Origin of the sequence: Pseudomonas sp. BF-B-15 (genome assembly GCF_019946675.1) — a bacterium.
Lineage (GTDB): Bacteria > Pseudomonadota > Gammaproteobacteria > Pseudomonadales > Pseudomonadaceae > Aquipseudomonas > Aquipseudomonas migulae.
The window spans coordinates 1-57,671 of record NZ_JAGYFZ010000024.1; the positions used below are offsets into that span (position 1 = coordinate 1).

Consider the following 57,671-nt stretch of genomic DNA (forward strand, 5'->3'; position numbering starts at 1 on the left):
CTTGTACCCGCCAAACGGCAGCGCCGGGTCCAGGGCGCTGTGGCAATTGACCCACACCGAACCGGATTTGATCCGCGGGATCATCCGGTGCACCGCCGCCAGATCATTCGACCAGATGCTCGCGCCGAGCCCGTAGGGACTGTCGTTGGCCATGCGCAACGCATCGGCCTCATCATCAAACGGGATCGCCACCAGCACCGGCCCGAAGATCTCCTCCTGCACCAGCGAGTGCTTCTGGTCGACATCAACGATCACTGTCGGTTTGACGAAGAATCCCGGCCCGAATTGTTCACCGCCGCAGGCAATCGTCGCACCGCTTTCCCGACCCTTTTCGATGTACCCGTAAACCCGTTCCTGCTGGCGCGCCGAGATCAGCGGCCCCATCTCGACACTCGGGTCCAGCCCGTTGCCGAGCTTCATGGCGTTGGCAATGTCGGCGATGTCCGCCACCACATTGTCGAAATGCTTGCGCTGCACATACAGCCGCGAACCGGCACAGCAGACCTGGCCCTGGTTGAAGAAAATCGCGCTGGCAGCACCTGCGGCGGCGGTCTTCAGGTCAGCGTCGGCCATGACGATGGTCGGCGATTTGCCGCCCAGTTCCAGGGTGACGCGGGTCATGGAGTCCATGGCGATCTTGCCGATCTGCTTGCCGACGGCGGTGGAGCCGGTGAAGGTCAGCTTGTCCACCAGCGGGTTGTGGGTCAGCGCCGAACCGGCGGTGATGCCGGTGCCGGTGACCACGTTGAACACGCCTTCGGGATAACCCGCTTCCAGCACCAGCTCAGCGAGTTTCAAGGCAGTCAGCGGGGTTTCGTCGGCGGGTTTGAGCACCACGGTGCAACCGGTGGCCAGGGCCGGGCCGAGTTTCCAGCAGGCCAGCAGCAGCGGGAAGTTCCAGGCGACGATGGCGCCGACCACGCCCACCGCTTCGCGACGAATGAAACTGTGGAACTGATCGTTTGGCATCAGCGGCAACGACACTTCCACGCTGGAGCCTTCGATCTTGGTCGCCCAACCGGCCATGTAGCGCAGGAAGTCGATGGACAGTTGCACGTCCATCACCTGGGCCACCGCCGCGCTCTTGCCGTTGTTCAGGCATTCCAGCTGCGCCAGCAGTTCGGCGTCGCGTTCCATCAGGTCGGCGAGTTTCCACAGCAAATTCTGCCGCTCGCGGGGGCGGGTGCGGGTCCAGGCGGAATCATCGAACGCCTGACGCGCCGCGAGCACCGCACGGTCAACGTCTTCGGGCGTGGCCCGCGGCACCACGCACAGCACTTCGCCGGTGGCCGGGTTGTGCAGTGGCATGGTCTGGCCGTCGGCAGCCTCGACCCAGTCGCCGCCGATAAGCATGCGCGGGGCGCGCTGGATGAACGCCGAGGTGGCGGGAAGCAGGTAGGGGAGCGTCATGGCGAGGCCTCTTGTTGTTCGTGAGAACGAGGCTTTCGCAATGGCTGTGCCAACTGTCCGGAAGGGCCGGATAGCCCTTTGGCGGCGGGCGTGGGATGAAATTCGGGGCCGTCGGGTTCCGCTGTGTTGTCGCAAATCGCGACGGCGGCTGAGATTCAAGAGACGGTTTTTTCAGCTCAGGCCAACGACGGGGCCTGAGCTGATTCGGGCACTCCGCGCCTGTTGTCGGAATCAGGCCGTCACGTCGATCTTGTTGCGCTCGGCCAACATCACCGTTTCCGTCTCCCGCGTCATCCGCTCGCCTTTACTCCACAACTGGGAAGAGAAGAAGCCGTTCAGGGTTTCAGCGTTTGGCACCGAGCCTTTCTTCAAGAACAGGGCACCCAGATCGATGGTGTTGGCGAAGTTTTCCTTGTTCAGGTTGTACCCGCCCACGTAGCTGCCGCCCCATACGGAGTCGGCGGCCACCAGGTCGATGGAGGCGTCGCGGTAACTGCTCGCTGCCGATTTCAGCGAACTGGAAGCATTCAGCAGATTGTTCAGCCGGTTCATATCGGAAGAACTGAGCTGGCCTGAACTGTTGAGGGCTTTGAGGCTTCCATCCGCTTGAATGGTGAAGCCGAATTTTTTGTCGGCGAGATCCGGATAGGCGTGGGCCAACGCTGACTGGAACTCTTCGAAGGAGTATTTCAGCGATTGATGGGCATTTTTGTGCCGCTCGGCAACCTGCGGGAAGTCAGGTGACTGGGATCGGCCGATCCAGGTCTCGATCGATTCCATGGCCGGACTGGGTGCCGGGGTTTCATCGCCTGGATGGTAAATCGCTGCCGGATTGATGTTGACCGCTGTTTTCTGCAGGTCTTCAGTCAGCGTTTTCGCGGTCAGTGGTTGGCTGGACTGGCTGAGCTGAGCGGCCGATGGCTGGATCAAGGCTGCATTTAAAGAAATTGCCATGTCGTCATTCCCTTAACGTTTGGTGTAGCAGGTTATCGGCGCAAAGCGCGATACCTTGAGCGCCGATGACCACCCGTCGAGACGACGAGCAACCGGGTTGCGCCCTTGAGCCCCCCACCTTTGGGGAATAGAATTTTCAGGCTCGGTGGTGAAATGACGGAGCATTTCCCCTGCTATACATCTGGCGTAAGGGAGGTTGCGATGTTCCTTTCAACCCTGGAAATTCAAAGCATCATCGAACACAGTTTTCTACCCGCCGTCTGCACCTGCAACATGGAAGCGGACCAGTCCATGACGATCCGGGTCTGTGACTGCATGACGGGCAAAGTGGACCTGATCGCCACCCATGTTCCGGTGTGGACACTGGACAGTCCCCATGCCATCGCCACGCTGGTGGCGGACATGCGCCAGGAAATCGAGGCGCACAAGAGCATTCATCCCACCTATTCCATCTGAACCGGCGACAAGCCGCACCGTTGAAGGCCGGTGCGGCTCGCGTCAGGCAATCAGGCTGCTATTTTCCGGGAAATCTCGTCGAACGTGTTGCTATCAACGGCGGCCAGCAGCTTTTTGTCGTCTTTCAGCGTTGCCAGAAAGGTCACTTCGGTTTCTTTTCCCGCCAGCATGAAACCGGCAATCGCGCCGATGGGCCCCAGCAGCATGGCGCCGGCGACGCCAAAGCCGATGGCGTCCTTGATGTTGTTGATCGACTCTTCGTTGGCGACTTCCACGCTTTTGAACGAGGAGAGTGGCAGGGTGATGCCGGGCCACGGGTGAAGCGACGTTCTCAAGGTGAAAACGCCGTCTCTGTACTCTCCGTCACCCTGCAGAAAGTCCCCCGCCAGGACAGTGATGTTTGCCATTTCGTTATCCCCTGAACGGCAATTGGTGAACAACCATTTCGCCCCCGCACGGGCCTGTCGTCAATCGTCGTGCGATGAGCTGTCCCGGTTAAGGCATCTATGCTTGTCTCAGACTGCAACAACTGTCGCGATATTAGACGCACGCGCTCTCGATCAAGCATGGCCAATCGCATTCAACTTCACGCAAATGCTTGATAAAAAAGGTAATCGGCAAGCTGGCACGCTCCGTGTATTGCTCATCGCAGACGTTTCTCTTGCCTCCGTCTGCGGTGCGCCGCCGGCGGCAGAAACCATAAAAACGATAAGCCACAAAAATAAGAAAGCACCGTGCGAGGTTCGACGTTGATGAAGAGAAAACTCCGATCAGGCCTGAGCGTCAGTCTGCTGGCCGTGGCCGCGTGTGTGGCGCTGCATTCGCCTGACAGCCTGGCAGCCCGCGACGCCCAGACCATCCTCAAGGAAACCTGTCAGGGCTGTCACACCCCTGAAGCCGTAAACACCCTGAGCCGCATCAGCCACCAGCGCAAGACCCCGGAAGGCTGGCTGATGAGCATCGCCCGGATGCAGACCATGCATGGTTTGCAGATCAGCGATGACGATCGCCGTACCCTGGTCAAATACCTGGCTGACACTCAGGGCCTGGCGCCGAGCGAGACGGACGGCGTGCGTTACGCGCTGGAGCGTCGACTCAATACCGTCGAGAAGTTCGACGACCAGACCAGCCAGATGTGCGGTCGCTGCCACTCCGGTGCGCGGGTCGCCTTGCAACGGCGTCCGGCCCAGGAATGGGAGCGCCTGGTGAATTTCCACCTCGGTCAATGGCCGTCCCTCGAATACCAGGCGTTGGCCCGCGACCGCGACTGGTTCGACATTGCCCGCAAAGACATGGTGCCGCTGTTGGCCAAGCGTTATCCGCTGGACAACCCGGCCTGGAAAAAATGGCTGAGCGCAGCACCCAAAGCCGAAGCGTTTGCCGGTGACTGGAGCTTCAGCGGCCACTTGCCGGGCAAAGGTGAACTGGCCGGGGTGATGAGCGTGACCGCCGCTGGCGACGACACCTTCAAGGTCAGCGTCAAAGGCCAATACGCCGACGGTACGCCGTTCAATGGCGACGGCAGCGCGATTCTCTACACCGGCTACGAATGGCGCGGCAACGTGACCATCGACGGCGTGACCATGCGCCAGGTGTTCGCCGCCCAGGGCAATGCGATGCAAGGCCGGATGTTCGAGGCCGAGCACGATGAACGGGGTCTGGACTTCGTCGCGGCCAAGCAGGGCAGCAGTCGTTTGCTCGCCGTGCAGCCGGGTTACCTGAAGGCCGGCAGCGTGTCAGAAGTGACCCTGGTCGGCAGCGGTCTCAGCGGTAAGCCGAGCTTCGGCAAAGGCGTGGAAGTGGTCGAAGTGCTGGAGCAAAGTCCGCAGCGTATGCGCGTCAAGCTCAAGGCAGCCGCCAATGCCCAGCCGGGGCTGCGCAACGTCACCGTCGGCACGCTGAAAGGCCCGACCCTGTCGGTCTACAGCAAAATCGCCGAAGTCAAAGTCGTGCCCGAGTTCTCGGTGGCGCGGATCGGCGAGGGCGGTGGTTCGACGCCGAAAGTCCAGGGCCGTTTCGACGCTGAAGCCTGGGGCAAGGGCGCTGACGGCAAACCATATCGCATCGGCGTGTTCCCGGCGCAATGGAAAGTCGAAGCCTTCGACGACCGCGCCAAGGAAGACGAAGACGTCAAGTTCGCCGGCACCATGCAGGCTGACAGCGGCGTGTTCACACCGGGCGATGCCGGGCCGAACCCGCAACGCAAAATGTCCACCAACAATGCCGGCAACCTCAAGGTGATCGCCGCCGTCGACGACGCAGGGAAATCCCTGACCGGCGAGGGCCACATGATCGTCACCGTGCAACGCTGGAACAATCCACCCATTCCATGAGTTGGCTGACCGTTAACCGTTTCAGACACTTTTTGGAATGACCGCAGGCCTCGTGAAGGAGGTCTGCACAGGAGGTTGCAATGGGCGCTATTTTGAATCTGGTCGAGCGGAATCTGCACGAAGTGCACGTCGACGCCGACCGCATGCTGTTCCACATTCCCAGCAGTTCGCTGTTCGCCAGTGATGAGCTGACGGGCACCATCATCGATACCTTGCGCGGTCCAGGCTGTTCGTCGGACGACCTGATCCAGCGCCTGGCCGCACGTTTCAACGGCGAAGAAATCACCGAGACCCTGCGCGAGCTGATCTCGCTGGAACTGGTCAGCGACGGTTCGCCGTTGACCCCGGACATTGGCACCAAACGGGTCGAGCGCACCGCGATCAATACCGTGGTGCTCAACGTCAACACCGGCTGCAACCTGAGCTGCACCTACTGCTACAAGGAAGACCTCGACAAGCCGTCGGCGGGCAAGAAAATGGACGTTGAAACGGCGATTGCGTCAGTGGAAATGCTGCTGCGCGAATCGCCGGATGAAGAGCGTTTCACCGTGGTGTTCTTCGGCGGCGAACCGTTGAGCAATCGCAAGCTGATCGAGTACATGGTCGATTACTGTGAGAAGCGTTTTCGCGAAGCCGGCAAGTTCGTCGAGTTCGTGATGACCACCAACGCCACGCTGCTCACCGAAGAAACCGTGGACTACCTCAACGCCCACCGTTTCGGGCTCTCCGTCAGTATCGACGGGCCGAAAACCGTGCACGACCGCAACCGCATCACCGTGGGCGGGCAGGGCACGTACGACGTGGTGCGGCGCAAGGCCGAGATGCTGCTGTCGCGCTACAACAGTCGTCCGGTGGGCGCGCGAGTGACGTTGACCACCGGCGTTACCGACGTCGAAACCATCTGGGATCACTTGTTCAACGAGCTGGGGTTTGCCGAAGTCGGCTTTGCTCCGGTGACTTCCGGCGACATCAGCAGCTTCAACCTCACCAGTGATGAACTGGTGCAGGTGTTCGCCAACATGAAGGCGCTCGGTCGGCGTTATCTGGAAGCGGCGCTGGAGCACCGCAACATCGGCTTCTCCAACCTTCACCAGTTGATCACGGACATCCACGAAGGCCACAAAAAAGCCCTGCCGTGCGGCGCCGGCCTGAAAATGCTGGCGGTGGATCACAAGGGTGAACTGAACCTGTGCCACCGTTTCACCGGCTCTTCGCTACCAACCTTCGGCAACGTGCACAGCGGTGTGAAACAGGTGGAGTTGAACGACTTCCTGTCCCAGCGTCTCGACCGTACCAACACCGGCTGCGAAGACTGCCAGATCCGTAACCTCTGCTCCGGCGGCTGCTACCACGAGAGTTACGCCCGTTACGGCGACCCGACCCACCCGACCTATCACTACTGCGAACTGATGCGTGACTGGGTGGACTTCGGCATCGAGGTCTACACCCGGATCATGGCCAACAACCCTGCGTTTATCAGCAGCTACATCACTCCGCGCAAGGCTCACTGATATGAAACATCTCAAGGCAATCAATAACAAAGCGTTGAAACTCGATGAAGCCGCGGCCGATAACCGCATCGAAGAAGTGGTGGCGATGAGCTCTGTCGCGGGCTGCGCCTCGACCACCGACCCGGGCTGGGAAATCGATGCGTTTGGCGGTGTGTCGTCGCTGTGCCAGCCGATGGAAGCCGACCTTTATGGCTGCTCCGACCCTTGCTGGTGGCCGGCCCAGGTGCCGGACATGATGAGCACCTACCCGGACTGGAACAAGGATGCCCAGGCGTCCAACGACAACTGGCGCAACCTTGGCACTGTCTTCCCTAAAGACAAGTGATCGGACAGACAAGAAGGATTCCAGCATGCCTAGCATCAAAGCCTGCGGCCTGGCCGCGTTTGCCGTCCTGAGCACCTGTTCGCTCACTGTTCTGGCCGATGAAAACACTGCTCTGCAAGACGGTCACGAGTACATGTTGACCACCAATTACCCGAACAACCTGCACGTGATCGACCTGGCCACGGACACGCTGTTCAAAACCTGCAAGATGCCCGACGCCTTTGGTCCGGGCACTGTTCAGCTGTCGCCGGATCGCAAGACCGCTTACGTGCTGAACAATCACTACGCGGATGTCTACGGCGTCGAGCTGGACAGCTGCAAACAGGTGTTCCACGCCAGCATCACCCAGAAGCCAGGGGAGAAAGCGAGGTCGATGTTCGCCTTCACCCTCAGTCATGACGGCAAGGAGCTGTTCACCGTTGCCAACCCGACGTTGATGCTCAATGACCGCTACGAAGTTCAGCAGCCGCGACTGGATGTCTACGCCACCGACGCCGGCATGGATGCCAAACCCGTGCGCAGTTTCCCGGCGCCACGGCAGCTGACCATCATGCAGAGTGGCGACGACGGTACGCTGTATGTGGCCGGGGCGGACGTCTACAAGGTCGATGTGAAAACCGGAAAATTCGACGTACTGATCCCCAGTCGTCACTGGAAACGGGCGAACTACAGCGCACCGGACGTGCTCTACGTGTGGAACCAGCAGACCTATCGCCATGACTTCTCGCTGCTCTACACCGCGGCAAAGTTCAAGGACAAGAAGCAGGATCCGTTGACCGCCGAGTACCTGTACGGGCTGTTCAGCATCGACCTGAAAACCGGCAAGACCGAAACCACCGACTTCGGCCCGCTGACGGAAATCTACTTCAGCGGCATGCGCTCGCCGAAGGACCCGAACCTGATGTTCGGCGTGCTCAATCGCCTGGCGAAGTACGACATCAAGGAAAAGAAAATGCTCCAGGCGGCGACGCTGGATCATTCCTACTACTGCATTTCCTTCAACAAGGACGGCAGCAAGATTTACCTGGCGGGGACGTTTAACGATGTGGCGATTTTTGATGCCGACAGCCTGAAACAGGTGGGCAGCATCAAGTTGCCGGGTGGGGATATGGCGATTACCACGGCGCAGATATTTGTCCGGTAATCGCGGCGTTTGAAAGGACGCCTTCGCGGGCAAGCCTCGCTCCTACGGGTTTCGGTGATTCCTTGTAGGAGCGAGGCTTGCCCGCGAAGAGGCCATGGAAAACGCTAGAGAACTTACTGCCCCGGCACCGGGCAACTCAAATCCCCCTCCTGGCACTTCAAGTAAGTTTTGAAAGCCTCCACCCGAGCCTTGGTCAGGTCGGTGATGCAATTGCTGTAAATCAACGGATAAACACTCCCGCCCTCAACCCCGGACGCCGAAAATTTGCACTCGGCATCCCGGAACCCGATCCACGCCCGTTGCGCGCCAATCAACTGCTTCTTGCTCTCGGGGCTGTCCTTCAAGCGCGCGTTGATCTGCTGGTAAAGCGCATTCAACTCCTTGTCCGCCGCCTTGTTCTGCTGCGCCGCGCATTGATTCATCGTGGCCTGGTCGGTGGCGTTGTCGCAATCGACGGCATGGGCAACGGTGGTGAACAGCAACGGCGTCAGCGCCAGGAGCACGCGTGGATTCATGGGAAACTCGCTGTGACAGGAAAAGAAGAGGTGCAGTGTAGCGAAGCCTCATTTACTTGCGGTGTCAGCGCCTGAAGCCTTGAGCAATTGATCCGCGTAAACCTCGATGTCTTCGCGCAGGTATAACTTCGCCAGCCAACGTTCGGGAATGGCCTGGACACCGTAGAAAGCGCCGGCCAACTGACCAACGATGGCGGCGGTGGTATCGGCGTCATCGCCCAGGTTGGCGGCCTTCAGGATGGCGGCTTCGAAGCTGTCGGTGTGATGAAAACACCACAGCGCGGCTTCCAGCGAGGCGACGCAGTAACCGCTGCCACGGATAGCGCTTTCGGATTTGTCGAAGTAATCGCCGCGTGCGATGGCGGCGACTTTTGACTGCAGGAAGGTCGTGGCCGGCAAGCGGAGTAAATCCGCTTTGGCCGCGCCCTGTAACGCGTTACCTGTCAGCTCGGCGAACAACTGGCAGCACTCAACAGCTTCAGGCGCGGCGTGTGTCGTACGGGAACTGTGAGCGGAGAACTCGCTGATCCGGTTACGGTCGGGGAAGTAATACAAAACCACCGGCACCAGCCGCATCAACGAACCGTTCCCTGCCGTATAGGGATCGGTTGAACCAACGAAGGGTTCGCCGGTTTGCTGATACCGGGCCAAAGCCTCGCTCACCGTCATGCCGATGTCGAAGCATTCCCCGGTCGAACTCATGTAACCCTGTTGCCACCAATTGAGGTAGCGCCCCATCTGGTCGGCGGCATCGAAGCCGTTTTTGCTCAGCAGGCTTTCGGCCAGGCACAACGCCATTGAGGTGTCATCGGTCCATTGCCCGGGTTTCAGGTTGAATGGGCCGCCGCCCACCATGTCGGTCAGGGGCCTGAACGAACCACGTGGCTGAAACTCGACCGTGGTGCCGACGGCATCACCGCAGGCCAGGCCCAGCAGGGCGCCGCGATAACGTTCCGTGAGTGAGGGCTGCATGAATCTTCCTTGTCTGGTCAATGTCGTCCCTGCAAACGGTAGCAGCTCCCGCCCGTTGACTCTTGTTCTCAGCGCCGAACTTTGGCCCGGATGTGCGGCCGAATATTTCAGGCAGGTTGATTGAGAGGCCCGATTGGTACAACTTTAGGGTTGGACTTGTGGTCACACAGGCCTACTGTTCAGTACAGGAGGTGACTTATGAACCCAGCATCAGATCGCATCGAAAGGAAGATCCTGCTTAAAGCCCCGCGCTCGCAGGTCTGGCGTGTGCTGGCCCATGCCGAAGCGTTCGGGCAATGGTTTGGCGTGGCATTGGAAGGCAAGCGTTTTGTCGCCGGTGAGTGGACTCAGGGGCAGGTCACGTACCCCGGTTATGAGCACGTTTTGTGGAATGTGCTGGTGGAGCGGGTCGAGCCGGAGCGAGTGTTTTCGTTTCGCTGGCACCCCTACGCGGTGCGCGCGGATGTCGACTATTCCCAGGAACCCACCACGCTGGTGAAGTTCGAGCTGGAGGACCACCCTGAAGGTACGTTGCTCAAGGTGTCCGAGTCCGGTTTCGATCACATCCCCCAGACACGCCGCGAAAAGGCTTTCCGCATGGACAGCCGGGGCTGGGAGGAACAGATGAACAACATTGAACAGTTTTTGGCTGAAACCGCCAAAGCCCGGGTGAGACAGGAAGAATGATCACCATGGCGCAGGTGCTGCCCGTCGTAGCTCCGCTGCAGGCCGCGAAACTCGCGGCTTGAGCGCTCGATACCTGAGGCGCCTAAGGGTTTTCGGAAGGGCTGGTATAGCGAATGTCTTACACGCGATGGTAGCTATGTCGTCTATTGCACATTGGATCCGATGCGTAATCTAGCCACATCAACTGAAGCACAGGAAGCGCTTCAGGATCACGGATGATCGACCATCAGCAAGGATTCGCTACCGACAGGGAGTCGACAATGGTCTTGGGAAAAACCCGCCTCTGGCGGGTTTTTTTTCGCCCGTAGAAAAGTGATTCGGCCATCACACACATCAACTGTAGGAGCCGACTTGCTGGCGATAGCGCCCGTTCAGGCGATAAACGTGTTTGCTGACGCTCCGCCATCGCCAGCAAGCCGGCTCCTACAGTTGATTACCTACAAGCCGAGATTTGCTGCGGCCCGTTCAGTGATCAGCGTCCGCTGCTGCAACGATGGCGCCGTACGCCGATGAGCCTCTGCCAAAACACTCTGAGGCGCTGATTCCGGGCTACCGGATTCAAACGGCGGCGCCGGCGCGTACTCCAGCTGCAACTGCACCAATTGCGCCGTGTCCTTATCAAACAATTCAGCCGCCAGGGTCAGGGCAAAGTCGATCCCGGCGGTGATCCCGCCACCAGTCAGCAGATTGCCATCGCGCACCACCCGATCCTTCACCGGGATTGCACCCAACGGTCCAAGCAACTCGTGATACGCCCAGTGAGTGGTGGCGCGCTTACCCTTGAGCAAACCTGCCGCGCCGAGTACCAGCGCGCCGGTGCACACCGAGGTGACATACCGCGCATTGACCGCTTGCGCCTTGATGAACGCCAACGTCTGCTCATCCTCCATCAACGGCCCGACACCGCTGCCGCCGGGAACGCAGATCACATCCAGCGCCGGGCAATCGTCGAATGTGGTGGTGGGCTTGAGCACCAGGCCGGTGCTCGCGGTGACCGGCATCAGGTCTTTCCAGATCAAATGCACCTTCACGTCCGGCAGCGAGGCGAGTACGTCGTAAGGGCCGGTCAGGTCCAGTTGCTGAACCTGCGGGAACAACAGAAAACCGATCTGCAACGTCATGGTGTTTTTCTCGTGAAGTGGGTGGACGGCTTCACTGTAGGCTCGTAGGATTTGGCGTATACGCCAATTACCCCACGAATTACGCCAAGTATGCCCAAGTCTATTCATGTGCTCGCCTTCACCAACGTGCAACTGCTCGACGTCACCGGGCCGCTGCAGGTATTCGCCTCGGCCAATGACATTGCCCGCCAGAAAGGCTTGCCGCCGCCTTACGCGCCGACGGTGATTGCCAGCGGCGGCGGGGCGGTGACGTCGTCGGCGGGCTTGGCGCTGGTGGCCGAACCGTTGCCCGGGCAGGGCAGCGACACCCTGATCATTGCCGGCGGCTGGGGCGTTTATGCAGCGGCGGAGGATGAGGCGCTGGTGGCTTGGGTGCGTGAGCATGCGGCGGGGTGTAGGCGGGTGTCATCGGTGTGTACCGGGGCGTTTTTGCTGGCGGCCAGCGGTTGGCTCGATGGCCGGCGGGTGGTCACTCACTGGACCCGTTGCGAGCAGTTGGCGCAAAAACACCCGCGCTTGAGTGTCGAACCCAATCCAATCTTTATCAACGACGGCCCGGTCTGGACCTCGGCCGGCGTCACTGCCGGCATCGACCTCGCGCTGGCCATGGTCGAAGAGGACCTCGGTCGTACCATGGCGCTGGAAGTGGCGCAGCAGTTGGTGGTGTTTTTGAAGCGTCCGGGCGGTCAATCACAGTTCAGCGTGACCCTGTCGTTGCAAAAGGAAGGCAACCGTTTCGACGATCTTCACGCCTGGATCAGCGAAAACCTCACCATGGACCTGGGCGTTCCGACCCTCGCCTTGCAGGCTGGCATGAGCGAACGCAGCTTCGTCCGTCACTACCGCGCCGACACCGGCCAGACGCCCGCGCGGGCCATCGAACTGATTCGGGTCGAAACGGCGCGGCGGTTACTCAGCGATACCGGCGTGCCGATCAAACGGGTCGCGGTGCAGTGCGGGTTTGGCAGCGAAGAGACGTTGCGGCGCAGCTTCCTGCGGGCGATGGGCGTGACGCCGCAAGCCTATCGCGAGCGGTTTTCAGTGAGTTCCGAGGCGGATCAGCCTTCCGTTTCCATGACCTGATTGAAGTACTTCGCCCGATCCGGCGTAAACGTCACCACCATTCCGGTTCGCGAGCAGGTCAATGCCCGTTCTTCAGCCAGGTCAACGTCCAGGTCTTCCCCGCGCAAACCTTGCCACTGGGCGAGGTATTTGAGGGATCCGTACTTTTCGAGTTTCTTCAGGCTGCGGCTGACGCCCCCTTTCCAGCCCAGCACCGGCAGTTCACCGGCCAGGCATTGTTGGGCCATTTCGGGAAAGCGGGCGGCGCGTTGGCGGCCGATTTCCCAGCATTTGATCAGGCCTTTGTCGGGGCCTTCCCACAGTTCATCGCGGTTCAGGCCGGATCGGAGTGGGGTGTCGATGCTGCGGTAGATGCGCTGGCTCATTCAGGTTCCTTGAATTCGGGTTTTGTTGGACAGCTCCGCTGTACCCGTTGAGGAGGGATGTTAGGTGGGGATGTAATGAGTGGCAACAAACGATTTTTCGGGGGCGGTGCGGTTTTGTTTAGTGCTTGTAGGTGTGTGGCCTACAGGGCCTGGGTGTTTAAGCAGGCGGACCGCGTTAACGTTCGATCGCCGGCAAGCCGGCTCCTACAATTGATCGCGTTTCACTGTAGGAGCCGGCTTGCTGGCGATAGGGCCTTCACATTCAACCAACATTTCGCCGCTTCCACCTTAAGCGGCCGTATGGCAACTTGCAGGCCCTTGTCGAGAGCCGAGCCATGGCCAACCCCTACCGCGAACTGTTCAAAGCCCCGGGCAGCCGAGCCTTTGTGCTGGCCGGGATGATCGCACGCATGCCGATTTCCATGACCGGCATCGGCCTGATCACCATGCTCTCGCAATTGCAGGGCGGCTACGGATTGGCCGGTGCGGTGGCAGCGACGTTTGCCTTGGCCACGGCGTTTTGCGCGCCGCAGGTTTCGCGGCTGGTGGACCGTTTCGGGCAGCGTCGGATTTTGCCGGTGTCGGCACTGATCGGTGGCGGCGCGTTGTTGCTGGTGTTGTTGTGCACGCGTTTGCAGGCGCCGCAATGGACACTGTTTGTGTTTGCCGCGCTGGCCGGTTGCATGCCGAGCATGTCGGCGATGGTGCGGGCGCGCTGGACCGAGGTCTATCGCGGCCAGCCTCAACTGCAAACCGCGTACGCCCTGGAGTCGGTGCTCGACGAAGTCTGTTTTATTGTCGGGCCGCCGCTGTCGGTAGGCTTGTGCGTGGTGATGTTCCCCGAAGCCGGGCCATTGGCGGCACTGCTGATGCTGGCGATTGGCGTCACGGCGTTCGTCCTGCAACGGGACACCGAACCGGCGATACATCCCCATGAAGAACACCATCAGGGCTCGATCATTCGTTCCAGCGAGATTCAGTTGCTGATGCTGTTGATGGTCGCCATGGGCACCATTGTCGGCGTGGTGGATGTGGTCAGCGTGGCCTTCGCCCAGCATCAAGGGCAACCGGCGGCGGCGAGCATTGTGTTGTCGGTGTATGCCATCGGTTCATGCCTGGCCGGTTTGGCGTTCGGCGCGTTGCGCTCGAAAGTGCCGCTGCCGCGACTGTTTCTGTACGGCGGGGTGGCGACGGCGGTGACCACGTTGCCGTTGCTGCTGGCGACCAATATTGTCGGGTTGGCGCTGGCGGTGTTCGTCGCGGGCCTGTCTTTTGCGCCGACGCTGATTGTCGCCATGGCGTTGGTGGAACGCATCGTGCCGCCGGCCAAACTCACCGAAGGCCTGACCTGGCTGGTGACGGGGATGAGCATTGGCGTGGCGATTGGCGCGGCCAGCTCGGGTTGGCTGGTGGATGCGTTTGGCGCGCGCAGCGGTTTTTGGGTGGCGATTGCGGCGGGGGCGGTGGTGCTTGGTTCCGCGGTCCCAACCTATCGCCATTTGAAATGATGTTTTACCTGTGTAGGAGCCGGCTTGCTGGCGATAGCGGTGTGTCAGTCACATCAATGTCGATTGATACGCCGCCATCGCCAGCAAGCCGGCTCCTACAGGGGGCTCTGTACTAATTCCCGGCGGCGCTCGTCCGTTCTCTTTACAGACAACTTTTCGAGGTAAGCCCGGTGACCCAGCTGACATTGCTGTGCCTGCCCTATTCAGGCGCGAGCGCCATGGTTTACAGCCGCTGGCGGCGCAAACTGCCGGAGTGGCTCAAGCTGCAGCCGGTGGAGCTGCCGGGCCGTGGCGCGCGGTTCGGCGAACCGTTGCACACCGACATGCGGCGCCTGGCGCTGCAACTCGCCCAGGAACAGAAAGCCACGCTCAAGGCGCCGTACGCGCTGTTCGGCCACAGTCTCGGCGCGTTGCTGGCCTGTGAAATGGCCCATGCCTTGCGCTCGCTGGGTTGCCCGGAACCGGTGGCGCTGTTCGCCTCGGGCACCGCTGCACCGACGATGCGGGCTGATTACGATCAGGGTTTCGCCGATCCGAAAACCGATGCCGAGCTGATCGAGCAACTGCGCACCCTCAATGGCACCAGCGAAGAAGTGCTGGCCAATGAAGAGCTGATGAGCCTGACACTGCCGATCCTGCGCGCAGACTTCCTGCTGTGCGGCCGTTTCGAGCCGATCCAGCGTCCGCTGCTGAAATGCCCGGTGCACGTGCTCGGCGGCAAAGAGGATCGCGCAACCACCGAACAGCTGATCGGCTGGAGCAAGGAAACCCACGGCAGTTTTTCCGTGGACATGCTGGCCGGCGGTCACTTCTTCATCCATGAGCACGAAGCCAAGGTGCTGCGCGTGATCAAGGACCAGCTCGACGTTCACCATCGCCGGCACGCCATGGCCGCCACTGCCTAATACAATCTCAAGATCACCTATCCCCCTGTGGGAGCGAGCCTGCTCGCGATTGCGGTGGTTCAGTCAACATCAATGTTGAATGATCGACCGCAATCGCGAGCAGGCTCACTCCCACAATGATTTTTGGCGGTCCACAGACCTCGATATACCTCCCCGCTGACACTTATTCTCATTCGCTAATTTTTCCGGTCTGCATTCGTTTTATAGGGACGACGTGCCTTTGTGCTTCCCGCCACTGATCCGGATGCTTAGAAATGAATGCTGATGACTCCTTGAAACTTGCTCGCCGGTTTATCGGGTTGCCCCTGGAAAAGCGCCAGATGTTCCTTGCGGCCTTGCAAAAGGAAGGCATTGATTTCGCCCGGTTCCCCATTCCTGCAGGTGTCGAGGCCGAGGATCGCCAGGCGCTGTCGTATGCTCAGCAACGCATGTGGTTTCTGTGGCAACTGGACGCGCAAAGTGGTGCCTACAACCTGCCGGGCGCGGTGCGTTTGACCGGAGCGTTGAACCTGTCGGCGCTGGAGCAAGCCTTCATCAGCCTCGTGGAGCGTCACGAAACCCTGCGCACGGTGTTCCAGCGCCAGGCCGACGACACCTTGCTGCAAGTGCCGGCCAGCGCGCCGCTGATCATCAAACACGTGGACTTCAGCGCCTTGCCGGAAACGGAGCGCGAACGTGCCGTCGCCCAAGCGGCCGAACAGCAATCGGTGCTGCCCTTCGATCTGTCCATCGGCCCGCTGCTGCGGGTGACCTTGCTCAAACTCGCCGAGCAGGAACACGTCCTGCTGCTGACCCTGCACCACATCGTGTCCGACGGCTGGTCGATGAACGTGCTGATCGACGAATTCATCCGCTGCTACGACGCTTTCGAGGCCGGTGCACAACCGCAACTCGCGCCGCTGCCGATCCAGTACAGCGACTACGCCTTGTGGCAGCGCCGCTGGCTGGAGGCGGGCGAGCAAGCGCGCCAACTCGATTACTGGCAAGCACAACTCGGCGACGAACACCCGGTGCTCGAATTGCCGACCGACCACTCGCGCCCGGCGATGCCGAGTTATCGCGGCACACGCTACGAATTCGCCGTCGACACGCAACTGGCCGAGCAACTGCGCGCCACCGCGCAGAAACACAACATCACCCTGTTCATGCTGTTGCTCGGTGCGTTCAACGCGCTGCTGCATCGCTACACCGGACAGACCGACATCCGTGTCGGCGTGCCGATTGCCAATCGCAACCGAGCGGAAATCGAAGGCCTGATCGGCTTCTTCGTCAACACCCAAGTGCTGCGCACCCGGCTCGATGGCCACACTCGCGTTGACGATCTGCTGCGTGCCATCAAGGAGACTGCGCTCGGTGCCCAGGCCCATCAGGATTTGCCGTTCGAGCGTCTGGTCGAAGCGCTGAAACTGGAGCGCAGCCTCAGCCACACGCCGTTGTTCCAAGTGATGTACAACCACCAGCCGCAGGTTGCGGACATGTCCAGCATCAGTACCGCGTCCGGCCTGGTGCTGGGCGCGATCGAGTGGGAAGGGCGCACCACGCAGTTCGACCTGACCCTCGACACCTATGAAAAGAGCGGCAAGCTGCACGCCGCGCTGACCTACGCCAGCGACCTGTTCGACGCACCGACCATCACGCGCATGGCGCAGCACTGGACGCGGCTGTTGCAGGCGATGGTGATCGACACACATCAGCGGGTCGGCGAGCTGCCGATGCTGGCGGCGGATGAACAACAGGTGCTGGTGCATGACTGGAACCGCACCGCCGAAACCTATCCCGTCGAGCAATGCATTCATGAACTGATCCACGCCCAGGCCTTGCGCACACCCGAGGCGCCGGCGCTGGTGTTTGGCGACCGTCAGCTGACTTATGCACAGCTCGATGCGCGCACCAGGCAATTGGCGCATTACCTGCGCGAGCAGGGTGTCGGTCCCGATGTGCTGGTGGGGATTGCCGTTGAGCGTTCGCTGGAAATGGTCATTGGCCTGTTGGCGATTCTCAAGGCCGGCGGTGCTTACGTGCCGCTCGATCCGGAATACCCGGCGGAACGCCTGGCCTACATGATCGAAGACAGTGCGATTGGCGTGTTGCTGACCCAAAGCTCCTTGGTTGACACGCTGCCGACCGAGGGCATCAAGGTCATCGCACTGGATCAGGACGAGGACTGGCTGGACGGTTACAGCGAAAATTGCCCGCAGGTGTCGGTAAATCCGCTGAACCTGGCGTATGTGATTTACACCTCCGGTTCCACCGGCAAACCCAAGGGCGCCGGCAACAGCCATGCGGCGCTGGTCAATCGTTTGTGCTGGATGCAACAGGCGTACGGGTTGGACGGCAGCGACTCGGTGTTGCAGAAAACCCCGTTCAGTTTCGACGTCTCGGTCTGGGAGTTCTTCTGGCCGTTGATGACCGGTGCTCGTCTGGTGGTGGCGCCGCCGGGCGCGCATCGCGAGCCGGCGCGGTTGATCCGCCTCATCGGCGAGTTCGGCATCAGCACCTTGCACTTCGTGCCGTCGATGCTTCAGGCGTTTATCCACGAGCCGGGCGTTGAAGCCTGCACCAGCCTCAAACGCATCGCGTGCAGCGGTGAAGCCCTGCCGCTGGATGCCCAACTTCAAGTGTTCGCCAGATTGCCGGGCGCCGGGTTGTTCAATCTGTACGGGCCGACCGAAGCGGCCATCGACGTGACCCACTGGACGTGCGTTGACGAGGGCGCCGACAGCGTGCCCATCGGCCGGCCGATTGCCAACCTGCGCACCCACGTTCTGGACGCGCAGTTGCTGCCGGTGCCGGCAGGCGTGGCGGGGGAGTTGTACCTGGGCGGCGCCGGCCTGGCGCGCAGTTATCACCGGCGTCCGGGGCTGACGGCCGAGCGGTTTGTGCCGTGCCCGTTCCATGACGGCGCACGCTTGTACCGCACCGGCGACCGCGTGCGCCAGCGTGCCGACGGGGTGATCGAGTACCTCGGCCGCCTCGACCATCAAGTGAAACTGCGCGGCCTGCGTATCGAACTGGGGGAAATCGAAACCCGTCTGATGCAGCATCCGCTGGTGCGCGAGGCGGTGGTCCTGGTGCAGGGCGGCAAACATCTGGTGGCGTACCTGGTGCTGGAAAACGCCGAGGCGCAGTGGCCGGAAACCCTCAAGGGCTGGCTGCTCAATAGCCTGCCGGAATACATGGTGCCCACCTACCTGATGCCACTGGATGCCTTGCCGGTGACCGCCAACGGCAAACTGGACCGCAAGGCCCTGCCGCAACCGGACGCGGCGCCGCAACAGGCGTTCGTCGCGCCGCAAGATGCGATGCAGATGGCATTGGCGCAGATCTGGCAGGACGTGTTGGGCCTGGAACGAGTGGGCCTTGAAGACAACTTCTTCGAGCTGGGCGGTGACTCGATCATCTCCATTCAAGTGGTCAGTCGCGCCCGTCAGGCCGGTATCCGTCTCAGCCCGCGCGACCTGTTTCAGTACCAGACCGTGCGCAGCCTGGCGCTGGTGGCGGCGTTCGACAACCGCAGTGCCATCGACCAAGGGCCGGTCAGCGGCGAAGTGCAGCTGACCCCGGCGCAACACTACTTCTTCGAACAAGTCGTCGCGCAACCGCACCACTGGAACCAGTCTTTGCTGCTGACGCCGCGTGAGGCGTTGGACCCTAATGCGCTGGAAGCCGCTCTGGTTGCGCTGATTAACCATCACGATGCCTTGCGCCTGCGGTTTACCGCGAGTGTCGATGGCTGGCAGCAGTCTCATGGACCACAGGTCGAAACGGCCGGGTTGTGGCAGCGGCACGCGGCGTCGACCGAGGCGTTGACGGCCCTGTGCGACGAAGCGCAACGCAGCCTCGATCTGGCCGAAGGGTCGTTGCTGCGCGCGCTGCTGGTCAGTCTCGACGATGGCACGCAACGCCTGCTGCTGGCGGTCCACCATTTGGCGGTGGACGGTGTGTCCTGGCGGGTGCTGCTCGAAGACCTGCAGCAGGCCTACGCGCAATTGGCGGATGGCAGCGCCGCAACGTTGCCGGACAAAACCAGCGCTTATCAACACTGGGCCAAACACCTGCAAGCGCATGCCCACACGCTGGATCAACAACTGCCTTACTGGCAGGCACAACACGCCGATGCCCGCGACCTGCCGTGTGAAAATCCGCTGGGCAGCCTGCAGCATCGCCACGGCCACAAAATCGAATCGAAGCTCGACGCCGGGTTGACGCGGCAGTTGTTGCAAACGGCGCCGGCGGCCTATCGCACTCAGGTCAACGACCTGCTGCTGACCGCCCTGGCGCGGGTGATTTGCCGTTGGACCGGGCACAACTCGACGCTGATCCAGCTCGAAGGCCATGGCCGTGAAGACCTGTTCGACGACCTCGACCTGACGCGCACCGTGGGCTGGTTCACCAGCCTGTTCCCGGTACGCCTGCAACCTAGTGCGCAAACGGCGAACACGATCAAGGCGATCAAGGAGCAACTGCGCGCCATCCCCGACAAAGGCCTGGGGTATGGCCTGCTGCGTTACCTCGGCGAACCGGCCCAGCGTGAAGCGTTGCAAGGATTGCCGGCACCGCGCATTACCTTCAACTACCTCGGCCAGTTCGACCGCCAGTTCGATGAAGACGCGCTGTTCGTGCCGGCGCTGGAAAGCGGCGGTCAGGCCCAGGGTGATGATGCGCCGTTGGCCAACTGGCTGACGCTGGAAAGCCAGGTCTATGGCGGTCAGCTCTCGCTGCAATGGGGTTTCAGTCGCGACATGTTCGCCGACGGCACCGTTCAAAAACTGGCCGACGCCTACACCGAAGAACTCACTGCGCTGATCGAACACTGCTGCGCCACGCCAGCGGGGCAGGTCACGCCGTCAGACTTCCCGTTGGCACGGATCAATCAGGCGCAGCTGGACGCCTTGCCCGTCGCCGCCCCGGCCATCGAAGACATTTATCCGTTGACGCCGATGCAGCAGGGCATGCTGTTCCACACCTTGTATGAGCCGCAGGCCGAGGCCTACATCAACCAACTGCGCCTGGAGATTCAGGGGCTGGAACTGGCGGCCTTCGGTCGGGCGTGGCAGGCGGCGATCAACCGTCACGACATTCTGCGCAGCAGCTTCCACTGGTTGGGCCTGGAAGCTGCGCATCAGGTGATTCATCGCCAGATCGACCTGCAATTGCAAGTGATCGAAGCGGCCGATATCGACCTCGATGCACTGGCCGCCGAAGAGCGCAGCCGTGGTTTCGAACTCAGTGCCGCGCCGCTGTTCCGCCTGATGCTGGTGCGCCAGAGCAGCGACGCCTGGCACCTGATCTACACCAGTCATCACATCCTCATGGACGGCTGGAGCAACGCGCAGTTGCTCGGCGAGGTGATTCAGCATTACGCCGGGCAAACACTGGCCAAGCCTTTGGGGCAATACCGCGACTACCTCGGCTGGATTCAGCAGCAGCCACCGGCGGCGGGCGAACAGTTCTGGAAACAGGCGCTGGCCGCGCTCGAAACCCCAACCTTGCTGGCGCAAGCCTTGCCGACGCCGGTCGAAGGGCGCGGCATGGGCGAGCATCACCTGACGCTCGAAAGCGTCGCGATGCAGCGTCTGGCTGAGTTTGCCCGGCAGCAGAAAATCACCCTCAACACCTTGTTGCAGGGCGCATGGGGCCTGCTGTTGCAGCGCTACACCGGCCAATCGTGCGTGGCCTTCGGCGCGACGATTGCCGGGCGATCCGCACCGTTGCCGGGTATCGAGCAACAGTTGGGTCTGTTCATCAACACCTTGCCGATCATCGCCGCGCCGTCGTCCCCACAACCGGTCAGCCAATGGCTCAATGAACTGCAAGCGCTGAACCTGAGCCTGCGCGAGTTCGAGCATGTGCCGCTCTACGACATTCAGGGCTGGGCCGGGCAGCAGGGCAACGCGCTGTTCGACAGTTTGCTGGTGTTCGAAAACTTCCCGGTGGCCGAAGCGCTGAAGCAGGGGGCACCGGCGGGACTGACCTTCGGCGCATTGCGCAATCACGAAATCACCAGCTACCCGCTGACCCTCGGCATCGAAGTCGGCGCCAGCCTGCGTCTGGAATTCAGTTTCGACCGGGCCTTGTTCAGCGCCGCGCAGATCGAGCGTTTGAGTGCGAACCTGCTGCATGTGCTGGAGCAATTCGTTGCGCAGCCGCAGCAGGTGCTGGGCGCCGTCAGTCTGTTGGACGCGAAGCAAACAGCGCAGGTATTGCTGGGCTCGCGTCCCGCCGCGCCGCTGCTGGACAGTCCGCTGTTGGCGCATCAGCGTTTCGAGCAGCAAGCGGCCCGCACGCCCGATGCATGGGCCGTGATTGTCGGCGGCGAGCGACTGACTTATGCACAGCTCAACGCCCAGGCCAACCAGCTCGCCCATCGCCTGCGCGAGCACGGTGTGGCGCCGGGGCAGCGGGTCGGCCTGTCGGTGCGGCGCAATGCACAGATGATCGTCAGCCTCATGGCCATCCTCAAGTCCGGCGCCGGTTACGTGCCGCTGGACCCGGACTACCCGGCCGAACGCCTGGCCTACATGATCGAAGACAGCGGCATGGACCTGCTGCTGGCGCAACCGGAGCTGCTGACCGATGTCGCGCTACCCGAAGGCTTGCCGCGCCTGGCGCTGACGACGGCGTCGCTGGCCGGCTATTCCACGGCCAACCCGGTCAACCTCGCCTGTGCCGAAGACCTCGCGTACCTGATTTACACCTCCGGTTCCACCGGGCGGCCGAAAGGCGTGTGCCTGGCCCATGCCGCGCTGCGCGAGTTTTGCGTGATTGCGGCGGACTATTCGCAACTCAGCGCCGACGACCGCGTGCTGCAATTCGCCACGTTCAGCTTCGACGGCTTTGTCGAGCAGTGCTACCCGCCACTGTGCGTGGGCGCGGCGCTGGTGTTGCGCGGCGATGAGCTGTGGGACACCGACACCTTGTACCGACAGATCATCGAACAGGGCGTGACCCTGGCGGACTTGCCAGCGGCCTACTGGTATTTGCTGGCCCAGGAATGGGCCGCGCAGCCTCAGCGCGACAAAGGTCGGTTGCGGCAGGTTCACGTCGGTGGCGAAGCCATGTCGCTGGAGGGCTTGAAGCTCTGGCATGCCGCCGGTCTCGGCGACGTACGCCTGCTCAACACTTACGGGCCGACCGAAGCCACGGTGGTTTCCAGTACGCACCTGTGCACCTTGGCCGACACGCAAAACCTGATCGGCGTGCCGATTGGTCGCGCCTTGCCCGGTCGGGCGTTGTACGTGCTGGACACCGAGGGCCATCTGTTGCCAACCGGTTGCGTGGGCGAGTTGTGCATCGGCGGTGATGCCGGCATTGCCCAGCACTATCACCAGCGTCCGGGTTTGAGTGCCGAACGCTTTATCGCCGATCCGTTTTCCACCACGCCGGGCGCACGTTTGTACCGTAGCGGTGACCTGGCGCGGTATCGCGAAGACGGCGCGCTGGAATACCTGGGGCGCATCGACCATCAGGTGAAAATTCGCGGTTTCCGCGTTGAACTCGGTGAACTGGAAGCGCACCTGCAAGGCTTGCCGATGATCAGCGAAGCCGCAGTGCTGGTGCACGAAGGCGTCGGTGGCAAGCAACTGATCGGTTATGTGGTGCCGGTGTTGCCGAACGCCGATTCCCGTCAACTCACCGAAACCGTGCGCCAGGTTTTGGGTGAGCGTCTGCCGGACTACATGCTCCCGGCGCAACTGGTGGTGATGAGCGCATTGCCGCTCAACCGCAACGGCAAACTCGACCGCGCGGCGCTGCCCGCACCCGAAGTCTGGGAAGCCGTGGCCGGCACCGCACCGCAAGGTGAGCTGGAAATCGAGCTGGCGCAGATCTGGCAGCAGGTATTGCAAGTTGCCCGTGTCGATCGCGAAAACAGCTTCTTCGAATTGGGCGGCCATTCGTTGCTGGCCACGCAGATCGTCTCGCAGATTCGTCAGCGCCTGGGCCTGTCGGTGAGTTTGCGCAGCCTGTTCGAGCACCCGCGCCTGCAGGATTTCGCGGCGCAGGTGCAAGGCCTGCGGCACGCCGCCAATGTCTGCGAACGCCCGGCGCTGGTGGCGGACCACTCCGGCGAACGCCAGCCGTTGTCCTTCGCCCAGCAGCGGTTGTGGTTCCTGTGGAACCTCGAACCCGACAGTTCGATGTACAACATGCCCGGCGCCCTGCGGTTGCGCGGCGCGTTGAACCTGTCGGCGTTGCAGCAAACCTTCGAAACCCTGGTGCAACGCCACGCCGTGTTGCGCACCACGTTCTATGAGGAAGACGGCCAGGCCTGGCAGCGGGTACACGCCGAACTGCCGCTGGATTTCGCCATCAGCGATCTACGGCATTTGCCGGCCCCGGACGTCGAAGCCGAGCAACGGGCCCGTGAAGAAGTCGCCCGGCCGTTCGATCTGCGCAACGGGCCGTTGCTGCGGGTGCGGGTGTTGCAGGTTGCGGATCAGGAGCATGTGCTGCTGCTGACGGTGCACCACATCGCGGCAGATGACTGGTCGTTCCGGATTCTGATCAATGAATTCGTCACGCTGTACCCGACCCTCAACCGGGGCGGCGTCGCGCAGTTGCCGGAGCAGGTCGTGCAATACGCCGACTTCGCCAAATGGCAGCGTCAGTGGCTGGAGCAGGACGGCGAGCTGCAACGTCAGCTCGATTACTGGCAGGCGCGCCTCAGTCAGCCGCAAGCCGTGCTGGAGCTGCCGGGCGACGGCGATCAGCGTCAGGCGCAGGAGGGCGCCAGCCAACATTTCACCTTGAATTCGACCTTGAGTCAGCAGTTGCGCGACTTCGCCCAACAGCGTGGATTGTCGCTGTTCATGGTGCTATTGGCCGGCTTCACCCTGGTGTTGCGCCAGCGCACCGAGGTCAGCCGCGTGCGCATCGGCACCGATATCGCCAACCGAAATCAAGTTGAGCTTGAACAAATGGTCGGCTTCTTCGTTAACCAATTAGTGCTGCAAGTGGAGGTCGATGCCGACCAGGCTGCCGGGCAACTTTTGCAAGCCTGTCGCCGTGCGGTTCTGGAGGCTTCGGACCATCAGGACCTGCCGTTCGAGCGATTGGTGGAAGCGTTGCGCTTGCCGCGTCGGGCCGGGCGTTCGCCGTTGTTCGACATCAAGTTGATCTATCAGGAAGGCGTCGGTCGCTTGCCCTCCATGGACGGCTTGTTGGTCAAGGACTTCCCGTCGGGCCGGCAAGCCGCCGAGATCGGCATGGTCGCTGCGTTCTACAACGAGGCCGAACACATTCACCTGAGTTTCGAAACACCCGCCGGGCAGTACTTGCCGAGCACGCTGCAAAGCCTGTTCGAACAAATCGAGGCGGTACTGCAAGCGTTGTTGCGCGCCGACGAGCTGACGGTCAGCGATCTGCTGGAACTGGCCACCGAGGTGCAGCGCCGTGCCGATGCGCGATTGAACGAGCAGCGCAAGGCGTTGTTGGGCGGGCCCATGGCGATCAAGCGTCGTCGCGGCACGCCGGCAACGCAAGGCGCGGCGGACTGATTCATTGCGGCGGCGCCAACCGGGCGCCGCCGTCATCATTTTCTGGAGGGGTTTATGACTGTTTCAACCACCAAGTCCATTCCCAAAATCGGCCGCGGTGCGCGCAAGAGCCTGTCCACCGACCCGACCCGGCTGGTGAGTTTTGCGCCGATGTTCGACGGTGCCAGCATGCCGCTGGTGTGCCGCCCGGCAGTGCCTGGTGTGAGCCTGGTGGAATGGGCGACGGAGAATCGCGCCCTGATCGAAAGCAAGCTGCTTGATCACGCGGTGATTCTGTTCCGTGGCTTCCAGGTGGCCGACATCGCCGAATTCAACCGCTGCGTGGCGGCGATTTCCGACGGTGCCCTGGAGTACCTGTTCCGCGCCTCGCCACGGACCCAGATCACCGGTCAGTTCAAGATCTACAGCTCCACCGATTACCCGGCGGCGGAGAAAATCTTCCCGCACAACGAGCATTCCTATTCGCCGGTGTTCCCGCGTCACTTGTACTTCTACTGCGACACACCCTCGACCACCGGCGGCGAAACACCGTTCGGCGACACCCGCGAAATCCTCGCGCGGATCGACCCGGCCGTGCGCGAAGAGTTTCAGCGTAAACGCATCATGTACGTGCGCAACTACGGCGACGGCATGGGGCTGCCATGGCAGACCGTGTTCCAGAGCGAGGAGCGCGGCGAAGTCGAAGCCTACTGCGCGAAGATCGGCATTCAGGCCGAGTGGAAATCGGGCAATCGCCTGCGCACCCGGCAAAACGGCCCGGCCATCGTGCGCCATCCGCTGACGGGCGAGCGCATCTGGTTCAACCACGGCACCTTCTTCAACGCGCTGACCCTGCCGGACAGCATCCGCGACAACCTGCTGCGTGAATTCGGCCCGCTGGACCTGCCGCAAAACACCTTCTTCGGCGACGGCTCGGCCATCCCCGACGACGTGATCCGCCACCTGCAAGGCATCTATCGCGACGTGATGGTCGAGTTCGCCTGGGAGAAGGGCGACGTGGTCCTGCTGGACAACATCCTCAGCGTGCATGCGCGCAACGAATTCACTGGCTACAGAAAAATCCTCACGGCCATGGCCATCGCGCAGAAAAGCGCCGACCTGGATCAGGAATAAGGACCCTCGACATGAACACCACCGCCCTCGAACCTTCGGCAGACGTTTTCCAGACTTCGGCTCAGCAGGCCTTTTATTTGCGCGCTCAGGAACTGGGTGGACAGCCGCTGTTCGCCGCCCTGACCGTGCCGGTCGCCCAGGCTGTGGAGGCGCAGGCATTGCGCGCGGCACTGGATGAACTGGGCCTGCGCCATGAAACCCTGCGCACGGTCTATCGCCGTTTGCCGGGGATGAAATGGCCGGTACAGAGCTTGTGCGATGAGTTGCCGGTCGCGTTGTTGGGGCGCGTGTCTTCCCTGGATGAAGCGCTGAGTCGCAGCCGCGAAACCCTGGCTAAGGCGTCGGATCGGGTGCTGGTGGTGGCGTCAGTGGAAACCACGGACGGTCAGCGTTTCGTCACCTTGCTGGCGCTGGCCAGCAGCCTCGATGCAGCGTCGCTGCGGGTGCTGTCGGCGGAGCTGGCGAGCCTGTTGCGCGGCGAAACACTGGCCGACAATCAGGAAGACTTGCAGTACCTGGATTACACCGCATGGCAGGAAGAACTGCGCGAAGAAGACATCGGCCATCAAGGCGCTGCGTTCTGGCGCAACCTGCAACAGCAGTTCGCACTGGCCCATCGTCTGCCTTTTGAAAAGGCCGTTGAAGTGACGCTGGCTCGCCATCAGGCGACGCTCGACGACGGGGCATGGCTGGCTGATGTGCAACGGCTGGCCGCCGCTCAGGGCGTCGAAGCGCAGCGCGTGGCGTTGCTGTTGTGGAGCGCATTTGTGGCACGCATCGGCAATCAGGAAAAGTTGCTGATGGGCTGGGAAGTGGCCGGGCGCAACGAGCAGACCGAAGCGACCCTTGGGCGTTTCGCCCGCCGTTTGCCAGTAGCGTTTGATCACCGCAGCCACGAAACCCTGGCGCAAGCGCTGGCCTCGTTTGCTGGCAACGTCGAGCAATCGCTGTCCTGGCTCGACTGCCTCAACGAGTTTGAACTGAGCGCCGAAGTCGCGACGCCGCTGCGTTATGGCCTGGTGTATCAGGCCGATGCCGACGTGAACATCGAAGTGGACGATGCCAACCCGGAAGTCCTGCGCCTGCGGATTCAAGGCGAACAGTTGCAGCTGTCGTGCCTGGCCGGCGCGGTGCCCGAGTCGATGCTGGCAGCGTGGCTGGAACAGTTTGTCGAATTCAGCCGCCAGTTGCTGACCTCGCAAGAGCTGACCCTGGGCCAGGCCACTCAGGTCAACGCGGTGCAACTGACCCGCTTGATCGAAGACTTCAACCCGCTGGCCGCCGAGCAAGTACTGCCTCATCGTTACCTGCAAGACCTGTTCACCGAACAGGCACGCCTGCATCCGCAGCGCATCGCCGTCAGCGTCAATGGCCAAAGCCTGAGCTACGCCGAACTGGATGCACGCTCCAACCAAGTCGCCAATACCCTGCGCGCGCAAGGCGTGGCGCCGGATGAAATCGTCGCGGTTTACGGTCAGCGTTCGCTGGAAATTGTTATTGCGCTGCTGGGCACACTCAAGGCCGGCGCCGCTTACCTGCCGCTCGATCCGAACTACCCGATCGAGCGTCTGGCGTTCATGTTGCAAGACGCCGCTGCACGTCAGGTGTTGGCCTGTCAGCCGCTGCCGGAAGCGTTGCACGGCGAGCGGGTGATTTCGCTGATGGCGCAGGCCGAAGTCTGGTCCGCCTCACAAGAACAGCCGGCAACCCTGGGCGACAGCGCCAATCTCGCGTACGTGATTTACACCTCCGGCTCCACGGGCAAGCCCAAGGGTGTGATGATCAGTCACGCCAACGCGGTGGCCTCGACCCTCGCACGCAGCGCGTTCTATCGTCAGCCGTTACGCGCGTTCCTGATGCTCTCGTCGTTCTCCTTCGACAGCTCGGTGGCCGGGGTTTTCTGGGCGTTGGGGCAGGGCGCGACCCTGTGCCTGCCGGACGAAGACAGCTACAAGGACCCGGCGCTGCTGGCGGCGCTGATCCAGCGTGAGGAGGTTTCCCACTACCTGACCTTGCCGTCTTACCACGCACAGATTCTGGAGCACCTCGACAGCCATGCCCTGGCGTGCGTGATCGTGGCCGGCGAAGCGTGCAGCAACGCCTTGGTCGCACGCCATCGCGAGGCCTTGCCGCAAGTGGCACTGGTCAACGAATACGGCCCGACCGAAGGCACAGTCTGGTGCTCGGCGTGGGAACTGCCGCTCGGTCAGGATGACGACACCATCCCGATTGGCCAGCCGATTCCGGGGATGCGCATTCACGTGCTGGGCCCGGACCTGATGCCGGTGGCCGTGGGCGTCGAAGGTGAGCTGTATGTCGGCGGCGCCGGCATTGCCCGTGGCTATCTCAAGCGTGCCCCGCTGACCGCCGAACGTTTTGTTCCCGATCTGTTTGCGAAGCAGGCCGGTCAACGCCTGTACCGCACCGGCGATCTCGCACGCTACCGCGCCGATGGTGTGCTGGAGTACCTCGGTCGGGTCGATCATCAAGTGAAAATCCGTGGTTTCCGCATCGAACTGGGCGAGATCGAATCCGCCATGCGCAGCGCCCCCGGCATCGAAGACGCCGCCGTCATCGCCCGTGAAACGCCGACGGGTCCGCAACTGTTGGGCTTCGTGATTTCCCCGGCCGACACCGCCGACATCCGCCTCAACGAATTGCGCAGCCACCTCAGCGAAGCGTTGCCGGAGCACATGCAACCTGCGCGCTTGCAGGTGCTGGAACGTTTCCCGCTGATGCCCAACGGCAAACTCAACCGCCAGGCCTTGCTCGACCTCGACGTGCGCCGCAGTGCCTTCGTCGCCCCGCGCACCGACCTGGAAAAAGTCCTGGCGGCGATCTGGGCCGAAGCGCTGCACGTGGAGCGGGTCGGCGTGCACGACAGCTTCTTCGAGCTCGGCGGCCACTCGCTGTTGGCAACGCGGATTCGTGCGCGGATTCAGGAAGAACTGAACCTGGCGATCCCGCTGAAGCTGTTCTTCGAGGGCGACACCCTGGAACGCCTGGCGGCGGAAATCGAGCAGTTCCGTCAGCACAGTGAACACAAAGAAAACGATGTAGACGCGCTGGAAGCGTTGTTCGACGAAGTGGATGAGGAACACACGCGATGAGTGTTGCACCGGACAGAATGATGACCCTGGCCCAGCGTTTCTGCGGCTTGAGCCTGGACGCGCGCCGTGCCTTGCAAGAAAAGATGCACGCGCAAGGCCTGACCCTTGAGCTGCTGCCGATCCCGCCAAGGGACCCGGCGGTCGACACGCTGCCGGCGTCGTACGCGCAGCAGCGCTTGTGGTTTTTGTGGCAGATGCAGCCGCAAGCGACCGCGTACAACCTGACCGGTGCCTTTCGCCTGAGCGGTGAACTCAACCGCGCCGCGCTGGCGCAAACCCTCGCTGCGCTGGTGCAGCGTCATGAAGTGCTGCGCACCACCTTCGTGTTCGATGAGCAGCAGGTGCTGCAAAAAATCCACCCGCAGATGGGCGCGCCGCTGGTCGAGGCAAACTCCGCCGACGAGGCCGAACTGCATCGCCAGATCGGCCTCAACGCCGAGCAGCCGTTCGACTTGCTGAACGGCCCATTGATGCGCTGCCGGTTGATCCGCCTCGACGCGCAGCAGCATGTGCTGGTGCTGACGTTCCATCACATCGTCACCGACGGCGGTTCGCTGCCGATCCTGTTGCAGGAATTCACCCGGCTCTACGCGCAACTCAGTGCCGGGCAAGCGCCGCAGCTACCGGAGCTGAGCATTCAGTACGCCGATTTCGCCCGTTGGCAGCGCCTGTGGCTGGAAGCCGGCGAAGCCGAGCGTCAGCTTGCTTACTGGCGTGAACAATTGGGCCGCGAGCACCCACCGTTGAACCTGCCGGCCGACCGTCGTCGCCCGGCGATCCCGAACCAGCAGGGCGCCAGCGTCGAGCTGAATGTGCCGGCGGCCCTGGCGTCGGCTCTGAAAGATCTCGCCCGTCGCGAAGGCTGCACGCTGTTCATGGTGTTGATGGCGTCGTTGCAAACCCTGTTGCATCGCTACAGCGGCGAACGGGACATTCGCGTCGGCGTGCCGATTGCCAACCGTACCCGCCAAGACGTGGAAAACCTGCTGGGCTTTTTCGTCAACACCCAGGTGCTGCGTACCCAGCCCCATGCCGACCAGCCATTTTTGCAGTTGCTGGCCGAGGTCAAGACGGCGGCATTGGGCGCGCAGGCGCATCAGGACTTGCCTTTTGAACAGTTGGTCGATGGGCTCGATGTCGAGCGCAGCCTGAGCCACACGCCATTGTTCCAGGTGATGTTCAACCACCAGCGTGATGCCGGCGGCGAACAGCGCTGGGACTTGCCGGGCCTGAGCGTCGAGCCGCTGATCTGGGATGAAAAGACCACCAAGTTCGAGCTGATGCTCGACACCGTGGAGAGCGACGACGGCATCCACGCCTCGTTCGTGTACGCCACCGAATTGTTCGACGCTTCGACCATCGAGCGTCTCGGTCAGCATTGGCTGAACTTGTTGCAGGCGATCTGTGCCGACGGCTCGGTCGCCTTGGCCGACCTGAACATGCTCGCCGCAACCGAGCAGCACGCCACGTTGCTGGACTGGAACCGCAGCGCCGCTTCGCAGGCCACGAACACGCTGTGCGCGCATCAACTGATCGAAGCCCAGGCCGCCGCGCACCCGCACAACATCGCGGTGACCTGCGACGGCGCGACCCTCAGCTACGCGCAACTGAACCAACAGGCCAACCGCATCGCCCAGCGTCTGCGCGAGCGCGGTGTCGGGCCGGATGTGTTGGTGGGGATCGCGCTGGAGCGGTCGCTGGAAATGATCGTCAGCGTGCTGGCGATCCTCAAGGCCGGCGGCGCGTACGTGCCGCTGGACCCGGAATACCCGCAGGATCGTCTGGCCTACATGCTGGCCGACAGCGGCACGCGCTTGCTGCTGACCGATTCCGCGCTGCTGCCGCGTTTGCCGTTGTCCGAAGGCATCGAAGTGATTTGCCTGGATCACGCCAGTGACTGGCTGAATGAGGCGTCCGTCGAGAACCTCCCGAACCTGACCTGCCCGGAAAACCTCGCGTACGTCATCTACACCTCCGGCTCCACCGGCAAACCCAAAGGCACCTTGTTGCCGCACAGCAACTTGACCCGCCTGTTCAGCGCCACCGAACACTGGTTCGGTTTCAACGCGGACGATGTCTGGAGCCTGTTCCATTCCTACGCCTTCGACTTCTCGGTATGGGAAATCTTTGGTGCGTTGTTCTACGGCGGCAAGCTGGTGGTGGTGCCGCACGCCATCAGCCGTTCCCCGGAAGAGTTCGCTCGCCTGCTGTGCGATGAACAGGTCACGGTGCTCAACCAGACCCCGTCGGCGTTCCGTCAGTTGATGCCGTTTGCCTGCGCCAATGCCCAGGGCATGGCCCTGCGTTATGTGGTGTTCGGCGGCGAGGCGCTGGACGTCGCGAGCCTGCGTCCGTGGTACGACGCGTTCGACGACCAACAGCCGTTGCTGATCAACATGTACGGCATCACCGAAACCACGGTGCACGTGACCTACCGGCCGTTGTCCCGCGCCGACCTCGACGGCGCCAACAGTTCGCCGTTGGGCGAGCCGATTGCCGACCTGCGCTGGTACGTGCTCGATCCGCGCCTGAACCCGGTGGCCAAGGGCTGCGTCGGCGAGCTGTACGTCGGCGGCGCCGGCCTGGCGCGGGGTTATCACCAGCGCGCCGATCTGACCGCCACGCGGTTTGTCCCGGACCTGTTCGCCGCCGAGGCGGGTGCACGCCTGTATCGCACCGGCGATCTGGCGCGCTATTGCGCCGATGGCAGCATCGAGTACGCCGGACGCATCGACCATCAAGTGAAGATTCGTGGCTTCCGCATTGAACTGGGGGAAATCCAGGACCGCCTGCAAAGTCACCCGGCCATTGAACAGGCGCTGGTGTTGGCGCCCGAGATCAATGGCAGTCAGCAATTGGTCGCCTGGTTCACCGTCACCCGGGACGTCGCCGATTTGCGTCAGGCGCTGCGTGAACATTTGCAGGCCGGTCTGCCGGATTACATGGTGCCGGCGCATTTGCTCAAGCTTGATCAGTGGCCGCTGACCAGCAACGGCAAGCTCGACCGCAACGCGTTGCCCAAGCCTGATGCTGCCCTGGCGCAACAGGTTTACACGGCACCGGTGGACGACCTGCAAGCCGAGTTGGCGGCGATCTGGCAAGACGTGCTCAAGCTTGAGCGCGTGGGGATCGACGACAACTTCTTCGAACTGGGCGGCGATTCGATCATCTCGATTCAGGTGGTCAGCCGTGCGCGTCAGGCCGGCATTCGCATCACCCCGCGTGACCTGTTTCAACACCAGACCGTGCAGAGTCTGGCGAAGGTCGCACAGCGCAGCGCCGGTCTGGTCATCGATCAGGGACCGGTGCGCGGTGATGTGCTGCTGACACCGATCCAGCACTGGTTTTTCGAGCAGTCCATCGAGGCCCGGGACCACTGGAACCAATCGGTGCTGCTGGAACTTCGCGAGCCGCTCGACAGCGCGTGCCTGCAACAGGCATTGGCCGCGCTGCTGGACCATCACGACGCGCTGCGCCTGCGTTTGCATCAGGTGAATGGCGTGTGGCAACAGGCTCAGGCCGAGCACTGGAGCAGCGCCGAATTGTTGTGGCAGCGTCAGGCTGCGAACGCCGACGAATTGCTTGAGCACTGCAACGCCGCACAGGCCAGCCTGAATTTGCATGACGGCCCATTGTTGCGTGCCTTGCTGGTGGACATGGGCGCGGCCGGTCAGCGCTTGCTGCTGGTGGTGCATCATTTGGCGGTGGACGGTGTGTCCTGGCGTCTGTTGCTCGAAGATTTGCAAACGGCCTACGACCAGGCGCGTCAGGCTCAACCCCTGCGTCTGCCGGCCAAATCCAGCGCCTATCAAGCGTGGGCGGCGCGTTTGCAAACCCATGCGCAAAGTCCCGAACTGGCGAGCCAAACGGGCTACTGGCAGCGCCAATACCACGACGTGGTAGTGGATCTGCCCGCCGATAACCCCCAAGGCAGCCTCGCCAGCCAACACGCCGTGAGCGTGGAAACCGTGCTCGACAGCACATTCACCCGCCAACTGCTGCAAGACGCGCCAGCGGCGTACCGCACGCAGGTCAACGACCTGTTGCTGACGGCGTTGGCGCGGGTGCTGGGGGACTGGACCGGCCAGCCTTCGACCCTGGTCAAACTGGAGGGGCATGGTCGTGAAGACCTGTTCGACGACATCGACCTGACTCGCACCGTGGGCTGGTTTACCTCGATTTTCCCGGTCAAGTTGACCCCGGCCAGCGATTTGGCCGGGAGCATCAAGGCGGTCAAGGAACAGCTGCGCGCCGTGCCGGACAAAGGCATCGGTTTCGGCATCCTGCGGTATCTGGCGCAGGCCGGTCTTGAGGATCTGCCGCAACCGCAAATCACCTTCAACTACATGGGCCAGTTCGATGCCAGCTTCGATGAGCAGGCACCGTGGCGCCCGGCCCGTGAAAGCGGTGGCGCCGAGCAGGGCGCTTCGGCCGCGCTGGACCGTGGCCTGAGCATTAACGGTCAGGTCTACGCCGGGCAACTGCGCCTGAGCTGGACCTTCAGCCGCGACGTGTTTGCCGAGCACACCGTGCAGCGCCTGGCCGAGGCCTACGCTGGCGAACTGCAACAGCTGATCGAACACTGCCTGAGCGGTGCCGGTGGCCTGACACCGAGTGACGTGCCGCTGGTCCGCGTCGATCAGGCGCAACTCGATGCACTGCCGCTGGCGGCGCGTGAGATCGAAAACATCTTCCCGCTGTCGCCGATGCAGGAAGGCATGTTGTTCCACAGCCTGTTCGCCCCGGATGCCGGTGCCTACATCCCGCAAATGCGCGTGGACGTGCAGGGCATTGACGTCGATGCGTTCCGCAGCGCCTGGCAACAGACGCTGGAAAACCATGAAGTGTTGCGCGCCGCGTTCTTCAGCGAGAGCCATGGCTCGCAGCCGCTGCAAGTGATTCTGGCCAACGCCACGTTGCCGGTGACCGTGCTCGATTGGCGCAATGAAGCGGATCAGGCACACGCCCTGGAACGTCTGGCCGAAGACGATCGCCTGCGCGGTTTCGACCTGACAGCCGCGCCGTTGCTGCGCCTGACCCTGGTACAGACCGCAAACGACACCCATCACCTGATTTTCACCAACCACCACATTCTGCTGGACGGCTGGAGCACCTCGCAGCTGTTCGGCGAAGTGTTGCAGCGTTACTCCGGTGTGATGCCGGTGGCGAGCGGCGGTCGTTATCGCGATTACATGACGTGGCTGGGCGGGCGTGATCGCGCTGCGTGCGAAGCGTTCTGGCTGGAGCAGTTGCAGGCGTTCAACGAGCCGACCCGTTTGGCCGGCGCGATGCCGGGACCGGTCGCAGGGCAGGGTGACGGTCATTGCACCGTTCACCTGAGCCTGGACCGGGCGGCCAGCGAACGCCTGAGCGGGTTTGCCCGTCAGGCCCGCGTGACACCGAACACCTTGCTGCAAGCGGCGTGGCTGTTGCTGTTGCAGCGCTACACCGGCCAACGCACCGTCGCGTTCGGCGCCACGGTGTCGGGGCGTCCAAGCGAGTTGCAGGGCATAGAGCAGCAAGTCGGCCTGTTCATCAACACCTTGCCGGTGATCGCCACGCCACATCCCGAGCGCACGGTCAGCCAATGGGTGGACGAGGTGCAGGCGCTCAATCTCAAATTGCGCGATGTCGAATACACGCCGCTGGCGGATTTGCAGCGTTGGGCCGGGCATTCCGGCGAGGCATTGTTCGACACGCTGCTGGTGTTCGAAAACTACCCGGTCGCCGAGGCGCTGGAGGGCGGTAATCCGAGTGCGCTGAAGTTCTCCGGCATCAGCAATCACGATCAAACCAGTTTCCCGCTGGCCATCGCCGCCGAGCTGGGCGAGTGCCTGGACCTGCGTTTCAATTACGACACCGCGCTGTTTACCGCCGAGGCCATCGACGGTCTGAGCAATCGCCTGGTGGCGTTGCTCGATGCCATGGTGCGCGAGCCGCAACAAGCCTTGGGCCGCCTGAGCCTGCTCGACGCTGCGCAGACCGCACAGCAAGTGCAAGGCTTCAACGACACCGCCGTGACCTGGCCCGACGTGCGCCCAGTCCACCTGTGCTTCGAAGCCCAGGTGCTGAAAACCCCGGACGCCCAGGCGTTGGTGTTTGCCGGGCAGAGCCTGACGTATCGCCAACTCAACCAGCAGGCCAACCGACTGGCGCACTACCTGCGCGCCCAAGGGGTCGGCGCCGAAGTGCTGGTGGGGATTGCCGCCGAGCGTTCGCTGGAACTGGTGATCGGTTTGCTCGCGATCATGAAGGCCGGTGGCGCCTACGTGCCGCTGGACCCGGATTACCCGCGCGAGCGCCTGGAACACATGTTCGAGGACAGCGGCGTGCACGTGTTGTTGACCCAGCATCATCTGCTGGCGCAATTGCCGATTCCGGCCGGGACCACGGCGATCTGCCTGGACGACAGCGCTCAGCTGGTCGAAGGCTTGAGCGACGAAAACCTGCCGTGCGTGGTCGAGCTGCAATCGCTGGCCTACATGATTTACACCTCCGGCTCCACCGGTAAACCGAAGGGCGCGGCCAACCGTCACGATGCGTTGTACAACCGCATTGAGTGGATGCAGGGTGCGTACCCGCTGGACGGTCGCGACACCGTGCTGCAAAAGACACCGTTCAGTTTTGACGTGTCGGTGTGGGAGTTCTTCTGGCCGCTGATGGTCGGTGCGCGCCTTGCGGTGGCCGAACCGGGTGCCCATCGCGACCCGGCGCAACTGGTGCGTTTGATCGAGCAATATCAGGTCAGCACCCTGCATTTCGTGCCGTCGATGTTGCAGGCGTTTGTTCAGGGCGAGGGCTTTGAGCGTTGCGCCAGCCTGCGGCAGATCATGTGCAGCGGTGAAGCGCTGTCGGCGGATTTGCAGAACAGCCTGTTCCGCGTGCTGCCCAGCGTTGGTTTGTACAACCTGTACGGGCCGACCGAAGCGGCCATCGACGTGACCCACTGGACGTGCGTCGATGACGGCTCGATCAGCGTGCCGATCGGCTACCCGATTGCCAACCTGGTGACCTTCATCCTCGACGACAGCCTGCAACCGCAAGTGGCGGGCTGCGTCGGTGAGCTGTACTTGGGCGGCATCGGTCTGGCGCGGGGTTACCACCGTCGTCCGGACCTGACGGCTGAGCGTTTCGTCGCCAGCCCGTTCGGCGCACAGGGAGAGCGGCTGTATCGCACCGGCGACCTGGCGCGTTATCGCGATGACGGCGTGATCGAATACGTCGGCCGCATCGACCATCAAGTGAAGATTCGTGGCTTGCGCATCGAACTGGGTGAAATCGAAGCCTGCCTGTTGGAACATCCACAGGTGCGCGAGGCGGTGGTGATCGCGCTGGATGTCGGCAAGTCCAAGCAATTGGTGGCTTACGTGGTCGGCCAGTCGTTGGTGCTCGACGGGCTCAAACAGCACCTGCGCAACGCGCTGCCCGAGCACATGCAACCGAGCCATGTGATGTTGCTGGAGCAACTGCCGGTGACGCCGAACGGCAAACTGGATCGCCGCGCGTTGCCGCAACCCGATCAGCAGGTTCGTGAATACATCGCGCCGCGCAATGCCGTGGAGGCGACGCTGCAAGAGGTCTGGCAGGCGCTGTTCGAAGTGCCGGTCGGGATTCAGGACAACTTCTTTGAACTGGGCGGCGACTCCATCGTGTCGATCCAGGCGGTCAGCCGTGCGCGCAAGGCCGGCCTGAGCATTTCGCCGAAGCACGTGTTCAGTCACCCGACCATCGCCGAACTGGCGACCGTCGCCCAGGCTGTGGACGCCGAGGAAGCCGCGCCGGTAGTTGCTGCACCGGCGCTGAAAATCGAGCTGAGCGAAGCGCAATATCAGGCGCTGGCATTGACGGCAGACGAGGTGGACGACGTTTATCCACTGTCGCCGATGCAGCAAGGCATGCTGTTCCACTCGGTGCAGGACGGCGACTCGGGGCTGTACGTCAACCAGATCGAAGTGGGCGTGCGTGGCGTTGACGGTCCGCGTTTCCGCGAGGCCTGGGCCGATGCCACGCAGCGTCACGCGATCCTGCGCACCGCGTTCCTGTGGGAGGGCGACAAGGAGCCGCTGCAAGTGGTGTTGCGCAATGCGCCGACGCTGCTGACCGAGCTGGACTGGCGCGGTCTGGATAACCAGGTCGAGCGTGTGCGCCAATTGGCCAGCGATGAACGTGAACGTGGCTTCTCGCTGAACCGTGCGCCGTTGCTGCGCCTGCTGCTGGTGCGTCTGGAAGAGGACCGTTATCGCCTGATCTGGACCTATCACCACATCCTCATGGACGGCTGGAGTGTGTCGCGCCTGATCGGTGAAGTGCTGCGTCATTACAGTGGCGACGCGCAGGAACCGGTGGCCGCGTATCGCGACTATATCGACTGGCTCGGCCAGCAAGTCGCCGAGGCCAGCGAAGCGTTCTGGAAAGACAAACTCAACGCCCTCGAAGGCGCCACGCACCTGGCCCGCGCGTTGCCGGTGAAGACGCCGCAAGCGGGTTATCACGCGATCTATACGCACCTGAATGCGCAGCAAACTGCACGTTTGCAGGCGTTTGCCCAGCAACAGCAAGTCACGCTCAACACCCTGGTGCAAGCCGCGTGGCTGCTGCTGTTGCAGCGTTACACCGGCCAGCGCACGGTGACGTTCGGCGCCACGGTGTCGGGCCGACCGGAAACCCTCAACGGTTCGGAGAACATGCTCGGGCTGTTCATCAACACCTTGCCGGTGGTCAACAGCGTGCCGACCGAGGCGAGCGTCGGTGACTGGCTGCGCGAGATCCAGGCCTACAACCTCGACATCCGCGACTTCCAGCAAACCCCGCTCAGCGACATTCAACGCTGGGCCGGGCAGGGCGGGCAGTCGCTGTTCGACAGCATCATCGTTTTCGAAAACCAGCCGGTGGACCGCACGTTGCGCGAGTGGAACGGCGATTCCCTGCGCTTCGAAGACGTCTACGACTTCGGCCTGACCAGCTTTGCGATGGACTTGATGGTCAGCCTCGATGAAGGCCTGCGCATCGAGTACATGCACCAGCGCGATCAGTTCGACCTCGCCACCGTCGAAGTGCTGCGCAGCCACATGGAAAGCCTGATGCAGCGTCTGTGCGACAACGCCGGGCGCGCCGTGGGCGAGATCGGTTTGCTGACGCTGGACCAAGGCCGGCAACTGGACGGCGAGCTGCCGACGCTGGCCGACGACCACGAACGGCCGGTGCACGAGCTGATCCGCGAGCGTGCGCGGCTGCAACCGGAGCACACCGCATTGGTGCTCAGCTACGCCGACCGCGACGCTGAACACCTGAGTTATGCCGAGCTGGATCGTCGTTCCGACGCACTCGCGGTGCATCTGCTGGAGCAGGGCGTGCAGGCCGAAGACGTGATCGGTGTGTTCATGGAGCGCTCGCTGGAACTGGTGGTTTCGCTGCTGGCGGTGATGAAGTGCGGCGCCGCGTACGTGCCGCTGGACCCGCAATACCCGCAGGAACGCCTGCGCTACATGATGGCCGACAGCGACATGCGTTTGCTGCTGACCCAGGAGCGTTTGCGTGACACGGCGCAACTCAATCCGGGCACGCCGATGGTCGCCGTGGATCGCTTGAACCTCGACGTCGAGGTGACGGCGCCGCAAAGCAACGTACACGCCGAGCAACTGGCCTACCTGATTTACACCTCGGGCTCGACCGGCAAACCGAAAAGCGTCGCCGTGGCTCACGGACCGTTGAGCATGCACGTGCAGGCGATTGCCGAACTGTACGAAATGGACCCGGCCAATCGCGAACTGCATTTCATGTCGTTCGCCTTCGACGGTGCCCATGAACGCTGGATCACCGCGCTGATCAGCGGCTCGACCCTGGTGGTGCGCGACAACACGTTGTGGACCGCTGAACAGACCCTGGCGGTGTTGCATCGCCAGCGCATCACCGTCGCCTGTTTCCCGCCGGCGTACTTGCTGCAACTGGCCGAACACGCCGAGTTGCAGGGCGGCAACCCACCGCCGGTGCGCATCTATTGCTTCGGTGGCGATGCGGTGCCGGACGCCACGTTCGAGCGGGTCAAGCACACGCTCAAACCGCAATACCTGGTGAACGGTTACGGCCCGACGGAAACCGTGGTTACGCCGCTGCTGTGGAAAATCGCTGCCGACGGTCACTGCGAGGCGATGTATGCGCCGATTGGCCGCCGCGTCGGCACCCGCAGCCTGCATGTGCTGGACATGGACCTCAATCCGTTGCCGGTGGGCATGGTCGGCGAACTGTACATCGGCGGTCGTGGCGTTGCGCGTGGCTACCACCGTCACCCGTGGCAAACCGCCGAGCGTTTTGTCGCTGATCCGTTCAGCCGCGACGGCGGCCGTCTGTACCGCACCGGTGACCTGGTGCGCCGCCGCGAGGATGGCGTGTTCGATTACGTGGGGCGCATCGACCATCAGGTCAAAGTGCGCGGCTTCCGCATCGAACTGGGTGAAATCGAAGCTCGTCTGCGCGAGCAAGTCGGGGTCAATGACGCGCTGGTGGTGGTTCGTGACGGCGGGCAGGGGCCGCAACTGATCGGCTATGTGGTCGCGGTTGAAGACGACGGCCTGGGCCTGCGTTGCCAGGCGGCCTTGCGTGAAAGCCTGCCGGATTACATGGTGCCGACGCAGGTCGTGGTGTTGCCGCGTTTCCCGCTGACACCGAACGGCAAGCTCGACCGCAAGGCCTTGCCCGACCCGACCTTCGAGGGCCGCGAGTACGTGGCCCCGCGTACGCCGCTGGAATGGGCGCTGGCCGAGATCTGGCAGCAAGTGCTGGGCGTCGACAAGGTCGGCATCACCGACAACTTCTTCGAGTTGGGCGGCGACTCGCTGCGCACCCTCAAAGTGATCTCGAAGGTGCGGGCGCTGAACGAGCCGGACTTCCAGTTGAAACTGCGCGACATGATGGCCAAACCGACCATCGCCGGGTTGTCCGGTGTCGATGAGCAACCGCTCAAACAGAGCCCGGAACCGCTGCTGCTGTTGAACCAGCCGGTGGACGATCAACCGGCGCTGTTCTGCCTGCACGCCGGGTTCGGCACGGTGTTCGACTACGAACCGCTGGCCCGTCGACTGGAAGGCCAACGCACGGTGTACGGCGTGCAATGCCGCATGCTGCTCGACCGCCAGTGGCACGACACTTCGCTGCAGCAAATGGCTGCGGACTACGTCGAAGCGATCCGCCGCAAGCAACCGCAAGGCCCGTATCACTTGCTGGGCTGGTCGTTGGGCGGGGCGTTGGCGTTGATGGTCGGCGACCTGCTTGAACAGCAGGGCCAGCGTGTGGCATTCGTCGGCCTGGTGGACAGCTTTGTGCCGACCCAGGCCAACGCCGTCGCCAGTGTGGATGAGTGGCGGGCGGACCTGCGCGAGTTCCTCGGTGCGACCTTGAGCATGGACAGCGATGCCATTGCCCAGGCATTGAGTGTCGAAACCACGGGTGATCAGGACACTGTCGCACGGATCATTCGCACGGTGATCGACACCGAAGGCGAACAGGCCAGCGGTTACGCATTGCTGGGTGCCGATGAGTTGGCGCAGACGTTTATGGTCAGCACGCGCTTGAAGGCGCTGTCACGGCAGGTCGAGACCTTGCCGCTGCCGCACGCCGAACTGTGCTGCTGGTGGGCCGATGGCAACCCGACGGCCGAACGCGCGACGCTGGAACGTCAGCAACCACGGCTGCGCAAAGTGCAAACCGTCGCCGCCAGCCACTTCGATATCCTGCAACGGGATGAATGCCTGAGCGCCGTGGTGACGGCACTTGGTCGCGAGGTGGTGGCGCAGGACTAAGGTTTTACCGCGCCAAAACAAGCTCGTCCTAATGAACGGCCCTCACGGTTCGTTTATAGGGCGAGCTTTTTTATTTTTTGGAGACCACCGCCCATGGCACTGCACCCGGACATCGAAGGTTTTCTAGAGCTGGCCGAGTTCGGCCGCCTCACCGGCAAAAGCCTGCCCATGCACGAGCTGGACCCGACCGAAGCGCGCCAGCAATTCGAACAAACCTCGCAGCTGCTCGACGCCGCACCGATGGGCGCGCTGACCGTGACTGCGGTCAGCATTCCGGCCCGCGACGGCCATCTGCTCAATGCTCGCCTCTATGCTCGCCCATCACTGGGCACGCAGGAGCGCCCGGTGCTGCTGTACTTTCATGGCGGCGGTTACGTGGTCGGCAGCCTCGACTCCCATGACACCCTGTGCCGCCGACTGGCGCTGACGGGTGGTTTTGCGGTGCTGTCGGCGGATTATCGCCTGGCCCCGGAACACCGTTTTCCTGTCGCCTACGAGGATGCCGAAGACGTGACGCGCTGGCTGGCGACCACCGGCGCCGGCGCCCTCGGGCTGGACCCGGCTCGTATCGCATTGGCGGGAGACAGCGTCGGCGGCAGCCTGGTGGCTTCCTTGTCGATTGCTATCGCCCAGGACCCGCAGGCCTGGCTGCTCGCGCCACGGCTGCAAGTGCTGTTGTACCCGGTGATCGACGCCGTGGAAAAACGCCCGTCGCTTGCACGTTTCGCCGAAGGCTACCTGCTGGAAGCGACCACGCTGGAATGGTTCTATCAGCAGTATCAACGCAGCATTGATGATCGCCGCGACTGGCGCTTTTCCCCGTTGTTCGCCGAAACCCTGCAAGGGCTGACACCAACAGTGCTGTGGCTGGCCGAATACGACCCGTTGCTGGATGAAGGCCTGGCCTGGGCCGAAAAATTGCGTGCCGCCGGACAACCCATAGTGCTGGACGTGAAAGCCGGAATGACCCACGACTTCGCACGGATGGGGGAGATGGTCCAGGAAGTACCAGCGATGCTGGAGCAACTGGCGGCGCAGATCACTGAAAGCCTGGGTTGATGCGTGATCTGTAGGAGCCGGCTTGCCGGCGATGGCCCCGCCGCGGTGAACCAGACAAACCGTGTCGCCTGCATCGCCAGCAAGCCGGCTCCTACAACCTACGCAATTCCTGTAGGAGCCGGCTTGCCGGCGATGGCATCACCGCGGTGAACCAGACAAACCGTGTCGCCTGCATCGCCAGCAAGCTGGCTCCTACAACCTACGCAATTCCTGTAGGAGCCGGCTTGCTGGCGATGGCCCCACCGCGGTGAATCAGGCAAACCGTGTCGCCCGGATCGCCTGTAGGAGCCGGCTTGCTGGCGATAAACGATAACGCGGTCTGACTGACCGCCTACCGCGCCATTCACCGGCTTCCTACACCCGATGTAAAACGCGAAAACTCTGGGGAAATTTCCGACATCTTTTTAGGGTTGGCGCTCGGACGTCCGACGTATAGCGTTGTGGCTCCCTGCAGTTGGCAATGGAGTGATGTACCGGTATGAACATCCAGGAAATCAAAAGACGCTTGGCCAGACCCGCTACAAAATTCGTCGCCGGCGGATTTCGTCCCACCCATACGGATGACGAAAGCTGGCTTGGAAACGTATTCCTGTTTCGCCCGGATGAATGCGTCCCGAGAAACGACGCCGGAGCTGAACTGCATCCCTTTGCACAATTCCACCTCCCCAGCCTGCCGTTTAACAGTCCGGCGCTGGACGGCGTTCGCGTCCTTACCTTGTTTGTTTCCAGTCCCTTGCCGGAAGCGCTGGACCCGATGGGGAACAACTGGCTGATCAGGGAATACGGATTTGACGATGTACTTGTCCGCAAAGAGCTGCCGGTAGCAGGTTCATACCTCAAGCCCTTTCCGTTGCTGGCCGAACGGGTCGCAGAGGACTTTCCACTGTGGGATGGCGGTGGTGCACCGGCGGACCTTGAAGAGGAAATTTGCAGCCTTCAGCGGACGGGCGAGATAGAAAGCTACTCAGACCTCGTGACTCACACCTACGAACACAAGATTGGCGGCTACCCCTCGTTCTGCCAGTCCGGCGTGGACCTCGGTGATGATTTTGAATTCGTGTTCCAGATTTCCTCCGACACGAAAATCAACCTGAACGTGGTGGATTGCGGGAGCCTGATGTTCTGGAAGAGCAAAAGTACGGGGGAGTGGGTGCTTTACTACGATTTCTACTAGGTCGGGTACTGAAGCGAATGGCCTGCACCAAGCTTGGTAGGGGCGGACAACCAGGCGCATACCCATTAGGCTGCTGAAAAATGAGCACCGGAGCTGACTAGACTATGAGTGCCGAACTTTCCCTCACTGTTTCAGGGTTCGAAACCGAAGAGCAGGCTGCCAGTTACGACCTTTGGTTTCGTGCCAAAGTGCAAGCTTCGCTCGATGATCCACGACCGAATATCCCGCATGATCAGGTGATGGCTGATATGCGAGCCCTCATTGAGTCAAAGCGCAACAAGCACGATGCTGGTTGAGTGGCGACCCGAAGCGCGGGCTGAACTCCATTCCCCCCAAAAACAAAACCGGGCCGCAAGCGGCCCGGTTTTGTTCAGCATGTAACGTACTTAGCAATCAATAATTAGCCCGCAACGTCAACGTCAGATTACGCGGGTCACCATAGAAGTTTGTCCCCCACGAAGCATCCACGCGATCGTAGTACTTTTTATCAAACAGGTTGTTGCCAGTCAGTGTCGCCGACAGGTTCTCGTTGAACTTGTAGCCCACCTGCGCGGTGGCGATGCCGTAGCCGCTTTGTTCGAAGCGTACTTCACGCTGGTACCAGGTCTTGCTGACTACGCGCACGCCGCCGCCGACGCTGAAGTCTTTGAGCGGGCCGTCAGCGAATTCGTATTTGGTCCACAGGTTGAAGTTGTGCTTCGGTGTGATGGTGCTGAAGGTGCTGCCTTCGGTCGCGTCGTCAGATTTCAACAATTTGGTGGTGGTGAAGGCGTAGCCGGTGACGATGCTCCAGTTGTCGGTCAGGTTACCGCTCAACTCGGTTTCCCAGCCCTGGCTGCGCGCCTTGCCTTGTGCTTCGTTTCCACCGGTGTCGGCGTTGAATTGAGCACGGTTTTCATCGTAGATGCGGAACATCGCGATGCTGGCGTTCAGGCGGCCGTCGTAGAACTCGCGCTTGAGGCCGACTTCATATTGCTTGCCTTTACGCGGTCCGATGGGCGTGTTGTCGCTGTCGAGCTCGCTTTGTGGCTTGAACACGCCGGTGTAGCTGGCGTAGGCCGACAGTTCCGGGGTCAGCTTGGCGATGATGGCGCCGTAAGGCACGACCTTGCGGTTGATGCTGGTGTGGGCTTCGCCGAAGCTGTTGAAGAAGGCGTTGGCGTTCTTCGCGTCGCTTTCGTACCAGGTCACGCGGCTGCCGCCGATCACGTCGAGCCAGTCGGTGACGTTGAACTTGGCGCGGGTATAGAGGCCGTACTGGTCGGATTTGGACCAGTTACCGTTGTTGCGCTCGTAGTCGTTCTTGGGAATATCGATACTGCCCGGGTTGTAGACGTTGATCGGGAAGTACTCGCCGCCACCGTATTCAAAGTCTTTGTCGAGGTGCTGGTACTCGGCACCCACGGTGAACTCGTGTCTGCGATCCGCGAATTCGAACGGCGTGGTGACGAAGCTGTCGACGCCGATGGTTTTGATGTGGGTGTAGTAGTCGTACGCCACGGCCGAGCTGTCGCCGGTAGCCGGATCGACGGCACCGTCGGCCCAGGTGAAGTTACGCTGTGGGGTTTCTGCGTCGCGGTAGGTGACGGTGGTCTTGAACTGACCGCCGTTGTCCAGCGCGTGATCGACCTCGGCAAAGGACTCCCAGACTTTCTCGTTCAGGGTGTTCCACTTGGCATCGACGAACGTCGAGCGCGGCACGTCCAGCAACTTGCCGTCGGCAAAGGCCGGCAAGCCGAACGCCGGGGTGGAGTGGTTTTGCTGGTAGGCGCCGCCGACCGACAGGGTGGTGGATGGGGCGAGGTCGAATTCCAGGCGACCGTACACCATCGGGCGTTCGTTCTGGGCAGAGTCGACGTAGGATTTGTTGTTTTCGTAAGCGGTGATGAAGCGACCGCGCACGGTGCCTTGATCGTTCAACGGGCCGGTGACGTCCACCATCGAGCGGTAGTGGTCATAGGAACCTGCGCCCAGCTCGCCGCCGAGGGCGAATTTGTTCAGGGCACGCTTGCGCACCACGTTGATGGTGCCGCCGGGTTCGCCAGCGCCTTGATACAGGCCGGATGGGCCGCGCAGCACTTCGACACGATCGTACATCGCGAGGTCGAAGCTGGTGCCCAAGTCGCCCTGGCCGGTCGGTTGCGATACGCCGTCAACCTGCACCTGGTCGACGAGGAAGCCGCGCATGTAGACGTCGTTCAGGCTGGAGCCGGAGTTGTACGTCTTGATGGTGACGCCGGTGACCTGGCGCATTGCGTCTTGCAGGCTGTTCATGTTCTGGTCGTCCATGCGCTGGCGCGTGACGACGGACACTGACTGCGGGATGTCCTTGAGCTTGATGTTGCCCTTGCCGATGCTGACTTGATCGGTGGTGTAGGAATGCGTGCCTTCAGTGGTAGGCCCCGGCGCCACGCCGGAAATGGCGGTCGCACCCAGTTGCAGCGCGCTGGAGTTACCCGCGACCGGAATCAGCGAAACAGTGTTGCCAGTCAGTTGAAACGTAATGCCGCTCCCCAGCAGCAACGTATTCAATGCCTGTTCCGGCTCCAGATTGCCGGAGACCGCCGTGGACTTGAGGCCGTTGACCATGTCCTGGCTGTACAGAATCTGCAGGTCGGTCTGTTGACCCAGTTGCTGCAGCGCGCTGGCCAGCGATTGCGCAGGCACGTTGACGTTCACCGGCGCGGCCTGGACCTGAGAGGTGCCCAGCAGCAACAGGGTCAGCAACGCACCCGGTACGACTGTTCGGAATTTCTTTTGCGGCGCGATGGCCAGTGCCAACGGCGCGCGGGACAGGGTAGGGCTTTGCATTGCTCAAATCGCTCCTAAGGTGTGCAGATTTTTTTAGTTAATGATAATTATTATTAGACGCATCACCCCGACGAAACCGGAAAACAAACTCCGAAAATCGTCGAGGTATATGGATTCAACGCTGCTCAGGCGGTCGCCCGTTCCGTCACCACACGGCCCGATTCCATGCGAACCAACTGATCGGCCATGTCGAAATAGCGGTCGTCGTGGGAGATGACGATGATGGTTTTGCCCAGGCGCTTCAGGTCCGGAAGCAGCTCGGTGTAGAAGATCCGGCGGAAGGTCGGGTCCTGGTCGGCCGCCCATTCGTCAAACACCAGCACCGGGCGTTCTTCCAGCCAGGCATTGACCAGTGCCAGGCGTTTACGCTGGCCGGTGGACAGGTCGGTGGTGGTGAAACTGCCGTCCTTGACGCTGACCTTGTGCGCGATTTCCAGGCGTTGCAGGTATTTGTTGGCGTCTTCGGGAATGTGCTGATCGCCCTGCACCACGTCATCGAACAGGTAGTAGTCGGCAAAAATCGTGGTGAACAGTTGGCGGTAGTCGTCACGGTTCTGCGCATCGACACCTTCGCCGTTGAGCAGGATTGCGCCTTGTTGCGGCGCATAAAGCCCCAGCAACAACTTGATCAGCGTGGTCTTGCCGCAGCCGTTTTCGCCGACGATGAAAATGATGTCGCCCTGTTCGATGGTCAGGTTCACCGGCCCCAGGCGGAATGCTTCGCTGCCCGGTGCAGCCGGGAAGGCATAGCTGACGTTGTCCAGTTGCAGGCTGTTGACCACGGCCGGTTTTTTGCCGGTGTCGTTGAGCAGCAGGTGCGGCTCGGGCGAGGAAAACCGGCTCGACAGTTCAGCGATGCGGCGGAAGGCAATCCGCGCCCGGCTGACCACCGGCAAGGTGCCGACCAGATGCTCGATAGGGCCTTTCATGTACAGCAGCACCAGGACGAAGCCACTCATCACCGACTTGTCGGCGCTGGGCCAGAACGATTGCAGGGCCAGCGCCAGGCCGATGACCACGAAGAACAGCATCGACCCCAGCGTCTTGGCGATCACGAAGGTATTGATCGAGCGCACCTGGGTGTTGCAGATGAAATCCGCCGTGCCCTGAATGCCCGAGGTGAACATGCGCTGGCGGCGCGGACGGTGAATGCGCAGTTCCTTGGCGCCGCCAGCGATGGCGTTGTAGTGCTTTTGCAATTCGTCTTCGGCGTCACGGGCGGCCATGAAGCCCTTGATGCCCTTGCCCTGTGCGTAGAACTGGATGCCGGTGCCGATGGCAATCGCCAGCACCATCATCAGGAACATCGGCCACGACAACAGGGCCAGGTAGCCCATGCAGCCGAGGGTCACGGTCAGGGAGATGGCCAGCGGCGCGAAGGCAAACGCGAAGTCGCTGATGGTGTCGACGTCATGGGTCAGCACCGGGATCAAACGGTGGCTGCGATAGCGTTCGATCTGTTCGATGGGCGCCGACAGCACCTTTTCCCCCAGCTCTTTGCGCAGCTTGGCGATGATGTGCTGGCCGACGTAGTTGGTGCCGATGTCCGAGCAGATCGAACTCGCCAGCGCCAACAGGCAAAGGCCGCCGAACAGTGCGACCACGCCCTGGGTCAGGCCGCTTTCCGAATGCAGGGCATTGTTGATCGTGGCCAGCAACACCGTCACGCTCAGACCGCCCACCATGCCCAGAATGATCGACAGGCTGACCACCAGCCGGAACGGTTTCAGGAGGGTGAACAATTCATGAATTGCACCGCGCGTAGGCTGGGTCATGAGGAAAGGGTTCCTTGGGTCTTGAGGCAGATACCCAGAAGAACGTGTGGCCAGGCGTTTAATTTAGACGGCCGCCGACTGGCGGCGGCCGGGGGGAAGGGGTGTCAGCCTTTGGAAGGCAGATCGCGCACGACGCGGAAACCGATCCAGTCGCCACGGGTTTGCGGGTAGATGTTGTTGCGGTTGCCGGAACGCGAGAACACCGGCGCTTCGCCCCAGTCATTGCCGCGAATCTGCAAGGCTTCGCAGTTGGGTTCGACCCACGCGCTGCCGTCGGTGGGGGCGCCGACGTAATCGCTGTGTTCGCAGTCGGCGATCCACTCGTAGACGTTGCCGTGCATGTCATACATGCCGAAGGCGTTCGGCGGGTAGCTGCCGGCCGGGGAGGTGTAGCTGTAGCCGTCGGTTGGCCCGTAAGTATTGGCATGGGTGGCGATGCTGTACTCGGTACCTTCATCGAACGGGAACGGGAACGGCCCCGTTGAACCGGCACGGGCGGCGTATTCGCGCTGGGCCTCACTGACGATGTGGTAGTGCTGGCCGGTCTTGAGGGACAGCCACGCGACATACGCGCTGACCTCGGCAAAGTTCATGCACACCGCCGGCTGACGCGGGCTTTGTGGATAACGCGGCTTGCTGTTGATGCACTCGCGGCCGGGGCGAGTGTCGCCGTCGGGAATGGTGATCCCGGTTTCTTTCAGGTACTGGTCCCATTCGCCGGCGGTGATCTGGTAACGGCTCATGGCGAACGGCTTGTCGAACGTGACTTCGTGCATCGGGCCTTCATCGGGTTCGCGACCGACTTCACCTTCCGGCGTGCCCATGGTGAAAGTGCCGGCGGGCAGCACCACCATTTCCGGGCAGTTGCGGCAATCCTTGAACACCTTGCCCGGCAGCGGTGCGGTGGTGGCCTGGGCGGCGCCGGGCAACGCGGTGCCGAGCAATGCCAGGATGGTCAGCGCCCCGAGTTGTGGGAGCGACAATCCGAGTCTGTGCAGGATGTTTTTCATATGCATTCTCGCTAAAGGAAATCGGTGTTTCAGAGCTTGCTGGCCAACAGCGCCATGACGCGATCGATGTGCGCCTCGGTGTTGAGCAGGCCCGGCGACAGGCGAATGATCGGGCCGACATCGCGGTCCACGGCATCGCAGACCACGCGCTGGTCCATCAGGAAATTGGCGACTTCTTCGCAGTCGCGGTTCTTGATCCGGAAGAACGTGAAGCCGGCGGAATACTCGGGCGACAACGGCGTGACGAGCTCCACAGATGGATGCTCCTGCAAGCGTTTTTTCAGGTAGCTGTTGATTTCATGGATGCGTGCCTGAACCTCGGCCTTGCCCAGGTCCAGATGCAACTTGAAGGCTTCGGTCAGCGCCCAGCGGTGTTCAAACGAGTGATAGCCGCCGTAGGTCATAACGGTCGAAAACGTGGTCGCTTCGGAGAACGTCGGGATGGTCGGCGTGAGGTCCTTCATGTCATCGGAGCGCGCGCAGATGATCCCGGTGCCCCGTGGGCCGAACATCCATTTGTGGGTGCCGGCGATGAAGTAGTCGCAATGCATGTCCGGGAAATCGAGGTTTTCCACGCCGAAGCCGTGGACGCCATCGACCACATACAGGATGCGATCCTTTTCCTGGCGGTCGCGGTTTTTCTCGGCGACCAGTTTGCCGATCTCGCCGATGGGCAGCTTCACACCGCTGCCGGAATGCACCCAGGTCATGCCGAGCACGCGAGTCTCGGGGCGAATGTTGCGGGCAATGGAGGCCAGTATTTCTTTCGTCGAGACCTTGTACGGGTCTTCGAACAATTTGATTTTACGAACCTTGGTTCCGTCCTTTTGCGTGCGGAACTCAAACACGCTGTTGGCGGCGTAGTGCTCATGTTCGCTGGTCAGGATTTCCTGATCCGGACGCACGTGAATGCCGGCGTAAATCATCGCCAGGCCTTCGGTGGTGCTGCCGCTCAGGGCGATCTGCGAAGGCTTGGCTTTCAAGTAATGGCCGGCCCACACGCGCACGTCTTCTTCACGGCGTTCGGTTTCGCCGCGATGCCAGTCCATCGCCAGGCCGGGGTTGCGGTCGAGGTTGGCGCGGTGCATCTCGATGGCTTCGCGCACGGGACGCGGGTGTGAGGTCACCAGGAAGTTGGCGAAGTGCAGGTAATCGGGATCCTGATTGAACAGCTGGCGAAACTGCGCCCATTTGTCTTTGGGCAGCGGCGCCGGCGTGGCGGCCAGCGCCGGCAGGCTGACCGCTGAACCCAGGGGAATGGCGGCCGCGACAATGCCGGCCTGCTTGAGGAATGTACGACGGTTGGTCATGAATTCGGTTCGCTTGGCAAAGTGAATGTCAGTGTTTGGCGACGGGTCTGGAGGACTTCTGCACCTGATCCCAGACGCGCAGGAAATTGCCGCCCCAGAGCTTGGCGATGTCGGCTTCGCTGTAGCCGCGGCTGATCAGTTCGGCGGTCACGTTGCGTGCCTCGCTGACGTCTTTCCAGCCGTTCAGGCCGCCACCGTCGTTGAAGTCGGAGCTGATGCCGACGTGATCGATGCCGATTTTTTTCACGGCGTAGTCGATGGCGTCGCCGTAATCCTTGAGGGTGGCCTTGGGTTCTTCATCGACAATGCCGTAGAGCTGACTGGCGTATTCGCCGAAACGCTGTTCCGACCACACAGTGATCACTGGGTCGCCGGGCATCAGCGCCATCTCCAGGCCTTGCAGCGGTTGCAGGTCGAAACGCGCACGCAGGGCGTTGAGTTTGTCCTGGGTGCCCTGGCTCAGTGGCTTGATGTAGGTCGGGAAGCCGACGATCTGCACCACGCCGCCGCTGTTCTTGATCAGCTGCATTTCGTTGTCGCTGAGGTTGCGCGGGATGTCCACCAGCGCCCGTGGCGCCGAGTGCGAGGCGACCATCGGTGCGCGGCTCAATTGGCTGACTTGCTCAAGCGCTTTGGTCGACATTTGCGACACATCGATGATGACCCCGAGGTCGTTCAGGCGATGCACCGCTTGTTTGCCCAGCTCTGACAGGCCGCCCAGCGCATCACGGGAATCATTGAAAAACGGCAGCGGCCGGGACGAATCGGCCCAGGCGTTGTTGCCCACGTAACTGAAGCCGAACATGCGCATTCCGCGCGCGGCCCACTTATCCAGGGCGTTGACGTCGTTGCCCAGCGGGTAGGCGTTGAGCATGCTGATGAACACGGCGAACTTGCCTTCGCCGTGCAGGCGTCGGAAATCGTCCGGGGTGTAGGCAATGGCCACCTGATTGGGGAAGTCGCGCACCAGGGTGGTGATGATTTTGTAGCGAGTCTCCTGCTCGTGACGGGCTTCGTCGATGAACCCGGCGGTCGGGCGGTGCGGGGCGTTGTCGCCGTTCCAGATTTCGGGCCAGCCGAAAATGGTCAGCGCCGCGCCGGACAGGCGACCACGCGCCGTCTTGACCAGGTCGAACTGGCCGCTGCCGTCCTTGTCGGCTTCGTTTTCGGCGGTGCCGAAATCCATGGGCACGGTGATGTGGCTGTCGAAGGAGAGGATGCGTTCTTGCAGTTCATCGGCCTGTTTCATCACCGCGACCGGGTAGCCGGGGTTGTCGTTGAGCCAGTAATCCCAGGCCGCAAACCCTGCCGCGCCAGCGATGGCCAGCGCCAGGGGCAGGCCAATGAAAAGAGCCTTTTTCGAACGAGGTTTTGTCATTGCCATCTCAGTCAGGTTCGCCGTCGAGGGTGCAGGCGCGGGGGCCTTTGCTATCTGGGAAGAACGAGTGGCTGGCTGGGAAATTTAGTGCGGCTGAGGGTCTCTTCGCGGGCAAGTCGGATCGCCGCACCGCTCGCTCCTACAGGGTTTGTATGCCGACCTGTAGGAGCGAGGCTTGCCCGCGAAGCTCTTAAATTTGTCGAGGCAACAAACGTTCTAGCTTGGATAAAGCCTGCTCCATGGCTGACACAGGTAGGGCAATGACGATTTCTCGACGATGGTTCCTGGCGGGTCTGGCACTGACCGGCGCCGCCCTGCCTGCGGCGTATTACGGGCATCGCGAACTGACAAAACCGGACCCGACCATTACCCCCGGCGAAGCGTCATTCGACGTCGCGGATGTGGCCGGTCAGCGTTTGGCCAACACCTTGCAGGGCGTCTGGGACATTCGCTTCGAGGGGCGTGACGCGGGGCTCGACGGCTTGCCTCGCGAGGGTTTGCAACTGCTGCTCGACGTCGGTCACAAGGGCCGTGGGCTCAACGGTTTTCTCGATACTTTCGAGGCGCTGCGTGCCGCACCGCCGCCGCGCTATCGCGTCCTCGGCGATCTGGCGGGCGTAGACAACAAAGAGCTGAGCTGGCGCCTGATCGATTCCCGATCCCCGACCGGGACGCCGGACTACGAATTCACCTTCAAGCTGGACGAAGTCTGGGCCGCGTTCGGCAATGCCGGCAGCGGCACCTTGAGTGGGCGTGTGCTGCGTCTGGATCGTCCGTTGGCCCTGACCGCCCAGGACAACCGTTTCGTCGCGGTCAAACAGGTGTTCCCTGAAGCGCGTGAGCGCACGGGCCTGGGCCCGGCGTTGCTGGCGTGGCTGATTTCGCCCGAGCACCGCTTGTTCCATCAGCTCTGGCACGCCTCCCGCGACAAATGGCACACCTTGTCCGAAGACAAGCGCAACGCCTTGCGCGGCATCGGCTGGCAGCCGGGGCTTCGGGACAAGGAGCGCGATGCACGCGGGCCGCGCAAGGACCGCAATGGCTCGGGCATCGACTTTTTCTTCATGCACCGGCACATGCTCGGCACCGCGCGCTCCCTGCAAGACTTGCCGTCGTGGCAGCAATTTCCGTTGCCGCAACCGGAACTGGTGCGTGATCGCCAGGGCTTTGCCCGTTACTTCGACAACCACGACGGCACCGCTTTGCCGCCGGCCTGGCGCGCCGAAGACGATGACGAATACTCGCAGTGGGTGGCCGATCTCAAGACCGCCGAGACCTACCACAGCAATTTTCAGGTCTGGGAGTCGCGATACCGTGACCCGCGTTACTTGTCGAAATTGACCTTGGGGCAGTTCGGTTCCGAGGTCGAACTCGGGCTGCATGACTGGCTGCACATGCGCTGGGCGTCGGTGCCCCGCGATCCGTCCAACGGTCAGCCTGTGCCGTTCGCGCGGGACACCGCAGACTTTTCCGCCCGTTGGTTCGCGGCGGAAAACGACTTTCTTGGCGACCCGTTTTCCTCCCATGTGAACCCGGTGTTCTGGCATTTCCATGGCTGGATCGATGACCGTCTCGAAGACTGGTTCCGTGCGCACGAGCGCTTTCATCCGGGGGAAGTCAGGCGGCTGGAGGTCAATGGTGTGCCGTGGTTCGCGCCTGGTCGCTGGGTCGAGATCGACGATCCGTGGCTCGGCCCGAGCACCCACGGCTGCAACACCACGCCGGGGTTGCAGGTGGGCAAGTCGGTGGAAATGGACCCGGAAACCATGAAACTGGCGCTGCGGATTACTTTTGGTGAAGACGAGAAAAAGTTGGAAGACCTGTTCCGCAAGGTGCCGCAACGGCCTTGGTATGCGCGGAATTTGAAGGCTAAACCGATGACCAGTTAATCAGGCGTACCGCGTTATCGTTCAATCGCGAGCAGGCTCGCTCCCACAGTTGATCTCGGGTGTTCACACATAATGTGTTCGCCATAGATCCAATGTGGGAGCGAGCCTGCTCGCGATGGCCATTCTGAGATCGCTGCAAATCACAACACCTGCCATCCACCCCCAAGCGCCTTGTACAACGCAACACTCGCCTGCAACCTCGCCAACCGCAGCTGCACATTCAAATCCTGCGCGGCATACAGCGTGCGTTGCGTCTCCAGCACCGTCAGCAAATCCTCGGCCCCGGCCTGATAGCGGCTTTGCGCAATGTCGAAAGCCGTTTGCGCCTGATTCAATTCTTCACTTTGCCATTGGCGCTGGGCGTCCAGTCCGCGAATGCCGGTCAGGGCTTTTTCCGCGTCGGCAAAGCCGTTGATGATCGCGCCACGGTAGGTTTCCAGCAGTTCTTCCTGGCGCGCCGTGGCTTTATCACGTTCGGCGCTCAGGCGACCGTTGTTGAAAATCGGCGCGACCAATCCGGCGGTGAGGTTGTAGAACGGGCTGCGCAGCACATCGCTGAACGTATCGGCGCCAGAACCGATCTGGGCGCTCAATGTCACGGTGGGCAGCATTTTCGCCCGGGCCACGGTCACATCGGCGCGTGCGGCCGCCAGTTGCGCTTCGGCGCGAGCGATGTCCGGGCGACGGTTGAGCAAATCGCTGGGCACGCCCGCACCGATGACCGGCCAACTGAGCTGGTCGAAGCGCTGATCATCAAGCTTCAGTTCCTGAACCGGACGGCCGAGGAGGGCGGCGAGGGTGATCCGTGCTTCTTCGGCTTGTTGCTGCACCAGCGGCAACTGCCGTTGTTGCGCGGCCACCAGGCTTTTTTGCTGGGCCAGTTCCAGAGCCGTGGCAGAGCCTGAGTCGAAGCGGGTTTGTACCAGGTTCAGAACCTTCTGCGCGTTCGCCAGATTGAGCTGCGCGATACGGTGCTGTTCCTGCAATGACAACGCTTGCGCGTAGGTGCTGGCGACCGCGCTGAGCAGCGTCAACTCAACCGTATCGCGATCGAACTCACTGGCTCGCAGGCCGAATTGCGCGCTGTCACGGGAGGCGCGCTGGCCGCCCCAGAAATCGATTTCATAACTGGCGCTGAGGCTGGCGTCGAAGTAATCCACCGCCTTGTTGCTGTTGTCGGCGTCCAGTTGGCTGTAGCCGTTGCCGCGCATCAGCTTCTGGCGATTGGCGTTCCCCGCGGCCTTCACTTCCGGCAACAGCGAACCGCCGGCGATCACGGTGGTGGCCTGGGCCTGGCGAACCCGGGCCAGTGCGGCCGCCAGGTCATAACTGCCGACGCGGGCCTGTTCAATCAGTTGATCGAGCTGCGGGCTGCCAAAGTGCGTCCACCACTGGGCGTTCTGCATCAAGGCGTTTTCATGGTGTGCCGACTGCCAGGTGGGCGGCGGCTGCAGGCCACTGTCCGGGCGCGGGTCCGGGTTGGCGCACGCGCTGAGCAACACGCAGAGGGTCAACAGGCTGAGTGGCGCTTTCATAGATCGATCATTCACTGGTAAGGGCCGTGACCGGGTCGAGCCGGGCAGCTTTGCGGGCCGGCATGAAGCCGAAGACAACACCGGTGACCAGGGCGCAGCCGAAGGCACCGAGTACCGCTATCAAAGAGAACGCGACGGCCACTTCGCTGAGAATCAGCACGCCGCCGACGATCAGCGCCAAGGCAATGCCGGCGAGGCCGCCGACCACCGAGAGCATCACCGCTTCGGTGAGGAACTGCCGCAGGATGTCGCGCTGGCGGGCGCCGGTGGCCATGCGGATGCCGATCTCGCGGGTGCGTTCGCGCACAGTCATGAGCATGATGTTCATCACGCCAATCCCGCCCACCAACAGCGAAATCGCGGCGATCGAACCGAGCATCAGCGACAGGGTATTTTGCGTGCGCGCTTCGGCCTGAATCATTGCGGCGTTGTTGGTCAGTTCGAAATCCTTTTTGCCGTCGTGCAGGCGCAACATCAACTGCTCGATGGCGGTTTCCGTCTCTTTGACCTTGCGCGCATCGGCCGCGGCGATGGCCACGTACTCGGGGTTGTGGGTGCCGAACAGCCGCACACTCGCGGCGGAATACGGGATGGCGATGCGGTCGTCGCTGTCGGTGTCACCGGAGCTGGCACCTTTTTCCGCGAGCACGCCGACCACCTGGAACGGCACGTTTTCGATCAGGATGTACTGGCCGATCGGGTTGGCCACGTCCTTGAGCAATTTGGTCCGCACCTTGTGCCCGATCACTGCGACGGCCGCCGCGTTGCGTTCATCGTCCTGGGTGAAATAGCTGCCTTCCACCACCGGCCAATTGAAGATCGCCGGGAAGTTGGTGTCGTTGCCGCCGACGTAGCTCAAGTGGTCGAGGTTGCCGAAGCGCACCCCGGCCTCCTGGCCGTTGACCGGCATGATGCGCGTCACCTGCGGCAGGCTGCCGACCGCCGCGACGTCATCGAGGGTGATGATGCCCAGCGGTGTTCGCGGGTTCGGTGCCGAGCCGCTGAGGTAAATGATGTTCGAGCCGAACGCGCCCATCTGCGCCATCACCTGGCGCTTGCTGCCTTCACCGACGGCCAGCATCACCACCACCGACGCAACGCCGATGATGATCCCGAGCAGGGTCAGCGCGGTGCGAAACTTGTTGATCCACATCACCCGCCAGGCCGCGTGTACGGCGTCCACCAGTTCGCCTTTCCAGGCCCCCGTGGCCTCCGCGCCTTCGCTCAGGCGCTTGCGCAAATCCACGGCTTGCAGGGCGCCGGGGTTGGCTGAGGTTTGTACGTCGGGGTTGTCGTGGGCGCTGTCGCTGATGATCAGCCCGTCGCGGATTTCGATGATGCGTTTGGCCCGGGCCGCGACTTCGCGGTCGTGGGTGATGAGGATCACCACGTGGCCCTGGCTCGCCAGTTCATCCAGCAACGTCATCACCTCGGCACCGCTGTGGCTGTCGAGGGCGCCGGTGGGTTCGTCGGCGAGGATGATGTGGCCGCCGTTCATCAAGGCGCGAGCGATGGATACGCGTTGTTGCTGGCCGCCGGAGAGTTGGTGCGGGCGGTTGCCGGTGCGTGAGGCGAGGCCGAGGCGGTCGAGCAGGGCGGCAGCGCGGGCGTGGCGTTCGGCGGCCGGGGTGCCTGCGTAGATCGCCGGCATCTCGACGTTTTCCTGGGCCGAGCCGGACGGAATCAGGTGATAGCCCTGGAACACAAAACCAAAGGCTTCGCGGCGCAGCCAGGCCAGTTCATCGCTGTCGAGCCCGGCGACGTTTTCCCCGGCGAAGCGGTATTCACCGGACGTCGGGCGGTCGAGGCAACCGAGGATGTTCATCAGCGTCGACTTGCCGGAACCGGACGCGCCAACAATCGCCACGAACTCCCCGGCATGGATCGACAGGTCGATACCGCGCAACACGTGAACTTCAGGTGAATCGCCGCCGCCGTAGGATTTGCGGATGTCCTGCAGGTCGATCAGGGGCGTCAGCATCTAGCCGCCACTCCCGTCGACCGGGCCGATCAACAGGTGATCGCCTTCCTGCAAGCCATCGAGGATTTGCACCCGCAGGCGATCGCTGATGCCGGTGCGAACGTCGCGTTGCTCGATGCGGCCGCTTTTGGCAACGACCTGCGCGGTCTGGATGTTCGGTTGCGTGCCGCCTTGCAACGCGGCGATAGGCGCGGTGAGCACGTCTTTCGCCTGGTCGGACACGAAGAACACTTGTGTGGTCATTTCCGCCATCAGTGCGTTGTCGGCGTTATCGACGTCGAGCAGCACGGTGTACAGCACCACGCGAGCGCTGCCGCTTTTGCTCGAACTGGTCGGGCTGCCACCGCCCTGGCTGGTCTGGTCCAGAGGCTTGGGCGGCACCGGCAGGATTTGCCGCACGGTGCTGCTCCAGCGCCGCTTGCCACCGCTGAGGGTGGTGAACCAGGCCGTCATGCCGGGTTTGACGTGACCGATGTCGGCTTCCGAGACTTCGGCCCAGACCGTCATCGGCGACAACTTGGCGATGCGCAGAATCAGCGGAGTTTGCTGTTGCGCGTTGAGGGTCTGGCCGACCCGTGCGTCGAGTGCGACCACGGTGCCGGACATCGGCGCGTAAATGCGCGTGTAACCGAGCTCGGCCTGATCGCTGCGCAGGCTGGCCTGGGCCTGGCGGATCTGCGCCTGGAACATGTCGATGCGCGCCTGGGTGGCGCGCAGCTCTGCCTGGGCAGTTTGTACGTCTTCTTCGCGGGTGGCGCCGCCGGCCTTGAGGTTCTGCTGGCGCTGGAACTTTTGCCGGGCCAGCTCGTGCTGTGCCCGTTGTTCCTCGAGTTGTGCCTTGAGGTTTTCCACGGAAAAACGCCCGGCGTCGAGTTTGGCCTGTTGCGTGGACGGATCGATTTCCACCAGCAACTGGCCTTCCTTGATCACATCACCGACTTCCAC

The 57,671-nt window shown here is 62.2% G+C and carries 32 protein-coding genes (1 of these 32 running past the window's edge); 17 read left to right on the forward strand and 15 right to left on the reverse strand.

Annotated features, from left to right (window positions below):
- On the reverse strand, positions 1–1,410 hold a 1,410-nt coding region (locus KGA97_RS10410; RefSeq protein ID WP_223480725.1), incomplete at its 3' end, for an aldehyde dehydrogenase family protein.
- Between the two features lie 231 nt (positions 1,411–1,641).
- Positions 1,642–2,364 (reverse strand): hypothetical protein, encoded by a 723-nt coding sequence (locus tag KGA97_RS10415; protein ID WP_223480726.1) that lies wholly within the window; start codon positions 2,362–2,364, stop codon positions 1,642–1,644.
- A gap of 201 nt (positions 2,365–2,565) precedes the next feature.
- On the opposite strand from KGA97_RS10415, the gene KGA97_RS10420 reads away from it, so the two are divergent.
- The gene (locus KGA97_RS10420) at positions 2,566–2,820 is read left to right on the forward strand and encodes a DUF1652 domain-containing protein (RefSeq protein WP_008027970.1); all 255 of its coding nucleotides are present in this window, start codon (positions 2,566–2,568) and stop codon (positions 2,818–2,820) included.
- A 50-nt stretch (positions 2,821–2,870) separates the two neighbouring features.
- Here the strand turns inward: KGA97_RS10420 and KGA97_RS10425 are convergent, their stop codons facing one another.
- Complete coding sequence (locus KGA97_RS10425) at positions 2,871–3,227, reverse strand: hypothetical protein (protein ID WP_008039921.1); 357 nt, start codon at positions 3,225–3,227, stop codon at positions 2,871–2,873.
- A 345-nt stretch (positions 3,228–3,572) separates the two neighbouring features.
- On the opposite strand from KGA97_RS10425, the gene peaA reads away from it, so the two are divergent.
- From peaA to peaD, 4 genes are all read left to right on the forward strand, one after another.
- Positions 3,573–5,153 carry a quinohemoprotein amine dehydrogenase subunit alpha gene (peaA, locus tag KGA97_RS10430; RefSeq protein ID WP_223480727.1) on the forward strand — a complete coding sequence of 527 codons (1,581 nt, stop codon included), beginning with the start codon at positions 3,573–3,575 and terminating at the stop codon, positions 5,151–5,153.
- A gap of 80 nt (positions 5,154–5,233) precedes the next feature.
- Entirely contained in the window at positions 5,234–6,664 is a 1,431-nt protein-coding gene (gene peaB / locus KGA97_RS10435; RefSeq protein ID WP_008027964.1) for a quinohemoprotein amine dehydrogenase maturation protein, read from the forward strand.
- Between the two features lies 1 nt (position 6,665).
- Entirely contained in the window at positions 6,666–6,989 is a 324-nt protein-coding gene (qhpC, locus tag KGA97_RS10440; protein WP_207286011.1) for a quinohemoprotein amine dehydrogenase subunit gamma, read from the forward strand.
- Positions 6,990–7,014: 25 nt separating this feature from the next.
- Positions 7,015–8,133: a quinohemoprotein amine dehydrogenase subunit beta gene (peaD, locus tag KGA97_RS10445; protein ID WP_223480728.1), complete on the forward strand. Its 1,119-nt coding sequence runs from the start codon at positions 7,015–7,017 to the stop codon at positions 8,131–8,133.
- A 113-nt stretch (positions 8,134–8,246) separates the two neighbouring features.
- On the opposite strand, the gene KGA97_RS10450 is transcribed toward peaD, so the two are convergent.
- Positions 8,247–8,648 (reverse strand): lysozyme inhibitor LprI family protein, encoded by a 402-nt coding sequence (locus tag KGA97_RS10450; protein WP_223480729.1) that lies wholly within the window; start codon positions 8,646–8,648, stop codon positions 8,247–8,249.
- 48 nt (positions 8,649–8,696) lie between these two features.
- Positions 8,697–9,620: an ADP-ribosylglycohydrolase family protein gene (locus tag KGA97_RS10455; protein WP_223480730.1), complete on the reverse strand. Its 924-nt coding sequence runs from the start codon at positions 9,618–9,620 to the stop codon at positions 8,697–8,699.
- A 198-nt stretch (positions 9,621–9,818) separates the two neighbouring features.
- Here KGA97_RS10455 and KGA97_RS10460 point away from each other — a divergent pair, with 198 nt between their 5' ends.
- Positions 9,819–10,307 (forward strand): SRPBCC family protein, encoded by a 489-nt coding sequence (locus tag KGA97_RS10460; protein ID WP_008039944.1) that lies wholly within the window; start codon positions 9,819–9,821, stop codon positions 10,305–10,307.
- A 437-nt stretch (positions 10,308–10,744) separates the two neighbouring features.
- Here KGA97_RS10460 and inhA read toward each other — a convergent pair whose 3' ends face one another.
- Positions 10,745–11,428, reverse strand: coding sequence for an isonitrile hydratase (gene inhA / locus KGA97_RS10465; RefSeq protein ID WP_223480731.1), 684 nt, complete (start codon positions 11,426–11,428; stop codon positions 10,745–10,747).
- A gap of 90 nt (positions 11,429–11,518) precedes the next feature.
- On the opposite strand from inhA, the gene KGA97_RS10470 reads away from it, so the two are divergent.
- The gene (locus tag KGA97_RS10470; RefSeq protein WP_223480732.1) at positions 11,519–12,511 is read left to right on the forward strand and encodes a GlxA family transcriptional regulator; all 993 of its coding nucleotides are present in this window, start codon (positions 11,519–11,521) and stop codon (positions 12,509–12,511) included.
- On the opposite strand, the gene KGA97_RS10475 is transcribed toward KGA97_RS10470, so the two are convergent.
- Positions 12,487–12,876 carry a hypothetical protein gene (locus KGA97_RS10475; protein ID WP_223449845.1) on the reverse strand — a complete coding sequence of 130 codons (390 nt, stop codon included), beginning with the start codon at positions 12,874–12,876 and terminating at the stop codon, positions 12,487–12,489. The genes KGA97_RS10470 and KGA97_RS10475 overlap by 25 nt on opposite strands.
- Positions 12,877–13,211: 335 nt before the next feature.
- On the opposite strand from KGA97_RS10475, the gene KGA97_RS10480 reads away from it, so the two are divergent.
- From KGA97_RS10480 to KGA97_RS10520, 9 genes are all read left to right on the forward strand, one after another.
- Entirely contained in the window at positions 13,212–14,384 is a 1,173-nt protein-coding gene (locus tag KGA97_RS10480) for an MFS transporter (protein ID WP_223480733.1), read from the forward strand.
- A gap of 170 nt (positions 14,385–14,554) precedes the next feature.
- Positions 14,555–15,289, forward strand: a complete 735-nt coding sequence (locus KGA97_RS10485; protein WP_008032305.1) for a thioesterase II family protein — start codon at positions 14,555–14,557, stop codon at positions 15,287–15,289.
- 254 nt (positions 15,290–15,543) lie between these two features.
- Positions 15,544–24,786, forward strand: a complete 9,243-nt coding sequence (locus KGA97_RS10490) for a non-ribosomal peptide synthetase (protein ID WP_223480734.1) — start codon at positions 15,544–15,546, stop codon at positions 24,784–24,786.
- Positions 24,787–24,840: 54 nt separating this feature from the next.
- The gene (locus KGA97_RS10495) at positions 24,841–25,899 is read left to right on the forward strand and encodes a TauD/TfdA family dioxygenase (protein WP_223480735.1); all 1,059 of its coding nucleotides are present in this window, start codon (positions 24,841–24,843) and stop codon (positions 25,897–25,899) included.
- 11 nt (positions 25,900–25,910) lie between these two features.
- Positions 25,911–29,009 (forward strand): non-ribosomal peptide synthetase, encoded by a 3,099-nt coding sequence (locus KGA97_RS10500; RefSeq protein ID WP_223480736.1) that lies wholly within the window; start codon positions 25,911–25,913, stop codon positions 29,007–29,009.
- Complete coding sequence (locus KGA97_RS10505) at positions 29,006–40,804, forward strand: amino acid adenylation domain-containing protein (protein ID WP_223480737.1); 11,799 nt, start codon at positions 29,006–29,008, stop codon at positions 40,802–40,804. The genes KGA97_RS10500 and KGA97_RS10505 overlap by 4 nt, the downstream gene beginning before the upstream one ends.
- Positions 40,805–40,897: 93 nt before the next feature.
- Positions 40,898–41,863 carry an alpha/beta hydrolase gene (locus tag KGA97_RS10510; RefSeq protein WP_223480738.1) on the forward strand — a complete coding sequence of 322 codons (966 nt, stop codon included), beginning with the start codon at positions 40,898–40,900 and terminating at the stop codon, positions 41,861–41,863.
- Between the two features lie 478 nt (positions 41,864–42,341).
- Positions 42,342–43,037 (forward strand): DUF1963 domain-containing protein, encoded by a 696-nt coding sequence (locus KGA97_RS10515; RefSeq protein ID WP_008039957.1) that lies wholly within the window; start codon positions 42,342–42,344, stop codon positions 43,035–43,037.
- Between the two features lie 104 nt (positions 43,038–43,141).
- On the forward strand, positions 43,142–43,333 hold the full coding sequence (locus KGA97_RS10520) for an antitoxin (RefSeq protein ID WP_223480739.1): 192 nt from the start codon (positions 43,142–43,144) through the stop codon (positions 43,331–43,333).
- 97 nt (positions 43,334–43,430) lie between these two features.
- Here the strand turns inward: KGA97_RS10520 and KGA97_RS10525 are convergent, their stop codons facing one another.
- The 5 genes from KGA97_RS10525 to pvdM all read right to left on the reverse strand — a co-directional run bounded on the left by KGA97_RS10525 (position 43,431) and on the right by pvdM (position 51,321).
- A complete protein-coding gene (locus tag KGA97_RS10525; RefSeq protein ID WP_223480740.1) occupies positions 43,431–45,848 on the reverse strand; it encodes a TonB-dependent siderophore receptor in 2,418 nt (805 codons plus the stop codon).
- Positions 45,849–45,973: 125 nt separating this feature from the next.
- Positions 45,974–47,623 carry a cyclic peptide export ABC transporter gene (locus KGA97_RS10530; protein WP_008039977.1) on the reverse strand — a complete coding sequence of 550 codons (1,650 nt, stop codon included), beginning with the start codon at positions 47,621–47,623 and terminating at the stop codon, positions 45,974–45,976.
- A gap of 104 nt (positions 47,624–47,727) precedes the next feature.
- A complete protein-coding gene (locus KGA97_RS10535; protein WP_008032321.1) occupies positions 47,728–48,633 on the reverse strand; it encodes a formylglycine-generating enzyme family protein in 906 nt (301 codons plus the stop codon).
- A 29-nt stretch (positions 48,634–48,662) separates the two neighbouring features.
- On the reverse strand, positions 48,663–49,943 hold the full coding sequence (locus KGA97_RS10540; protein ID WP_223480741.1) for an aminotransferase class V-fold PLP-dependent enzyme: 1,281 nt from the start codon (positions 49,941–49,943) through the stop codon (positions 48,663–48,665).
- Between the two features lie 28 nt (positions 49,944–49,971).
- Positions 49,972–51,321 carry a pyoverdine-tailoring dipeptidase-like protein PvdM gene (pvdM, locus tag KGA97_RS10545; protein ID WP_192418054.1) on the reverse strand — a complete coding sequence of 450 codons (1,350 nt, stop codon included), beginning with the start codon at positions 51,319–51,321 and terminating at the stop codon, positions 49,972–49,974.
- A 260-nt stretch (positions 51,322–51,581) separates the two neighbouring features.
- Here pvdM and KGA97_RS10550 point away from each other — a divergent pair, with 260 nt between their 5' ends.
- A complete protein-coding gene (locus tag KGA97_RS10550) occupies positions 51,582–53,210 on the forward strand; it encodes a PvdJ/PvdD/PvdP-like protein (protein WP_223480742.1) in 1,629 nt (542 codons plus the stop codon).
- Positions 53,211–53,350: 140 nt separating this feature from the next.
- Here the strand turns inward: KGA97_RS10550 and KGA97_RS10555 are convergent, their stop codons facing one another.
- The 3 genes in view from KGA97_RS10555 to KGA97_RS10565 are tightly spaced (at most 7 nt apart) and all read right to left on the reverse strand, a layout consistent with a single transcriptional unit that may run on beyond the window.
- Positions 53,351–54,745: an efflux transporter outer membrane subunit gene (locus KGA97_RS10555; RefSeq protein ID WP_223480743.1), complete on the reverse strand. Its 1,395-nt coding sequence runs from the start codon at positions 54,743–54,745 to the stop codon at positions 53,351–53,353.
- 7 nt (positions 54,746–54,752) lie between these two features.
- Positions 54,753–56,726 carry a MacB family efflux pump subunit gene (locus tag KGA97_RS10560; RefSeq protein WP_008039985.1) on the reverse strand — a complete coding sequence of 658 codons (1,974 nt, stop codon included), beginning with the start codon at positions 56,724–56,726 and terminating at the stop codon, positions 54,753–54,755.
- On the reverse strand, positions 56,727–57,671 hold the 3' portion of the coding sequence (locus KGA97_RS10565; protein ID WP_223480744.1) for an efflux RND transporter periplasmic adaptor subunit. It continues 228 nt past the right edge of the window; only the last 945 of its 1,173 coding nucleotides appear in the window; the start codon falls outside the window, past its right edge — the gene reads right to left on this strand; its stop codon occupies positions 56,727–56,729.

Excerpts from the sequence above, each read along its gene's own strand:
- KGA97_RS10540 (WP_223480741.1), bottom strand. The coding sequence starts at position 49,943 with ATGACCAACCGTCGTACATTCCTCAAGCAGGCCGGCATTGTCGCGGCC.
- KGA97_RS10515 (WP_008039957.1), top strand. The coding sequence starts at position 42,342 with ATGAACATCCAGGAAATCAAAAGACGCTTGGCCAGACCCGCTACAAAA.
- KGA97_RS10490 (WP_223480734.1), top strand. The coding sequence starts at position 15,544 with ATGAATGCTGATGACTCCTTGAAACTTGCTCGCCGGTTTATCGGGTTG.
- KGA97_RS10475 (WP_223449845.1), bottom strand. The coding sequence starts at position 12,876 with ATGAGCCAGCGCATCTACCGCAGCATCGACACCCCACTCCGATCCGGC.
- KGA97_RS10550 (WP_223480742.1), top strand. The coding sequence starts at position 51,582 with ATGACGATTTCTCGACGATGGTTCCTGGCGGGTCTGGCACTGACCGGC.
- qhpC (WP_207286011.1), top strand. The coding sequence starts at position 6,666 with ATGAAACATCTCAAGGCAATCAATAACAAAGCGTTGAAACTCGATGAA.
- KGA97_RS10415 (WP_223480726.1), bottom strand. The coding sequence starts at position 2,364 with ATGGCAATTTCTTTAAATGCAGCCTTGATCCAGCCATCGGCCGCTCAG.
- pvdM (WP_192418054.1), bottom strand. The coding sequence starts at position 51,321 with ATGACAAAACCTCGTTCGAAAAAGGCTCTTTTCATTGGCCTGCCCCTG.
- KGA97_RS10560 (WP_008039985.1), bottom strand. The coding sequence starts at position 56,726 with ATGCTGACGCCCCTGATCGACCTGCAGGACATCCGCAAATCCTACGGC.
- KGA97_RS10505 (WP_223480737.1), top strand. The coding sequence starts at position 29,006 with ATGAGTGTTGCACCGGACAGAATGATGACCCTGGCCCAGCGTTTCTGC.
- KGA97_RS10510 (WP_223480738.1), top strand. The coding sequence starts at position 40,898 with ATGGCACTGCACCCGGACATCGAAGGTTTTCTAGAGCTGGCCGAGTTC.
- KGA97_RS10470 (WP_223480732.1), top strand. The coding sequence starts at position 11,519 with ATGCCCAAGTCTATTCATGTGCTCGCCTTCACCAACGTGCAACTGCTC.
- KGA97_RS10555 (WP_223480743.1), bottom strand. The coding sequence starts at position 54,745 with ATGAAAGCGCCACTCAGCCTGTTGACCCTCTGCGTGTTGCTCAGCGCG.
- KGA97_RS10495 (WP_223480735.1), top strand. The coding sequence starts at position 24,841 with ATGACTGTTTCAACCACCAAGTCCATTCCCAAAATCGGCCGCGGTGCG.
- KGA97_RS10455 (WP_223480730.1), bottom strand. The coding sequence starts at position 9,620 with ATGCAGCCCTCACTCACGGAACGTTATCGCGGCGCCCTGCTGGGCCTG.
- KGA97_RS10525 (WP_223480740.1), bottom strand. The coding sequence starts at position 45,848 with ATGCAAAGCCCTACCCTGTCCCGCGCGCCGTTGGCACTGGCCATCGCG.
- KGA97_RS10450 (WP_223480729.1), bottom strand. The coding sequence starts at position 8,648 with ATGAATCCACGCGTGCTCCTGGCGCTGACGCCGTTGCTGTTCACCACC.
- KGA97_RS10460 (WP_008039944.1), top strand. The coding sequence starts at position 9,819 with ATGAACCCAGCATCAGATCGCATCGAAAGGAAGATCCTGCTTAAAGCC.
- KGA97_RS10420 (WP_008027970.1), top strand. The coding sequence starts at position 2,566 with ATGTTCCTTTCAACCCTGGAAATTCAAAGCATCATCGAACACAGTTTT.
- KGA97_RS10535 (WP_008032321.1), bottom strand. The coding sequence starts at position 48,633 with ATGAAAAACATCCTGCACAGACTCGGATTGTCGCTCCCACAACTCGGG.
- KGA97_RS10425 (WP_008039921.1), bottom strand. The coding sequence starts at position 3,227 with ATGGCAAACATCACTGTCCTGGCGGGGGACTTTCTGCAGGGTGACGGA.
- inhA (WP_223480731.1), bottom strand. The coding sequence starts at position 11,428 with ATGACGTTGCAGATCGGTTTTCTGTTGTTCCCGCAGGTTCAGCAACTG.
- KGA97_RS10530 (WP_008039977.1), bottom strand. The coding sequence starts at position 47,623 with ATGACCCAGCCTACGCGCGGTGCAATTCATGAATTGTTCACCCTCCTG.
- peaD (WP_223480728.1), top strand. The coding sequence starts at position 7,015 with ATGCCTAGCATCAAAGCCTGCGGCCTGGCCGCGTTTGCCGTCCTGAGC.
- peaB (WP_008027964.1), top strand. The coding sequence starts at position 5,234 with ATGGGCGCTATTTTGAATCTGGTCGAGCGGAATCTGCACGAAGTGCAC.
- peaA (WP_223480727.1), top strand. The coding sequence starts at position 3,573 with ATGAAGAGAAAACTCCGATCAGGCCTGAGCGTCAGTCTGCTGGCCGTG.
- KGA97_RS10500 (WP_223480736.1), top strand. The coding sequence starts at position 25,911 with ATGAACACCACCGCCCTCGAACCTTCGGCAGACGTTTTCCAGACTTCG.
- KGA97_RS10520 (WP_223480739.1), top strand. The coding sequence starts at position 43,142 with ATGAGTGCCGAACTTTCCCTCACTGTTTCAGGGTTCGAAACCGAAGAG.
- KGA97_RS10480 (WP_223480733.1), top strand. The coding sequence starts at position 13,212 with ATGGCCAACCCCTACCGCGAACTGTTCAAAGCCCCGGGCAGCCGAGCC.